The 56568-nt window shown below is 63.6% G+C and carries 51 protein-coding genes and 1 pseudogene (2 of these 52 running past the window's edge); 28 read left to right on the top strand and 24 right to left on the bottom strand.

All coding sequences use genetic code 11. The annotated features are described in order from the left end of the window. The 7 genes from LMTR21_RS10175 to LMTR21_RS10145 all read right to left on the bottom strand — a co-directional run. On the bottom strand, window positions 1-996 hold the 5' portion of the coding sequence (locus LMTR21_RS10175; RefSeq protein ID WP_065756618.1) for an alcohol dehydrogenase. Its footprint begins 75 nt before the window's first position; only the first 996 of its 1071 coding nucleotides appear in the window; its start codon is at window positions 994-996; its stop codon lies off the left edge, out of view. A gap of 109 nt (window positions 997-1105) precedes the next feature. Next, window positions 1106-2095: an ABC transporter ATP-binding protein gene (locus LMTR21_RS10170; RefSeq protein ID WP_065756619.1), complete on the bottom strand. Its 990-nt coding sequence runs from the start codon at window positions 2093-2095 to the stop codon at window positions 1106-1108. Further along, on the bottom strand, window positions 2092-3072 hold the full coding sequence (locus LMTR21_RS10165) for an ABC transporter ATP-binding protein (protein ID WP_065756620.1): 981 nt from the start codon (window positions 3070-3072) through the stop codon (window positions 2092-2094). The genes LMTR21_RS10170 and LMTR21_RS10165 overlap by 4 nt, the downstream gene beginning before the upstream one ends. Before the next feature lie 11 nt (window positions 3073-3083). After that, complete coding sequence (locus LMTR21_RS10160) at window positions 3084-3956, bottom strand: ABC transporter permease (RefSeq protein ID WP_065756621.1); 873 nt, start codon at window positions 3954-3956, stop codon at window positions 3084-3086. Further along, window positions 3943-4893 carry an ABC transporter permease gene (locus tag LMTR21_RS10155; protein WP_065756622.1) on the bottom strand — a complete coding sequence of 317 codons (951 nt, stop codon included), beginning with the start codon at window positions 4891-4893 and terminating at the stop codon, window positions 3943-3945. The genes LMTR21_RS10160 and LMTR21_RS10155 overlap by 14 nt, the downstream gene beginning before the upstream one ends. A 6-nt stretch (window positions 4894-4899) precedes the next feature. Further along, window positions 4900-6441, bottom strand: a complete 1542-nt coding sequence (locus tag LMTR21_RS10150) for an ABC transporter substrate-binding protein (protein ID WP_065756623.1) — start codon at window positions 6439-6441, stop codon at window positions 4900-4902. 150 nt (window positions 6442-6591) lie between these two features. Then, complete coding sequence (locus tag LMTR21_RS10145) at window positions 6592-7797, bottom strand: CaiB/BaiF CoA transferase family protein (RefSeq protein ID WP_065756624.1); 1206 nt, start codon at window positions 7795-7797, stop codon at window positions 6592-6594. A gap of 213 nt (window positions 7798-8010) precedes the next feature. Between LMTR21_RS10145 and glgA the strand changes: the two genes are divergently transcribed. Continuing rightward, on the top strand, window positions 8011-9411 hold the full coding sequence (gene glgA / locus LMTR21_RS10140) for a glycogen synthase GlgA (protein WP_430642581.1): 1401 nt from the start codon (window positions 8011-8013) through the stop codon (window positions 9409-9411). Between the two features lie 6 nt (window positions 9412-9417). On the opposite strand, the gene LMTR21_RS10135 is transcribed toward glgA, so the two are convergent. After that, on the bottom strand, window positions 9418-10578 hold the full coding sequence (locus LMTR21_RS10135; RefSeq protein ID WP_065756626.1) for a patatin-like phospholipase family protein: 1161 nt from the start codon (window positions 10576-10578) through the stop codon (window positions 9418-9420). Window positions 10579-10605: 27 nt separating this feature from the next. Then, a complete protein-coding gene (locus tag LMTR21_RS10130) occupies window positions 10606-11430 on the bottom strand; it encodes a 3-hydroxybutyrate dehydrogenase (RefSeq protein ID WP_065756627.1) in 825 nt (274 codons plus the stop codon). Window positions 11431-11615: 185 nt separating this feature from the next. Between LMTR21_RS10130 and LMTR21_RS10125 the strand changes: the two genes are divergently transcribed. After that, on the top strand, window positions 11616-12518 hold the full coding sequence (locus LMTR21_RS10125; RefSeq protein ID WP_065756699.1) for a LysR family transcriptional regulator: 903 nt from the start codon (window positions 11616-11618) through the stop codon (window positions 12516-12518). Window positions 12519-12550: 32 nt separating this feature from the next. Here the strand turns inward: LMTR21_RS10125 and LMTR21_RS10120 are convergent, their stop codons facing one another. Together LMTR21_RS10120 and LMTR21_RS10115 are read right to left on the bottom strand one after the other, a co-directional pair. Beyond that, window positions 12551-13270: a peroxiredoxin-like family protein gene (locus tag LMTR21_RS10120; RefSeq protein WP_065756700.1), complete on the bottom strand. Its 720-nt coding sequence runs from the start codon at window positions 13268-13270 to the stop codon at window positions 12551-12553. A gap of 77 nt (window positions 13271-13347) precedes the next feature. Further along, window positions 13348-13632 carry a hypothetical protein gene (locus LMTR21_RS10115; protein WP_065756628.1) on the bottom strand — a complete coding sequence of 95 codons (285 nt, stop codon included), beginning with the start codon at window positions 13630-13632 and terminating at the stop codon, window positions 13348-13350. A 238-nt stretch (window positions 13633-13870) separates the two neighbouring features. On the opposite strand from LMTR21_RS10115, the gene LMTR21_RS10110 reads away from it, so the two are divergent. From LMTR21_RS10110 to LMTR21_RS10095, 4 genes are all read left to right on the top strand, one after another. Beyond that, window positions 13871-14362 carry a DUF302 domain-containing protein gene (locus LMTR21_RS10110; protein WP_065756701.1) on the top strand — a complete coding sequence of 164 codons (492 nt, stop codon included), beginning with the start codon at window positions 13871-13873 and terminating at the stop codon, window positions 14360-14362. 91 nt (window positions 14363-14453) lie between these two features. Further along, a complete protein-coding gene (locus LMTR21_RS10105; protein ID WP_065756629.1) occupies window positions 14454-15815 on the top strand; it encodes a dihydrolipoyl dehydrogenase family protein in 1362 nt (453 codons plus the stop codon). A 191-nt stretch (window positions 15816-16006) separates the two neighbouring features. Then, entirely contained in the window at window positions 16007-16441 is a 435-nt protein-coding gene (locus LMTR21_RS10100) for a cupin domain-containing protein (protein ID WP_430642580.1), read from the top strand. Window positions 16442-16562: 121 nt separating this feature from the next. Then, window positions 16563-17783, top strand: coding sequence for an MFS transporter (locus LMTR21_RS10095; protein ID WP_065756631.1), 1221 nt, complete (start codon window positions 16563-16565; stop codon window positions 17781-17783). Here the strand turns inward: LMTR21_RS10095 and LMTR21_RS10090 are convergent. From LMTR21_RS10090 to LMTR21_RS10075, 4 genes are all read right to left on the bottom strand, one after another. Further along, the gene (locus tag LMTR21_RS10090; protein ID WP_065756632.1) at window positions 17755-19029 is read right to left on the bottom strand and encodes an MFS transporter; all 1275 of its coding nucleotides are present in this window, start codon (window positions 19027-19029) and stop codon (window positions 17755-17757) included. The two genes, LMTR21_RS10095 and LMTR21_RS10090, sit on opposite strands and share 29 nt — an antisense overlap. Window positions 19030-19074: 45 nt before the next feature. Next, window positions 19075-19584 (bottom strand): PRC-barrel domain-containing protein, encoded by a 510-nt coding sequence (locus tag LMTR21_RS10085; RefSeq protein WP_065756633.1) that lies wholly within the window; start codon window positions 19582-19584, stop codon window positions 19075-19077. A 49-nt stretch (window positions 19585-19633) separates the two neighbouring features. Further along, window positions 19634-21832, bottom strand: a complete 2199-nt coding sequence (locus LMTR21_RS10080) for an amylo-alpha-1,6-glucosidase (protein ID WP_065756634.1) — start codon at window positions 21830-21832, stop codon at window positions 19634-19636. A 66-nt stretch (window positions 21833-21898) separates the two neighbouring features. After that, complete coding sequence (locus tag LMTR21_RS10075; protein WP_065756635.1) at window positions 21899-23662, bottom strand: ABC transporter ATP-binding protein; 1764 nt, start codon at window positions 23660-23662, stop codon at window positions 21899-21901. Window positions 23663-23967: 305 nt separating this feature from the next. On the opposite strand from LMTR21_RS10075, the gene LMTR21_RS10070 reads away from it, so the two are divergent. Then, window positions 23968-25038 (top strand): glycosyltransferase family 4 protein, encoded by a 1071-nt coding sequence (locus tag LMTR21_RS10070; RefSeq protein WP_065756636.1) that lies wholly within the window; start codon window positions 23968-23970, stop codon window positions 25036-25038. Between the two features lie 245 nt (window positions 25039-25283). On the opposite strand, the gene LMTR21_RS10065 is transcribed toward LMTR21_RS10070, so the two are convergent. From LMTR21_RS10065 to LMTR21_RS10055, 3 genes are read right to left on the bottom strand one after another with little or no spacing between them, the layout of a single operon-like run. Further along, window positions 25284-27230 carry an alkyl/aryl-sulfatase gene (locus LMTR21_RS10065; RefSeq protein WP_065756637.1) on the bottom strand — a complete coding sequence of 649 codons (1947 nt, stop codon included), beginning with the start codon at window positions 27228-27230 and terminating at the stop codon, window positions 25284-25286. 52 nt (window positions 27231-27282) lie between these two features. Next, window positions 27283-29103 carry a flavin-containing monooxygenase gene (locus LMTR21_RS10060; protein WP_084031015.1) on the bottom strand — a complete coding sequence of 607 codons (1821 nt, stop codon included), beginning with the start codon at window positions 29101-29103 and terminating at the stop codon, window positions 27283-27285. A 49-nt stretch (window positions 29104-29152) separates the two neighbouring features. Continuing rightward, window positions 29153-30427, bottom strand: a complete 1275-nt coding sequence (locus LMTR21_RS10055) for an acyl-CoA dehydrogenase family protein (protein WP_141688657.1) — start codon at window positions 30425-30427, stop codon at window positions 29153-29155. A gap of 69 nt (window positions 30428-30496) precedes the next feature. Here LMTR21_RS10055 and LMTR21_RS10050 point away from each other — a divergent pair, with 69 nt between their 5' ends. Further along, window positions 30497-31318, top strand: a complete 822-nt coding sequence (locus tag LMTR21_RS10050) for an IclR family transcriptional regulator (RefSeq protein WP_065756638.1) — start codon at window positions 30497-30499, stop codon at window positions 31316-31318. Between the two features lie 63 nt (window positions 31319-31381). Continuing rightward, window positions 31382-32356, top strand: a complete 975-nt coding sequence (locus LMTR21_RS10045) for a Bug family tripartite tricarboxylate transporter substrate binding protein (RefSeq protein WP_065756639.1) — start codon at window positions 31382-31384, stop codon at window positions 32354-32356. Window positions 32357-32523: 167 nt separating this feature from the next. On the opposite strand, the gene LMTR21_RS10040 is transcribed toward LMTR21_RS10045, so the two are convergent. Further along, entirely contained in the window at window positions 32524-33528 is a 1005-nt protein-coding gene (locus LMTR21_RS10040) for an ABC transporter substrate-binding protein (RefSeq protein ID WP_065756640.1), read from the bottom strand. A 99-nt stretch (window positions 33529-33627) separates the two neighbouring features. Here LMTR21_RS10040 and LMTR21_RS10035 point away from each other — a divergent pair, with 99 nt between their 5' ends. From LMTR21_RS10035 to LMTR21_RS10010, 6 genes and pseudogenes are all read left to right on the top strand, one after another. Beyond that, window positions 33628-34275, top strand: a complete 648-nt coding sequence (locus LMTR21_RS10035; protein ID WP_065756641.1) for a TetR/AcrR family transcriptional regulator — start codon at window positions 33628-33630, stop codon at window positions 34273-34275. Window positions 34276-34361: 86 nt separating this feature from the next. Then, window positions 34362-35131, top strand: a pseudogene (locus LMTR21_RS10030) (ABC transporter permease). Window positions 35132-35148: 17 nt separating this feature from the next. Continuing rightward, window positions 35149-36186 (top strand): NAD-dependent epimerase/dehydratase family protein, encoded by a 1038-nt coding sequence (locus LMTR21_RS10025; RefSeq protein WP_065756642.1) that lies wholly within the window; start codon window positions 35149-35151, stop codon window positions 36184-36186. Continuing rightward, complete coding sequence (locus LMTR21_RS10020) at window positions 36173-36997, top strand: GNAT family N-acetyltransferase (protein WP_065756643.1); 825 nt, start codon at window positions 36173-36175, stop codon at window positions 36995-36997. Before LMTR21_RS10025 ends, LMTR21_RS10020 begins: the two co-directional genes overlap by 14 nt. 9 nt (window positions 36998-37006) lie before the next feature. Next, window positions 37007-38062: a dihydrodipicolinate synthase family protein gene (locus LMTR21_RS10015; RefSeq protein ID WP_065756644.1), complete on the top strand. Its 1056-nt coding sequence runs from the start codon at window positions 37007-37009 to the stop codon at window positions 38060-38062. After that, window positions 38050-38838 carry an ABC transporter ATP-binding protein gene (locus tag LMTR21_RS10010; RefSeq protein ID WP_065756645.1) on the top strand — a complete coding sequence of 263 codons (789 nt, stop codon included), beginning with the start codon at window positions 38050-38052 and terminating at the stop codon, window positions 38836-38838. Before LMTR21_RS10015 ends, LMTR21_RS10010 begins: the two co-directional genes overlap by 13 nt. A 5-nt stretch (window positions 38839-38843) precedes the next feature. Here LMTR21_RS10010 and LMTR21_RS10005 read toward each other — a convergent pair whose 3' ends face one another. Genes LMTR21_RS10005 through LMTR21_RS09995 form a run of 3 tightly spaced genes read right to left on the bottom strand, consistent with a single transcriptional unit; the run spans window position 38844 to window position 42778 of the window. Next, a complete protein-coding gene (locus LMTR21_RS10005; protein ID WP_065756646.1) occupies window positions 38844-39947 on the bottom strand; it encodes an ABC transporter ATP-binding protein in 1104 nt (367 codons plus the stop codon). A 28-nt stretch (window positions 39948-39975) separates the two neighbouring features. Beyond that, window positions 39976-41016, bottom strand: a complete 1041-nt coding sequence (locus tag LMTR21_RS10000) for an ABC transporter substrate-binding protein (protein ID WP_246175427.1) — start codon at window positions 41014-41016, stop codon at window positions 39976-39978. A gap of 25 nt (window positions 41017-41041) precedes the next feature. Then, on the bottom strand, window positions 41042-42778 hold the full coding sequence (locus tag LMTR21_RS09995) for an ABC transporter permease (protein WP_065756704.1): 1737 nt from the start codon (window positions 42776-42778) through the stop codon (window positions 41042-41044). A gap of 274 nt (window positions 42779-43052) precedes the next feature. Here LMTR21_RS09995 and LMTR21_RS09990 point away from each other — a divergent pair, with 274 nt between their 5' ends. Next, window positions 43053-44444 carry an MFS transporter gene (locus tag LMTR21_RS09990; protein WP_065756648.1) on the top strand — a complete coding sequence of 464 codons (1392 nt, stop codon included), beginning with the start codon at window positions 43053-43055 and terminating at the stop codon, window positions 44442-44444. A 13-nt stretch (window positions 44445-44457) separates the two neighbouring features. Here LMTR21_RS09990 and LMTR21_RS09985 read toward each other — a convergent pair whose 3' ends face one another. Continuing rightward, window positions 44458-44886 carry an anthrone oxygenase family protein gene (locus LMTR21_RS09985; protein ID WP_065756649.1) on the bottom strand — a complete coding sequence of 143 codons (429 nt, stop codon included), beginning with the start codon at window positions 44884-44886 and terminating at the stop codon, window positions 44458-44460. Between the two features lie 63 nt (window positions 44887-44949). On the opposite strand from LMTR21_RS09985, the gene LMTR21_RS09980 reads away from it, so the two are divergent. The 9 genes from LMTR21_RS09980 (at window position 44950) to soxA (ending at window position 51939) form a co-directional block, all read left to right on the top strand. Next, window positions 44950-45408, top strand: a complete 459-nt coding sequence (locus tag LMTR21_RS09980; RefSeq protein ID WP_065756650.1) for a MarR family winged helix-turn-helix transcriptional regulator — start codon at window positions 44950-44952, stop codon at window positions 45406-45408. A 184-nt stretch (window positions 45409-45592) separates the two neighbouring features. After that, window positions 45593-46042 (top strand): (2Fe-2S)-binding protein, encoded by a 450-nt coding sequence (locus LMTR21_RS09975; protein WP_065756651.1) that lies wholly within the window; start codon window positions 45593-45595, stop codon window positions 46040-46042. A 9-nt stretch (window positions 46043-46051) separates the two neighbouring features. Next, window positions 46052-48268 (top strand): xanthine dehydrogenase family protein molybdopterin-binding subunit, encoded by a 2217-nt coding sequence (locus tag LMTR21_RS09970; protein ID WP_065756652.1) that lies wholly within the window; start codon window positions 46052-46054, stop codon window positions 48266-48268. A 53-nt stretch (window positions 48269-48321) separates the two neighbouring features. Further along, window positions 48322-48618, top strand: coding sequence for a c-type cytochrome (locus LMTR21_RS09965; protein ID WP_065756653.1), 297 nt, complete (start codon window positions 48322-48324; stop codon window positions 48616-48618). 10 nt (window positions 48619-48628) lie between these two features. Continuing rightward, window positions 48629-49909, top strand: coding sequence for an NAD(P)/FAD-dependent oxidoreductase (locus LMTR21_RS09960; protein WP_084031017.1), 1281 nt, complete (start codon window positions 48629-48631; stop codon window positions 49907-49909). Window positions 49910-49949: 40 nt separating this feature from the next. Next, window positions 49950-50360 (top strand): sulfur oxidation c-type cytochrome SoxX, encoded by a 411-nt coding sequence (gene soxX, locus LMTR21_RS09955; RefSeq protein ID WP_065756706.1) that lies wholly within the window; start codon window positions 49950-49952, stop codon window positions 50358-50360. 9 nt (window positions 50361-50369) lie between these two features. Beyond that, complete coding sequence (locus tag LMTR21_RS09950) at window positions 50370-50849, top strand: SoxY-related AACIE arm protein (protein WP_065756654.1); 480 nt, start codon at window positions 50370-50372, stop codon at window positions 50847-50849. Then, a complete protein-coding gene (gene soxZ / locus LMTR21_RS09945) occupies window positions 50849-51169 on the top strand; it encodes a thiosulfate oxidation carrier complex protein SoxZ (protein ID WP_065756655.1) in 321 nt (106 codons plus the stop codon). The genes LMTR21_RS09950 and soxZ overlap by 1 nt, the downstream gene beginning before the upstream one ends. Next, window positions 51166-51939, top strand: a complete 774-nt coding sequence (gene soxA, locus LMTR21_RS09940; protein WP_065756656.1) for a sulfur oxidation c-type cytochrome SoxA — start codon at window positions 51166-51168, stop codon at window positions 51937-51939. Before soxZ ends, soxA begins: the two co-directional genes overlap by 4 nt. A 13-nt stretch (window positions 51940-51952) precedes the next feature. Here the strand turns inward: soxA and LMTR21_RS09935 are convergent, their stop codons facing one another. Next, entirely contained in the window at window positions 51953-52726 is a 774-nt protein-coding gene (locus LMTR21_RS09935) for a ferredoxin--NADP reductase (protein WP_065756657.1), read from the bottom strand. A 145-nt stretch (window positions 52727-52871) separates the two neighbouring features. Between LMTR21_RS09935 and LMTR21_RS09930 the strand changes: the two genes are divergently transcribed. The 3 genes from LMTR21_RS09930 to LMTR21_RS09920 form a co-directional block, all read left to right on the top strand. Beyond that, window positions 52872-54071, top strand: a complete 1200-nt coding sequence (locus LMTR21_RS09930) for an amidohydrolase family protein (protein WP_065756707.1) — start codon at window positions 52872-52874, stop codon at window positions 54069-54071. Between the two features lie 139 nt (window positions 54072-54210). Further along, window positions 54211-54900, top strand: a complete 690-nt coding sequence (locus tag LMTR21_RS09925; protein ID WP_065756658.1) for a hypothetical protein — start codon at window positions 54211-54213, stop codon at window positions 54898-54900. 304 nt (window positions 54901-55204) lie between these two features. Continuing rightward, a protein-coding gene (locus LMTR21_RS09920; RefSeq protein ID WP_065756659.1) for an SUMF1/EgtB/PvdO family nonheme iron enzyme crosses the window boundary here: on the top strand, window positions 55205-56568 show its 5' portion. The gene runs 256 nt beyond the window's last position; only the first 1364 of its 1620 coding nucleotides appear in the window; its start codon is at window positions 55205-55207; its stop codon lies beyond the right edge, outside the window.

Here is a 56568-nt window from a genome sequence, read left to right as displayed (position 1 = left end):
CGGCATCGTCGTCACCGGGATCGGCGCGATCATCTTGTTGCGGACGAGCTCGAGCAATTCCGCAGTCTCGCGCAGATTGCCGACATAGCTGCCCTGGATCGTGATCGCCTTGATCGGGATCAGCGGTAGCGCAAAGGTCGCACCGCCGCCGAACAGGCCGACGATGACGAGCTTGCCGCCTTTGGTCAGGCAGTCGAAGCCGAGCTGCGTGGTCTGCGCATTGCCGACGAGATCGATCACGGCGCGAATGGGACCGCCGGCCGCCTTCGCCAATTGCTCCAGCGCGTCCGGCGCCTTGCCGTCGACGGTTGCGAGCGCGCCGGCGGCCTCCGCCGCCTCGCGTTTGCGCGAATCGATGTCGACTACGATCGCGCCCTTGCCGCCCATCGCCTTCAACAGCGACAGCGCCATCAGGCCGAGACCGCCGGCGCCGAAGATGACGATCGGCGAGTTGAAGGCGAATTCGACCTTCTTCAGCGCGCTATAGGTGGTGACGCCGGAACAGGCATAGGGCGCCGCTGTAACCGGATCGAGCCCCTTCAGGTTCAAGAGATATTTCGGGTTCGGCACCGTCATGTGATCGGCATAACCACCGTCGCAGTAGACACCGAGCGAATTCGGCTTCACCACGCACATGTTCTCGTCGCCGCCGACGCAGGTCGGGCATTTCCCGCAGCCGAGCCAGGGATAGACCAGGGCTGTGTCGCCGACCTTGAGATCGCCCTTGTCGGCGGCAGTCACATCCGGTCCGAACGCGACGACTTCGCCGACGGTCTCGTGTCCCATCGTGCGCGGCAGCGACACGCCGCGATCCTTCAGCGAGAGCGGCTTGCGGCCGTGGCCGAGATCATAGCCGCCTTCCCAGATGTGGAGATCGCTGTGGCAGACGCCGGCCGCCTTCACCTTGATCAACACCTGCGTACCCGTGGGCTGCGGCGTCTCCTGATCCACCTCTTTCAGCGGCGCGTTGAACTCGGCGACCTGAAAACTCTTCATCGCTTTTCTCCCCTCATTTCTTTTTCTTAAGTCCTGAGAACGTCTTGAGGGCGGACATTGCCACGTCCGATCCGTCGAGACAAACGGGAGCCAGCGGTGCTTGCGGTATTCAGATCAGCGGGTGGTGGCAGGCCACTAACTGGCCCGGCGCCACAGTGCGCAATTCCGGCATCTCGTCGCTGCATCGCTGGTCTGCGCGGGGGCAGCGGGTACGAAACCGGCAGCCGGAGGGCGGCGCGATCGGCGATGGCGGCTCGCCGACCGGCACGGTCTCGGTGGGGCGGACATCCGGATCGGGCACCGGGATCGCCTCGATCAGCAGCGCGGTATAGGGATGCGCCGGGTGAGCGAACAACTGCTCGGAGGGGCCGACCTCGCAGAGCCGCCCCAAATACATCACCGCGACGCGGTCGCTCACCGCCTTCACCACGGCGAGATCGTGCGCGATGAACAGCAGCGTCAGGCCGAACCGGCCTTTCATCTCCTCCAGCAAATTGAGGATCTGGGCGCGGATGGAGACGTCGAGCGCGGAGACCGGCTCGTCGCAGACGATGAATTCCGGATTGAGAACGAGCGCACGCGCGATGCAGATGCGCTGGCACTGACCGCCGGAAAATTCATGCGGCAGCCGCCCGACAACCAGGCTGGGATCGAGCCCGACTGCGGTCAGCACCTCGTACACGAGTTGCTTACGCTTCTCCGGATCCTTGACGCCGGCAATCACCAGCGGCTCGGCGACGATGTCGCCGATCCTGCGGCGCGGATTGAGCGAGGCGATCGGGTCCTGGAAGATCAACTGAACGCGCTGGCGCATCCGCCGCAAGGCCTCGCCGTGCATCGCCGTGAGATCCTGCCCGTCGAACGACACGCGCCCTGCGGTCGGCCGGCGCAACTGCAGCACAGCCCGCCCCAGCGTCGATTTCCCGCAACCGGATTCGCCGACCAGACCCAGCGTTTCGCCGCGGGCGATCTGCAGGGAGACGCCGGACACGGCGTGAACGATCTTGGGGCCGACGGGATATTCGACGACGAGATTGTCGACTTCGAGCAGGGCGTCGGATGAAGCGGATCGGACGGATGGAACGGATTGCTGATTCATGCGTCGGCACCCGCATGGGTCGCTATCGGGTGGAAGCAGGCGAACTGGTGCGCGCTCGTCTCGGTCGCCTCAAGCAGTGGTTTCTCCGCCTGGCAGCGGGCCACCGCATAGCGGCAGCGCGGCGAGAACGAGCATCCCCGCAGCGGCCGGGTTGGATCGGGCGGACGTCCCGATATCGCCGGCAGCGGCGTGTGGGGAGCCGCGTCGAGCCTTGGGAGCGCAGCAAGCAGCGCTTCGGTGTAGGGCATCCGCATCTTCTTGAACAAATCAGGCGTCGGCGCGCGCTCGACCACCCGGCCGGCATACATGACAGCGACTTCGTCGGTGCGCCCGGCAACGACGCCGAGGTCGTGGGTGATGATGATCATCGCCATGTGCCGGCGGCGCTGCTCGCGCGCCAGCAGATCGAGGATCTGCGCCTGGATCGTCACGTCGAGCGCGGTGGTCGGCTCGTCCGCGATCAGGAGTTTCGGCTCGCACGACAGCGCAATCGCGATCGCCACGCGCTGCCGCATGCCGCCGGAAAGCTGGTGCGGGTACTGCGCCAGCCGCTGCTCGGGCGCGGGGATGCCGACCGCCGCAAGCAATTCGACGCTTCGTCGCGTAGCGGCAGCATCGTCGAGTTCAAGATGCTCCTGCAGCGTCTCGATCAACTGGGTGCCGATCGTCAGCACCGGGTTGAGCGAGGTCATCGGATCCTGGAACACGACCGCCAGCGACCGGCCGCGCAACTGGCGCAGCTTCTCCGGCGAAAGCCGCAGCAAATCCTGCCCGTCGAACATTACGCGGCCGGAGAGTTTTGCTTTCTTCGGCAGCAATTGCAGGATCGCGCGCGACAGCATGGTCTTGCCGCAGCCGGATTCGCCGACCACGCCGAGCGTGCGCCCGGCGCCGACGGTGAGATCGACATGATCGACGGCGCGCAGATTGCCGCGCGGCGTCGGCAGATCGACGGTAACATCCTCAACGGACAGCAAGCTATTTCCGGTCACAGTGCGCCCTGACGTGGATCGGTGAGCGCACGCAGCGTGTCACCGACGAGATTGAAGGCCAGTACGGTCAGGAACATGGCCGCCGCAGGCATGAAAGCGAGCCGCGGCGCCACATCGAGGCTCTCGCGTCCCTCCCCGATCATGCTCCCCCAGCTCGATATCGGCGGCGGCACGCCGAGGCCGAGGAACGACAGCGAGCCCTCGACCACGATGATGACGGCAACGCCGAGCAGGAAGAACGCCAGCAGCGGCAGCATGACATTGGGCAACAATTCGCGCAGCAATATCCGCGCATGCGTCGCCCCCAGTGCTTGCGCGGCGATCACGAATTCGCGCCGCGCCAGCGTCAGCGTCGCCGCCCGCGCCACCCGCATGAAGGCGGGAACGCTGAGCAGGCCTAGAATCAAGGTCAGGTTGAAAATCGACTGCCCGAGATAGGCGGTCACCGCCAGCGCCAGGATCAAAGGCGGAAACGCCAGCAGCACATCCATGCTGCCGACCACCATCGATTCGAACCGGCCGCGGAAATAGCCCGCAAGCATACCGAGCGCGCCGCCGATGACGAGCCCGATCACCGGCGCGCAAATGCCGACGACCAGCGATATCCGCGCGCCGTAAATCAGCCGCGAGAGTTCGTCGCGGCCGAGCCCGTCGGTGCCGAGCCAGTGCTCGGTGGAGAACGGCGCGCGCCGCTCCAGCATATCCATGTCGGTCGGGCTCTGCAGCGGCAGGACGTTCGCAAAAACCGCCACCGCGATCACGAAAATCAGCCAGCCGATCGCCGCCCAGAACAGCACGCCAAGCCGCCGGCCCTTGCGCGCGGGCTGGCTTACGGCCTCCTCGGCGACGTCGAGTTCAAGCGTGGCCATGGCGAATCCTGGGATCGAGAACGGCGTAGAGCATATCGACGACGAAGTTCATGATGACGAAGCCCGCACCGACCAGCAGCACCACCCCCTGCAGGATGATCAGGTCACGTGTCAGGATCGCTCCAATCAAAAGCCGGCCGATGCCCGGAAGGGCGAAGATCGTCTCCACGATGACCGCGCCGCCGATCAACCGGCCGATATTGATGCCCGTGATCGTGACCAGCGTGAGCGACGACGGCTTCAGCGCGTGCACGAACAGAATGCGCGAGGCCTTCAGCCCCTTGGCCTTGGCCAGCGAGATATAGTCTTCCTGCAGGGTCGCAATCATGTCGGATCGCAGCACGCGCATGATGCTGGGCCATTCGGCGAGCGCCAGCGTCAGCGCCGGCAGCACCATGAAGCGCAGATTTGCGGCAGGGTCTTCGCCGAACGGCACATAGCCGGTCGCCGGCAGCCAGCGCAGTTCGACCGCGAAGAAGTAGATCAAGAGGATCGCCGACAGGAAGGTCGGCACCGACAGCATGCCGAACGCCGTGCCGGTCATGAAGCGGTCGAACGGTCCGCCACTGCGCGCCGCGCAGACGATCGCCAGGGGTACGCCGATCGCGAGAGCGCCGAGCTGCGCCAGCAGCATCAGTTCGATCGAGACCGGCAGCCGCTCGGAAACCGCCTGCAACACCGTCTGGCCGGTGCGGAACGAACGGCCCAAATCGCCCTGCAACACGCCGCCGAGCCAGCTCAGATAGCGCCACCAGATTGGCTGGTCCAACCCCATGTCACGCCGCAACGCCGCCACGTTCTCCGGCGTCGCCTGGTCACCGAGGATGGTATACGCAAGATCGCCCGGCAGCAGCGACGCGATTAAGAAGGTCAGCAGCGAAACCGCAATCAGCACCGGCACCAGATAGAGGAGCCGGCGCGCAACGAAGAACGCCATAGGCGGCTATTCCTTCCAGGCGCGCGATACGTCGATCATCCCGCTATACATCTTGGGCAAGCCCTTCAGCTTGGCAGTCGAGATCGCGTAGTAGGTGTTCTGGAACGTCCAGAACCAGATCGCCTCCTTGTTGATCAGCCGGCTGATCGCGCAATAGTCGTCGATGCGCTTATTGGTATCCGCCGTGACGCGGGCGTGATCGAGCAGTTTGTCGAGTTCCGGATTGGAGTAGTTGGCAAGCGCCACCGGGCTTCCGGTCTTGAAGTTGGAGTACATCTGTATGTCAGGATCAGCCAGATCGACGATGCGCCACGGCGTCAACTGGAACTGGCGCATGAAGGCGCGCGGCGGGATGGTGGCCTGATCGACCTGCTCGATCTCCATGTTGGCGCCGGCCCGCTTCCAGAACTGCTGCAGCACCTGGCCAACCATGCGTCCGCGTGGCGTCGCCGTGACGAGCATCTTGAACTCGACGGGCTTGCCGTAGTCCTTGATCAGCGCCTTGGCCTTCTCAAGATCTTCCGGAAGCGCACCGTCGTCCTTGCATTTGACCCACGAGCCGTCGCCATAGGGATTACTGGCCGGACGGGACAAACCGTTGGTGATCGCCTGCGACATCTTTTTGCGGTCAAGCGCCATTACCAGGGCCTGGCGCACGCGAATATCGTCGAATGGCGCGACCTTAGTGTTGAAGGCGTACACCTGCGCACCGGACCCCAAGTATGTGTGCACCGTCAGCTTGGAATCTTTTTGCGCCTTTTGGATATTGTCGGCACTGTACTCATCATCCCAGATCAGGTCGACCTCGCCGGATTGCAGGCTCGCAAAGCGCGATTGCGCGTCGGGTAGCGGCTTCAGCGTGATGCGGTCGAAATAGACCTTGTCCTTGTCCCAGTAGTCCGGATTTTTCTCCAGGATCATGCGATCGCCGGCCGTCCAGGACTTCAGAATGTAGGGACCGGTACCGACGGGATTGCGGTTGTATTCATCTCCCTTGGTCTTCCACGCGGTCGGGGAATGAACCGCATTGGTCTGGCTCGCGTAGGACACCAGCGACGGGAAGTTCACCGAGGGGTCATTGAGGTTATAGACCAGCGTCAGTTCGTCCGGCGCCTGAACATTGTTGACATTGGAGATATAGAAGGCGCAGCGGCACTTGTTGGCGGGATCCTTCTGCCGGTCGAAATTCGCTTTGAACGCTGCGGCGTTGAACGGCGTGCCATCGTGGAACTTGACGCCGGGACGCAGCTTGAAGGTCCACATCTTGAAGTCCTCGGAAGGCTCCCAGGACAGTGCCAGCTTAGGCTGCGGCTTGCCGTTCGCATCGAGCGTGGTGAGCGTATCGAACAGCGCGGATGATGCGGTAAGTGCCGCTGCGTCGTAAACGCCGACCTTCAGCACATCGAAACCGGGGATATCGATCTCGAGTCCAACGGAGATGCTACCGCCCGGCTTCTGCGCATTGGCGGGCATAGCCGACAACGCCACGCCAAATCCCGCCACAAGAAATATTCGCGCAAGCGCGCCCGAACGAATCCCCGCCTTCATTGTGTTTCCTCCGATGTGTCGTTCGTCCGGCATTCCGGATCGTCGATGGTTGCCCGCGAGATTGTCCGGAAACGCAGTCGCGGGCAAGGCCGATCACAGCCTGCGGATGAAAACGCCGCAGGTCCATGTTTCGCTATGCGGACCGCGCCGTCAGCCGCGCGCGGCTACCTGCGCCTTGCCGGCGAAGGATGCGATTTCCTCCTCGGACAGGCCGGTCTCCTTCAGGTAGGTGCGTGTGTGCTCGCCGAGCGTAGACATGCGCGGCGCCGCCGACACCTTGGCGCCGGACATGCGGAACGGCAGGTTGAGAACCTTGAAGGTGCCGCCGCCGTCCTCGACCTCGGCCAATGCGCCGCGATGCGCTATCTGCGGATCGCGCAACGCTTCGGCAACGGTGCGATAGGCCGATGAGGGAACGCCGTGCGTATTGAGAGCGGCGAGGCACTGCTCGGTCGTCACGGTGCGCGACCACGCTTCCACGCCGTCCATCAGGCTGACCCAGTTATCCCGCCGATCGGAATATCTGGCGAAGCGCGGATCGCTGACCCATTCGGGATGACCGATCACCTGCATCAGGCTCTGGAACGTTTTCTCGCTGGCGACCGCCATCATCACATAGCCGTCCGTCGTCTCGATCGGGCCGAACATCGGCCGCTGCGTCGGCCTCACTTCGAATTGCGACCACTGCAGTTCGTTCAGCGTCAGGCTCAGCATCGACTCCAGCATCGAGACGTCGATGTGCTGGCCCTGCCCGGTTGCCGCGCGCTGGTAGAGCGCCGCCGAGATCGCGCCGAACGCATAGACGCCGGTGAGCACGTCGGCGTGGTAAATGCCGCAATAGTCCGGCCGGCTGCGTCCCGGCTGATAGGCCAGATGCGCCATTTCATAGCCGGAGGCTGCGTGAATCACCGGCGCATAGGCTGGCAGTTCGGCCGATGGTCCGGTCTGGCCGTATCCCGAGATCGAGCAATAGACCAGTTTTGGATTGAGCCCGTGCAGGGAGGCGTAATCGAGCTTCAATCGCCGCATCACGCCCGGACGGAAATTCTCCATCAGCACGTCAGCGGTCGCGACCAGGCGGCGAACCGCCTCCACGCCCTTCGGCGATTTCAGATCCAGAACAATACTGTTCTTGCCGACATTGAGCTGGCCGAAGGCGGTCGAGCAGTTATTGCGTACCGGTGGGCGGGTCCGCATCGTCTCGCCTTCCTCGGTCTCGATCTTGATAACCTCGGCTCCCATATCGGCGAGCATTCGTGTACAATGCGGTCCGGCAATCGTGGTTGAGAAATCGAGGACGCGCAGGCCTGCGAAGCTGCCTGTCAAATTCCTCTGATCGTTGCCGGTTATGGTCATTTCGTAAAGCTCCTTCGGCCGTTTGCGGCCATTTCGTTTTGTTGGCGGGCGTGACCCTAAATTGTGCAGCGCCGACAGGGAAGTAGTCGCAGAGGAACGACCGTCCGGAGCACGCGTTGTATTTGCATCGGAAGTTGGACCCATTCTTGCATCAGTACCATTGCGGTTGGTACGGAGACGTTTGCCTTGAAGGTCTTGTTCGTCACCACTGAAATGGATGACTTCGTCCGGGTCGGCGGTCTCGCTGCCGTTTCCGCAGCACTACCCCGGGCGCTGCGCCGCTGGAGCGATGTCCGGGTCATGCTGCCCGGGTATCGGGACATTCTCGAACAGCTCACCCATATTGAAATCGTTGGGGAATGCGGATCACTCGCGGAAATGCCGGCCTGCTCGCTCGGGCGCGCGGCGACCAAGGATGGCCTGCCCGTCTACGTGCTGTTGTGTTCGCAATTATACGACCGGCCCGGCAACCCCTATGGGGATGAATCCGGGCGCGACTGGCCGGACAACGACATCAGGTTCGGCCGGTTTGCCTCCGCCGCGGCCGAGCTTGCCGCGGGCACCGTGGACAAGAATTGGGCAGCAGACCTGATCCATGCCAACGACTGGCAGGCCGCGCTGGCGCCGGCCTATCTGGCATGGAGGGGAACGAAGCTTCCGTCGATCCTGACCATCCACAACCTCGCGTATCAGGGCCTGTTCCCGCCGGACGCGCTGCGCCGCATCGGAGCACCCGAAAGTTCCTTCCACATCGACGGGCTCGAATTCTACGACCACGTGTCGTTCCTCAAGGGCGGCCTCGTCTACGCCTCGCATCTGACTACCGTCAGCGCGACCTATGCCAGGGAGATCACCACGCGCGAGCTCGGCTGCGGGCTGGAAGGCCTGCTGCAACGGCGCTCGAACGCCGCGCAACTGACCGGTATACTGAACGGCATCGACGAAAGCTGGGATCCGAGCGCCTGTGCGCATCTGGCGCAGACCTTTGCCCCCGGCGATTGGACAGGCAAACAGGCCAATGCCGACTACGTCCGCAAGCAGTTCGGGCTAGCGCTGTCGCGCGGTCCGCTGTTCGGCCTGGTCGCACGTCTGGTTCACCAGAAGGGCGTAGACCTCGTGTTGTCAGCCGCCGACGAAATCATCGAGGCTGGCGGGCAGATCGTGGTGACCGGCAGCGGCGAGCAGCAGATCGAACAGGCGCTGGTCGCTGCGCATCGCCGCAGGCCGGATGCGATCGGCGTTACCATCGGCTTCAACGATGCCCAGGCGCGGCGAATCTTTGCCGGCAGCGATTTCACGCTGATGCCGTCGCGGTTCGAGCCGTGCGGGCTGAGCCAGATGTATGCGCAGCGGTTCGGATCGCTGCCGATCGGCCACCAGACCGGCGGGCTCGCGGAGACCATCCAGGACGGCGAAACCGGTTTCCTGTTTTCGCAACCGTCAGCGGAATCCTTTCTCGGCGGCGTCAGGCGCGCGTTCGAGGCCTTCGGCGCCAAGGACAAGCTCGACGCGATGCGGCGAAGCGCCATGGCGCGCTCCTTCAGCTGGGACCTTTCGGCCGCCTGCTACAGCGCGCTCTATCGCAAGACGATCGCGCCCTCCATCATCGCGTGACGTTCATTACTCCGCCGCTTCCGGCATGGCTTCTATCTGTTCATGGAGGACGACGCCGGAGAGCGGATCGAACTCGCCGACCCATGGTTTCTTTTCGAGCACCGCTCTGGTGTGGCGGTAACCGGCGTCCCAGCGCTGCATGATCCCGGACGGGCTGAAATCGATGTCCTTGGTGTGGTCCTCGCGGCTGAGCTGCGGGGCGAGCAGCCGGACGACGTGCATCCGGGTCGGGCAGCCGTAACTGGCGAGTTCCCTCACCGCCTCGCTATTGCGCTCAGCCTCCGGCAGCCGTGCAGCGAGCTGGTTGATGACATGGCGCAGGCGATGCGCCTGCTGCTGGCGGGCGATTTGGCTGGCAATCCGGCTCGAATACTGCACGTCCTTGTGGCGGTTCAGTACCTCGGCCATCGTGGTCGGCTCAGGCCCGGACGGATTCCACAGATGCACAGCGAAGATCAGCGAGTTCTTGCGTGGATTATCGTCGAACACGGCTTCCGTCGGTGTGTTCGATAGTATGCCGCCGTCCCAATAGAGTTCGCCATCGATGCGAACGGCCGGGAATGCCGGCGGCAGCGCGCCGGAGGCCATGATGTGCTTGACCCCAAGCTCGCCGTCGCGGCTGTCGAAGTAGCGCATCTGGCTGCTGCGGACATGGGCGGCGCCGACCGTCAGGCGCGGCGTGCATTGGTTGACCAGATTGAAATCGACCAGCTCCATCAGCGTGCGTTCCAGCGGCGCGGTCGAGTAATAGCCGGCATTGTCGGCCCCCAGCGGATAGCTGTCGCCGGCATGGGCGAGCGGATTCGGCCGGAAGAAACCGGGAATGCCATTGGTCACCGTCGACCAGTAAGCGAGCTTTTCGTTGAAGCCCGGAATGATGTCGCGAAAACGCCAGACCGGATTCTGCTCCATTCGCTTCCAGAACTCGCGCAGGCGCGATAGCCGGTCCTGCGGCGCATTGCCGGCAATCAGGCTGGCGTTGATGGCGCCAATCGAAGTGCCGATGATCCAGTCCGGCTCGATGCCCGCCTCGTGCAGCGCCTGATAGACGCCGGCCTGGTAGGAGCCGAGCGCGCCACCGCCCTGCAGCACCAGCACGACCTGCCCGGGCTCCGATTTGGCGGGGGGCCGTACGTGCGAAGAATGACTGCGCTGAAGCTCGTTCATGTCACGCTCTCCTGGATTGTCGCAGCGCTAGTGCGCCGTCCACCCGCCATCGACCGGCAACGCGATACCGGTGATCGATGCGGCGGCATCGCTGGCGAGAAACACCGTCAGCGCGCCAAGCTCTTCGACCGTGGCAAAGCGCTTGTTCGGTTGCTGCGCCAGCAGCACGTCGTGAATGACCTGCTCGCGCGAAATGCCGTGCGCCTTGGCCTGTCCTTCGATCTGCGCCTCGACCAGCGGCGTATAGACATAACCCGGACAGATCGCGTTGCAGGTAATGCCGTCCTCCGCCGTCTCCAGCGCCGCCACCTTGGTCAGGCCGACGATGCCATGCTTGGCCGCGACATAGGCCGCCTTGAAGGGCGAAGCGACCAGCCCGTGCGCGGAGGCGATGTTGATGATCCGCCCGAATTTGTTCTGACGCATCGCGGGCAGTGCGAGCCGCGTGGTGTGAAACGCCGACGACAGGTTGATCGACAGGATCGCGTCCCATTTCTCGACCGGAAACTGGTCGAGCGGCGCGACATGCTGGATGCCGGCATTGTTGACGAGAATATCGAGCCGTCCGTGACTGGCGACGGTAGCCGCAATCATCTCGGCGATTGCATCGTGGCTCGTCATGTCGGCGGCGGAATAGCTGACGTTGACGCCGAACTCGGCTTCGATCTGATTCCGAGTTCTGGCGATCTCGGTCGCGATACCAAACCCGTTCAGCACCACTGCTGCGCCTGCCTCCGCCAGCGCGCGGGCAATCCCGAGCCCGATGCCGCTGGTCGAACCCGTCACCAGCGAGACCTTGCCAGTCAGCGGCCGCTCGGCCGCCACGCCTCGAGCATTGAGCTGGATATTCATGGCTATCCTTTCGTGTGGGGGATTCAGCGCTTATGCTGACCATCCCGGCCCCACCCTGCCCTTCCGGCTTGAAGTGAGGAAATGCCGTTTGGCTTCCAAAACCATAGGCCGGCGCTATGGCGGTTATGGTGTCATCGCCAGCCGCGATCGGGTACGGTGCGATCAAGACAGACCGGGGCACGGCCATGGAGATGCATCAGGTTCGCTACTTCCTCGCGGTCGCGCGCGTGCTCAACTTCACGCGCGCCGCCGACGAGTGCAACGTCACGCAGCCGTCGCTGACGCGCGCCATCAAGCAGCTGGAAGCCGAACTCGGCGGCGACCTGTTTCGCCGCGAGCGCCCTGCCGCACAATTGACCGAACTCGGCCAGCGCATGCACCCGCTGCTCAAGCAATGCTATGAGGCAGCGACCGGTGCCCGCGAGCTCGCCTCCTCCTTCAAGAGCGGGGAAGTCGGCGCACTCAGGATCGCGCTGACCCACTCCGTCGACCTCGCGCTGCTGATCCCGCATCTCGACCAGATCAAGCGGATGTTCAACCGCCTGGAGTTTCGCTTCCTGCGCGGCAATGCCCGCGAAGTTGCGGAATTTCTGAAGAAGGGCGAAGCCGAGCTCGGCATAGCCGCCGAGATCAGCGAAGAGTGGGACCGGCTCGATACGTGGCCACTGTTCACGGAAAGCTTTCAACTCGTCGTCAACAAGAAACACCCGCTGGCGACGCGCGAGAAAATCGATTTTGGCGATCTTCGCGCCGAGCAATTGCTGTCACGGATTTACTGCGAGCATGCGGCGCGGGTGAACTCTTCGCTTCGCGAACATGGGCTCGACGTCGATCGCAGCCACGAGATCGCATCCGAACGCGATTTGATCGAACTGTTGGAGGCCGATATCGGCGTCGCCGTGGTGCCCGATACCGCAGCAATTCCGCCGACGCTGAAGCGCGCCGCAGTCGATGGGCTGGACGCTCGGCGAACCGTCAACCTCTACGGTGTCGCGGGGCGCGAACGCACCGCCGTGGCATCCGCCGTGATGCGTATGCTGCGCGGCGCCGACTGGCAGCAGGTCGTGGGCAAGACCGCCGGCGCTTGAGGGACGTTGAAGCGCCAGAAGTTTCCTGAGCGCTACGCTTCCTCGCTCGCGCTCTTCAGCGCGGTGATCAGGTCGTCGATCTCCATGCGCTTGCGGAAATCGGGATCGACGAAGCGCGCCTTCACCAATCCGTCACGGCCAACCACGAAGGTGGCAGGGATCGGCAGCACCCAGCCGTCATTGCCGTGGAAACTCGCCATGTCCTGGTATGACAGCAGCCGCTGGATTTCCGCGCCGAACCAGATCGCAAGATTGAGCGACAGCGCATAGCCATTGTCGAGATCGGTCAGCACGGGGAACAGCGCATTGGCCTCGGATTTGAATTTTGCGGCATAGGCCTGCGTCTCCGGCATGATCGCGACGGTCTGTGCGCCCAGCGCGTTTATCCGGGCATGGGCCTGGATCACCGCCCACACATTCAGCCGGCAATACGGGCACCAATGGCCGCGATAGAACATCACCGCGACCGGGCCGCGATCGAGGAGCGATTTCAGGCTGACCAGGCGCCCGGTCTCGTCCGGCAGCAGGAATGGCGGCATCACCTCGCCCGGCCGCGGCGCGTTTTCGCCGCCACCATTCTCGTTGAGCCGCGCCACCAGCCGGTCGACCGCTTCGCCATAGGCCGGAAAGATCTCCCGCCCCTCCGCAGCATAGGCCTCGAGCTGCTCGCGCAAGCTGCCTTCCATGTCGCGGCACCGCAGGAACGCCTCCTTGAGACGTTCGGCGTTGGCTGGCGATAGCGTTGTCGTCATGGCTTGCTCCGGCATATCCGCATTATTTTCTGGTCTGGGCCGCCCGGCAAGGGCGGCCCGACGCTGCAGTGCTCGATTCAGGGCAGATAGAAGTTACCGGTAGGGTCGAGCATGCCCGAGGCCGAGTAGAGCTGGCCCTTGTCCATGAAAAACACGGTGTTAGCAGGCACCTTCTTGGCGTTCTTCATCATCGCGTCGTGGTTCTTGGGCGTCGCGGCCATCGCCATCGCCGACATCTTGCCGGAACCGGCATACATATAGGCCATGCCCGGATTGAATTCCCAGGGAACTTGCGAGAACGCCGTGGTGGCGACGACGGTAAAGGCCGCGGCGGCAATCAGGGTCTTGGAAAGGATTTTCATGGCTATTCCTCTGGATGGTGACGCCCGCCGATCGGGCGCTGTCTCATCAGAAGGCCGCAGGATCTGAATGAGAAATACCGTTGCACAATCGGTTCGATAGCCGCGGCGTATTGAGCGACGGCCAATAGCCCCGCGCTATCGACTTCAGAGCGAATCCGCATTTCATATGGGCCGGCTGGATCTTCATCCTGTCCTCGAAAGCATGCGGAGGCATGCGCCAACCGACAGGAGATTTCCGATGACAGCCCATTTGACGAACCGCATTGCAAATTTCTGCGCCTCGCTGCTGCTGGTCCTGCTGATCGTTTCCGTCGTCTCCGCCGCACGCGCCGACAGTGACGACGGTATCGTTCGCGTCAAGAGCGCGGTGCCGATGGCGGAGGCGATCAGCCGCATCAAGGCCGATATCGCCGGCAAGGGCATCAAGTTCTTCATGGAGATCGACCAGTCCAGGCTCGCCGCCGACGCCGACATCAAGCTGCGTCCTTCGACGCTGCTGGTGTTCGGCAATCCGCCGCTCGGAACCCAGTTCATCACCTCGAACCCGAATGCCGGCCTCGACTGGCCGGTCCGGCTGCTGCTGACGCAGGACGACAATGGCGATGTTTGGGCGGTCTGGACCGATTTCGGATGGATCGCGAAGCGCCACAACATCAGGGATCGTGTCGCGCAGTTCGAGATGGCGACCAAGGTGGTGGGCTCGATCACCTCGACGATTACGACCCGGTAACGCCGCCGACCCGTCACGCGTGACGTCTCCAGGCTGCGCCGACGGCGCGGCCTGATCGGCATCAGGAGCTGCCAACAGAGGGATCAATTCGATGACACCGGAGAAATTCGACGTGGCCATTCTGGGTGGCGGCAATGCCGGCATCGGCGTCACCGGTCCGGTCCGGCACGCGGGAATGTCGGTCGCGATAATCGAGGCCGATCTTCTCGGCGGCACATGCCCGAACCGCGGCTGCACGCCGAAGAAGGTGCTGGTTGCCGCCGGCCACGCACTGCACGAAATCGAGCGCGCGTCCATTCATCATATCGCCGTCGGCAGACCGAAGCTCAACTGGGCGGCACTGATCGATCGCGAGAAGGACATGATCAAGGACATCCCGGCCAACCTCGCCCGCTCCATGGCCAAGCGCAATGTCGAGGTCATCAAGGGCCATGCCGCTTTTGCCGGTCCGACCAGCATCCGCGTCGGCGACCGCAGGCTTGAGGCCAGGCACATCGTGATCGCGACGGGATCGAAGCCGCGGCCGCTGCCGATCCCGGGTGCCGAACTGATGATCACTTCTGACGAGATGCTGAGCGAGCGGGAGCTACCTGCCTCGGTGATTTTCGTCGGCGGCGGCGTCATCGCACTTGAGTTTGGCCATGTCTATGCCCGCGCCGGCGCTGCAGTCACGATTCTCGAGGCACTGCCGCAGCTATTGCCGGCCATGGACGCAGACGCAGTCGCACGCCTGCAGACCGAGAGCGAGCGTATCGGCATCCGGGTCAGGACTGGCGTCAGCGTCAAGCGAATTGAAAGAGCGAATGGCCACCTGCGCGTCCACTTCACCCACGAGGGAGCCGAGCACACGTTAGAGGCCGACCGTATCGTCAATGGCGCGGGACGCATTGCCAATGTCGATACGCTTGATCTCGCCGCGGGCCAGGTCGAGCACGCCAATGGCCGCATCGCGATCGACCGGCATCTGCGCTCGACCTCCAACCCGAACGTATATGTTTGCGGCGACGCAGTACCGACCTCACCGCAACTGTCGCCGATCGCGACCTATGAGGGCGACATCGTCGGCCGCAACATCGTAGAAGGCCCGATACACAGCCCGGACTACGCCAGCATGGCGACATCCGTCTACACCGTGCCGCCGCTCGCCTCCGTCGGCCTGACCGAAGCCGCCGCCAGGCAGAAGGGCCTCATCATCGACGTTCACACCAATGACATGCTCGACTGGTTCTCCGCGAAAACCTATGCCGAGACCGTGGCATGGTCGAAGGTGATCGTGGACCGATCGGCCGACCTCATTCTGGGCGCGCATTTCGTCGGGCATGCCGGCCAGGAGCTCGTGAACATTTTTGGACTGGCGATGCGCTTCAACATCACCGCGAGCCAGATCCGGGAAAATGTCTACGCCTACCCGACCTTCTCCTCCGACATCAAACACATGCTCGGCCACGGCTAGCCGCATAGCGCGGCGCTATGGAGTCAAGAGCCAACCGGCATTTCCTCCCGCGGCCGATTTCCTTGATGGTGATGACGTAGCCGGCCAGATCATTCGAGGCCGCGGCAAAAGACAGAAACAGAGGAGACCATGACATGTCCAAATCCAACGTCGCGTCACACACCATCTGGCAGAGTCTTGCATTCGTCGGAATGATTGCAGGCTCGATTGCAACTACGTCCAGCGCCATCGCCGGCGAATGCCCAGCCGGAAAGATGCAAGCGAACGTCCGCCCGATGGTCGACCACAAGCCGGTCGGCGTCACGGACATTACGCTCGGCTCGATCAATCTCGAAAAGCAGCCGGCCAACATCAGGGATCGCGAGCTGCGCTTCCGCAAATTGACGATCGAGCCCGGCGGCATCGTGCCCTGGCACAGCCATGACGACCGTCCCGCGCTGATCTTTGTCCAACAAGGCGAGATCGTCGAATACGCCAGCAATTGTTCGGAGCCGATCGTGCACAAGGCCGGCGAGATCAGGCCGGAGGTCGCCGGCACCTCGCACTGGTGGAAGAACCTCGGCAAGGAAACCGTCATTCTCTATGTCGGCGACGTCCGCAAGGACCCGCACGATCACAACATGTAAGAGCTGTAACGAGCGCCTCCCGACGTCTCGTTGCCGGATGTGACGGCCTGGGGTCCACGTGTCGCCCCGCACGCCCAGGTGTCACATCCTTCTTTTTTCCGAGCTGATAGTGAGAAGCGCCATGACCGGCATTTCCGCGCCGATGGAATCCGAAGCGATGACAATGCATGGTCGCTCACCTGGCACAGTGCTGCGATCCCTCGTCATCGGGCTCACCGCGTTCCTCACCGTGGTCGATCTGTTCGCGACGCAGGCGATCCTTCCCTCGCTGACCCGGCACTACAACGTATCGCCCGCCGAGATGGGCGTAGCCGTCAACGCCAGCACGCTGGGCATGGCAATCGCCAGCCTCGTTGTCGGCTTCCTGAGCCCACATATCGACCGTCGGCGCGGCATTCTCGTGAGCCTGATCCTGCTGGCGGTTCCGACCGCTTTGCTGGCGATCGCGCCCGATCTCACGACATTCACCGTACTTCGGATCGCGCAAGGCCTCTGCATGGCCTCGGCGTTTGCGCTGACGCTGGCCCACCTCGGTGAACAATGCAGCGCGATGGAAGCGGGCAGCGCATTCGCGGCCTACATCACCGGCAACGTCGCGAGCAACCTGATCGGACGACTGGTCTCGGCCGCGTTGGTCGACACGCTTGGGCTGGCCTCGAACTTCTATTTCTTTGCGCTGCTCAATCTTGCCGGCGCGGGGCTGGTTTACTTCACCATCGAGCGCGTCAAGCCGATGCGGGCGACATCTGCCGCGCCATCGCCGTTCGCGGCAACGATCGCACATTGGCGCAAGCCGGCGCTGCGATCGGCCTTTGCGACCGGCTTCTGCATCCTGTTCGCCTTCATCGGCACCTTCACCTATGTCAATTTCGCTCTCGTCCGCGCGCCGTTGTCACTCGGGCGGATGGATCTCGGCTTCGTCTATTTCGTATTCGCGCCTTCCGTGCTGACGACGCTGTTCGCGGGAAAAGCGGTAGCGCGCTTCGGCACCCGGCCGGCGATCTGTGCCGCGCTTGCGGTCGCCGCGTTGGGCCTCCCCTTGATGCTGTCCTCGCATCTGTCAGAGGTGTTGGCGGGGATGGTGCTGGTCGGCATCGGCACGTTCTTCGCACAGGCCTGTGCCACGGGCTTCGTCGGACAGGCCGCCAGCGACAACCGCGGCATCGCCAGCGGAACCTACCTCGCCTGCTATTTCCTCGGCGGCCTCGTCGGCAGCGCCGCCCTGGGCCAATTGTTCGATCGTTTCGGATGGATCGCCTGCGTCGCCGGTGTCGGCGCGTCGCTGGCCATCGCCGCGCTGCTGACCGTACGCCTTACTCCGTCCGCCGGGTCTCCGGCATGAACAGCCAGATTACCGTCAGGCCGAGGGCTGCAATTCCGGCCAGTCCCGTAAAGGCGATGCTGCTTCCAAAGGTGTCGCTGATATAGCCGGCCAGCACCGTGCTGAGCGATGCACCGATGCCGGTCGCGGTTCCGACGACGCCCTGCGCCAGATTGAAGTGGCCGCTGCCATAGGCGACATCGGCCACGATCAGCGGCACCATCACGGCGAGTACGGCCGCGGTGATGCCGTCGAACACCTGCACGAGAACCAGAAGATAGGGATCGCGCACGACCGCAAACAGTAATCCGCGGATCGCCAGCGCGCCGAACGCCAATAGCAGAAGCGGTCGCCTTCCCCAGGCCTGCGCCTTGCGGCCGACCGAGGGTGAAGTCAGCGCAACGATCGCTTGAGGTACGATGATGCAGCCCGCAATCAGCACCGGCGCCCATTGAGCCGATCGCGTCGTGACCACGCCGGCCATCAGCGGCAGCATGGCGGCGTTGGCGAGTTGAAACAGCAGCACGCCGCCGGCAAAGATCAACAGCGGCCGCTGCCGCAGCAGATGGAAAACGCTGGTGGCTTCCTTGTCGGGGACCTCACGCACCACGGCGCCATGGGCCTGCGCCACATCGATCTCCTGCCCGCGAATCCGCGACAGCGCCAACAATGTGGGGATGGCCAGAAGAAAGGTAACGATAAAGACCGCCTGGTTCGACACCAGGTAACCAACGGCACCCATCAGCGCCGCCGCCGAGCCGTTGCCGAGCGACGCGAAGCGGGCGTTTCGCCCGAGCCGTTCTCCGATCGCAAGCGGGCCGACGAGACCGAGGCTGATTGCGGCAATGGCCGGGCCCAGCACGCAACTTGCCAGCGCATGCAGCGTCGCGGCTGCGGTGACGACCGGAAAAATCGGCCATAACGCATAGGCCAATGCGCAGCAGCCGATGGTAGCGACCGCCAGCCCCGCCACCAGCCGCTCGGAGCGCGCGGCATCGACGATCGCCCCGCCCGGCATCTGCCCGAGCAGGCCGATGATGCCGCCGATCGAAAGCACGAAACCGATCTCGACCTGCGTCCATTTCTGCGTGGTCAGATAGACCGCGACGAAAGGGCCGAAACCGGTCTGCACATCGGCGAGAAAGAAGATGAACCAGTCGAGGCCGCGGTGGCTTTCGCGCGACGGCTTGGGCCGCTCGCTGGGAGCGGGCGGCTGCGGCACGATATTGCCCTCGCCGACGGATCGCTTCTGGCGATCGTCGTTCATCAGATCGAGCGACTGAGACGGGCGCGCGACCAGATCGTCTCTCCCTTACTTGTCGAAATCCCACGGTTGTAAGCGGCCAGCCGCACCTAGCACGATTACCGGCGCGTCCTGCTTGTATTCCGGTGCCGCGGTCACCTGTTCCTTCGTCAGCTCGAGCGTGATGCTGTCGCTCTTGTTGGCAACACGACCAAAATGCAGCGCACTCCAGTCGACGACGATCTTTCGACTGCCGACGCCGAGAAATCCGCCGAAATCGATGACTGCGGCGCGTACAGCACCCCCGCGGTCCACGATCACGTCGACGATGCGTCCCATATTTTCGTTGGCTGCACTGCGGACTTCGCGACCGAGAATGCCGAGCGCATCACGGGCCCCGATCACAGTGACCGAAGGTGGAGGCGCCGGTTCCTTTTTCGTGGCATCTTTCGTGGCATCTTTCGCGGCTTCGGCCGGCGCGGGACGGCTTCCCTGCGTTCCGCTGTCTTCCGCTGCCGATACCGGAAGGCTCATCGCTAACCCGGCGATCAAAGATAGAACGAGAATACCGGCGCGCATGTGGTCTCCTGATCTTGGCGGACGCTTCGGTTAAGCAAATCCGCCATCGCTAATGCGTCAATACGATCGACACCTGTATCTGGCCGCGCGTGCGCAATACTTCGAGCGAGACCTCATCGTTGTGGCGACGCACCCTCAGATCGACACTGGAGGGCCCTAGCTGCAGGTCGCGCAGCACCACCTCGTTGAGGAATTCCGGCAGCTTTGGATCGCGAAGGCGAATCTCGCCGCGTGCGGCGTCGAATTCGAGGCCGAGCGCCGCCTCCAACAGCGTGAAGGGCGTTGCGCTGGCCCAGGCCTGCGGCGCGCAGGCGACGGGATAGAGCACTGGCCCGCGGCGCCTTTCCCGGCGGAATCCGCAAAACAGTTCCGGCAGCCGCCGCAGATCCATGTAGCTGGCGGCATCGAACAGACCCTTGAACAGATGCGCCACCGAATGCTTCAGGCCGTAACGCGCGAAGCCGAGCGCGATCAGCGCATTGTCATGCGGCCAGATCGAGCCGTCGTGATAGGACATCGGGTTGTAGCGAACCTCGCCATAGGCCACGGTGCGGATGCCCCATCCCGAAAAGAATTTCTTGCTCATCAGATCGGCCGCCACGCGCCGGGCGCGATCGGTTCGGACGATGCCGGTAAAGAGAAGCTGGCCGGCGTTGGACGTTCGCACCTTGCACGGCCGCTTGGCACCGTCGAGCGCCAGCGCGTAGGTACCGAGCTCCTCGCACCAGAACGCCGCTTCGAACCGGTCGGCCAGCAACAGCGCGGCGGATTCGAGTTCCGCCGCACGATCGATCTTTCCGAGCCGGCGGGCGCAACGTGCCGCCAGCCGCTTGGCGGCGAAGACGTATCCCTGAACTTCCGCCAGCGCGAGATAGCCTTCGGCGAGTTGTCCATCGGCGTGGAAGATCGCATCGAACGAATCCTTCCAGCCCTGATTGGCAAGCCCCTGCTCGGTGGCGCGCTGGTACTCGACGAAACCGTCGCGATCGGGATCGCCGGGACCGTCGATCCACCGCAAGCCCGCCTCGATCGCAGGCCACAACTCAGCCAGCGTTTCGTCGTCGCTGGTGCGCTCGACATAGAGGCCGGCCAGCAGCACGAACAGCGGTGTCGAATCGACGCTGCCGTAATACTGCGCGAACGGCACCTCGCGCAGCGCTGCCATCTCGCCGCCGCGCATCTCGTGCAGAATCTTGCCGGGTTCGGCATCCGAAAGCGGATCGGTCGCCTTGGCCTGAAAATGGGCGAGCCGCCGCAGCACGCCCTTGGCGATGCGCGGATCGACCCACAGCATCTGCAGCGCGGTGATTAGCCCGTCGCGGCCGAACGTGGTCGAATACCAGGGAATGCCGGCATAGGGATACCTGCCCTGCGGCGTATCCGTCATCAGCATGTTGAGATCGGCCATCGCCTGGCACAGCACCTCGTTGAAGATGTTGTTCGAGGTCTCGATGCTGGCTGCGCCGGCCGTCGACCGTCGCATCTCGCGGCGATGCGCCAGCAGGCCGCGAAAGAACGGTATCGGCTTCTGCATGATCGGCTTGTTGCAGGACACCGCGACGAACAGGGCGATCACTTGCCCGGGTTCGAGTTCTAAATGATAGGTCGCTGAATTGACCGCGAGCCGGGTCGGCCGCGGCTCGAAATGCAAGGCGGTGATGCGGGCCTGGCCGTCGAGCCCGCCATACTCCAGCACCACGTCGGCAGGGCCGAGCAACCGGCTGGAACCTATGCCCCGGCGCGATCGGCGCTCGCCGCGCACTTCGAACAGATCGGCGAAGTCATTATCGAACAGCAGCGTCAGGTCAAAAATCGCCGGCCGCTCGCCGTGATTTTGCAGCGCGATGCGCTGGTAGGCGGTGCCGCGCCACAGGAAGATCGAGCGCACGATGTGCAGCGTGTCCTTTTGCAGCGCCAGCCTGCCGTTGCGGTACACGTCGGAATTGGTGAGGTCGACGGTCAGCGCCGAATTGTCGTCACGCAGATTGGAGCCGAGCAGCAGCGGCTGGACTTCGTCGAGCACCATCTCCAGCCGCGCGAGATAACGCGTATCGGCATTGAACAGGCCGTCGGGCCCGCCGGCCGAGGCGCCGATATCGCCGTGGCTGTCGAGTACGATAAAGGTGTCGTCGTGCTTGAGCGAACGGCGCTGCCGCGTCGCCGGGCCCGTCATCGGAATGTAGAACGGCGATTCCGCGACGTGTTCAGCAGCCTCAATGGTGATGAATTGAGTGACTTCGGCTGTCATATCGACCTCAAGCGATTTCCTTGCGTGGCGAGGGACGCATCGGGACGCAAACGCTACTGCCGCAGATCAGGCCGCATGGCTGGCGAGACGCCCCATTTCGCGCGCCACCAGTTCGCGGTAAGGGCCCCTGCCCTGCACCAGAATATCCGGCGGGCCGTCTTCAATGATCCGCCCGTTCTGCAGCACCACCACGCGGTCGAAATTGCGCAAGGTGGCGAGACGATGGGCGATGGCAATCACGGTGCGTCCGCGCATCAGTCGTGACAGTGCGTCGCGGATCGCCTCCTCCGATACGCTGTCGAGAGCAGCCGTCGCTTCGTCCAGCAGCAGGATCGGCGAGTCCTTCAGGAAGGCGCGCGCGATGGCGATGCGTTGCCGCTGTCCGCCGGAGACCTTGATACCACGATCGCCGACGATGGTCGCCATCCCTTCCGGGAGGTTTTCGATGAAATCGCAACGCGCCGCGATCGCCGCGCGCAGCACCTCGTCATCGGTCGCGTTCGGCCGTCCGTAGCGGATGTTCTCCATGATCGAACGGTGGAACAGCGATATGTCCTGCGGCACCACCGAGATCGCCTCGCGCAGACTTTGCTGCGTCACTCGCGCAATATCCTGGCCATCGATCGTGATGCTGCCATGCTGGACGTCGTAGAAGCGCTGCAGCAGCGTGAACAGGCTGGATTTTCCGCCGCCGGAATGACCAACCAGACCGACCCGCTGTCCTGGCTGAATGCGCAGGTTGAACTTTTCGAACACCTGAACACCGCCCGGATAATGGAATGCGACATTATTGAATCCGACGGCAGCGCCGCTGCGGATCAGCGGCTCGGCCTCAGGATGATCCTTCAACTCGTGCGGCAGCAACAGCGTGGCGATCGCTTCCGTCAGGCGGGCAACATGCTGGGTCACGTCGACCAGCGCCACCGCAAGGTCGCGCGTCGCGCTCAGGATCGAAAGGCCGAGCGTACAGACCAGAACGACGTCGCCGGTGGTCGCCGCGCCCTGCTGCCAGAGCGCAATGGCCCATGCCAGCAGTGCGATCGTCAGCACGATTGTCACGACGGCGTGAAGCAGCCGCAGCTTCTCGAGATAGCGCAGGCTGCGCCCACGGGCGTCGAGTTCCCGCTCGACGGTGGCATCGAAGCGGTCGTGTTCGTAGCTGAGGCCGCAGAACGCGCGGACCAGCGGCAGATTGCTGATGACATCGACCATCTCGCCGTCGACCGCAGCGGCCTTGTCGGCAAAATCGTCATGCAGCGGCTTGCCCGCCGCGGCGAGGCGGAACATCGCCAGCAGCATGATGGTGGCGATGACGATCAGGCCTGCGGACATCGCAAGGCTGACGGTTCCGATCAGGAGAATCGCCGAGACCGTCGCGATGCACGGCGGTAATACGTTCCAGACGAACATGTTCTCGACCGTGAAAACCGCGTTTGAGGTCGCGGTGATGCGGCTGGTCAGCATGCCCGGCAGCCGATCGGAGAAGTAGCTGGGGGCGTGGCCGGTCAGATGGCGGAACATGTCGCGGCGAAGATCGCCGGTAACGCCAACGAAGGTGAAGCTCGCCGTCCAGCTTGCGACGCGCCACAACAGATTGTCCGCAGCGATCAGCGACATGAGAAAAGCGAATGCCAGCCATACGCTTGCTGCACGTTCCGACCCGGCCGTCAGGCTGTCGACGAGATGCTTCACGCCGTACTGCGTGCCCACGGAGCAGGCAACCGCCCCCACGACAGCAGTCAAGATGACGGCATGGGCCGCGCGGCGCTGGCGGAGATAGCGCAACACAAACGGAAACGGCCGGCGCGCATATCCTGAAAGATTGTCCATGTCGTCTGCAAACCTGTTGAGAGTGAACGGGAATCCCTAACGCGTGTCGCGCACGAGGTCGTGAACTATGCTGCTTCGGTTTTGCCGGCGCACGGCCATCACCGCGCAACAATTCTGCAGCATCCAAGTCGCCTCAAATCTGTTGGTGTCAGATGGCATCAGCAAGACAGTCGTGTGGAAGAACCAAGATGCGCCGAATGAGTGGAACTTCGCAGATGCAAGAACGTTCCCGCTATCGGCACGCTCGGTGCCGACTTGCGGGCTGAGGGCTTCATTCAACTATCACTCGAAACAGGAGACGAAAGATGCGCATCGCGCAGGTCGCCCCGCTGACGGAGGCTGTTCCCCCCAAACTGTACGGTGGCACCGAGCGGGTTGTGCACTGGCTGACTGAAGAACTGGTCGCGTTAGGGCATGAAGTCACGTTGTTCGCCAGCGGTGATTCCCACACATCGGCGAAACTCGATGCCGCCTGGCCGAAGGCCTTGCGTCTCGACGGCTCGGTACGCGACCCCAACGCCCTGCATATGGTGATGCTGGAGCGCGTGCGGCAGAAATGCGACGATGAAGAGTTCGATTTTCTGCACTTTCATCTCGATTACTATCCATTCTCGCTGTTCTACCGGCAGCCGACGCCGTTTCTGACGACGCTGCATGGCCGGCTCGACCTGCCGGAGCATCAGCCGGTATTCACGACCTTCTCCAAGATTCCGGTGATATCGATCTCCAACGCACAGCGGCGACCGGTGCCGCAAGCCAACTGGGTGCGCACCATTCACCATGGGCTGCCGGAGGATTTGCTGACGCCGCAGCAGGTGAAGCCATCTTATCTTGCGGTGCTCGGACGGATTGCGCCGGAAAAGGGCGTCGATCGCGCTATCCGGATCGCGACGCGGTGCGGTATTCCGCTCAAGATCGCGGCAAAGGTCGACCGCGCCGACCAGGAATATTACGACGAGTTGATCTCCCCGCTGATCAAGGCCAATCCGCTGGTGGAATTCATCGGCGAGATCAGCGACCGCGAGAAACCCGATTTCCTCAGCGGCGCGATAGGCCTCCTGGTCCCGATCGACTGGCCGGAGCCGTTCGGCCTCGTGATGATCGAAGCCATGGCCTGCGGCACGCCGGTCCTTGCCTATAACCGCGGCTCGGTGCCGGAGATTATCGACCCCGGCCTCACCGGCTTTGTCGTGGAAGACGAAACCAGCGCCGTGGCGGTGGTCGACCGTCTCGCTGCGCTGGACCGGGCTGCGATCCGCAAACAGTTCGAAAGCCGCTTCACCGCGCGTCGCATGGCGCTGGATTATCTCGCCGCCTATCGCGGCCTGATGGAAGAAGCGGAGCCGCGGATCAAGCTCGTCAGCAGCGCGGAGTAAAAGCGTAACGCTCCCTGGTCGTCGCAAGACCGCCGTAGGGTGGGCAAAGCGCAGCGTGCCCACCATCAAGCAATGATCCGGACAGATGGTGGGCACGGCGCGTATGCGCCTTTGCCCACCCTACATATCTCGCGGCGTCCCAAGTGTTTGCGTCATGGCCGGGCTTGTCCCGGCCATCCACGATTTTCTTGCCGCTGCACCATTAGACGTGGATGCCCGGGACAAGCCCGGGCATGACGACCTCTTTAGCTCACTATGGTCCGCTTCGGTTCGACGATCTCGAACATGCGCGGGAATTCGTCCATCAGCAGCATCAATTCGCCGAGACGCGCCGGATTGCCGGCGACTTTGACCTTACCGGCGCTGACCGCTTCGGGGAACGTCGTCAGCTTGGCGATCACCTCGTCGAGCACGCCGCGCGCCAGCGTGAAGCTGGCATCGGCATCGGCCGCTTGCGCGCCGGCCGCATAGGTCAACGCGCAATTTTCCAGATTGAGAATGAACGTCTCGCCGGTATCGGTAAAATTCCAGTTCAGCACGATGCGCTGGCCTTCGGCCTTGGGACCGTTGAGGCGAACGCCGAGCACGTCCCAAAGCTGTTCGGTGCGCAGCGCAGCCAGAGTTTCCCGCGGCATCGATGAACGCGGTGGGGTCTTCGGCATACCCTGCCGCAGTTCCTGCGCGCCGAACAGGTAGGCGTTGCGCCAGGTCGAACTTTCCGATGCGTAGCCGAGTTGCTCGAAGGTATCAGCCAGCATTGCGCGCGCCGCCTGGTTGTTCGGCTCAGAGAACACCAGATGACTCACGGCCTGTGCGACGAAGCGGAATTCGCCCTTGGCAAAATCGGCTCGCGCCCGGGCCAGGATCGCGTCCGCGCCGCCCATATACTCGACATATTTCTTGCCTGACTCGACCGGCGGCAATGGATCGAGGTTGACCGGATTGGCGTCGTACCAGCCGAGATACTTTTGGTAGATCGCCTTCACGTTATGCCTGATGTGGCCGTAATAGCCGCGGCCGTGCCAGGCTCCCTCGAGACTCGCCGGCAGGCGGATGTTCTCCGCGATCTCGGCGGCGGTGAGCCCGTGGTTCATCAGGCGGATGGTCTGGTCATGCGCGAATTTATAGAGATCGCGCTGCTGCCGGATCATGGTGTCGATCCGCTCCTGGCCCCAGACCGGCCAATGGTGCTGGCCGCACATCGCATCCGCCTTGCCGCCCCACATCTGCAAGGCTTCGCCGAGATATTTCGACCAGGCCAGCGCGTCGCGCACATCGGCGCCGCGGAACGGCAGCAGATTGTGGAAATTATGGGTGCAGTTTTCCGCCAGGTTGAGCAGCTTGTAGCGCGGGATGAAGAAATGCATCTCCGCCGGCGCTTCGCTGTTCGGCGCCATCTGGAATTCGAACTCGACGCCGTCGATGACGCGCCTGTCGCCAGTCGCGATAATCAGATCGGTCGGACGCACCAGCGCGACTGCGCCCGCCGCCATGGTCTTGCCGAGCCCGCAATCGACCTGCCCGCGCACACCCTTGGCGAGGAACGGCCCGAACTGATATTGCGCCCGACGCAGCATTGCGGGGCCGGCGATGATGTTTTCGGAGACCGCATGCTCCATGAACAGATTGGGTGCGATGATCGGCACCTTGCCCGCAGCAAGCGTTGCATCGTCGAGCACGCCCCGTGCGCCGCCCCAATGGTCGGTGTGGGTATGGGTGAAGATGACGGCAGCGACCGGCCGTTTGCCACGATGCTGGAAGTAGAGCTCCATCGCCGCCCGCGCGCCCTCGATCGAGGTCAGCGTGTCCACCACGATCACGCCGCTGTCTCCCTCGATCAGCGTCATGTTGGCGATATCGAGCCCGCGCACCTGATAGACGCCGGGCACCACCTCGAATAGGCCGTGATGCATGTTGAGGCGGGATTGCCGCCACAGGCTGGGATCGACGGTCGGTGGCGCTTGTTCCGCGGACAGGAAGCCATAGGGCTCCAGACTCCAGACCACCCTGCCCTGCGGCGAGGTGATTTTTGCGTTCTCCACGGAGCCGAGGAAGCCGCGCGCCGCATCGTCGAAATCGCGTTTATCGGAAAACGGCAGCGCCTTCAGCGTCACCGCGTGCTGCGCGATGACGGAGGCGGAAGCTTCCTTCGGAGATTCCTTTGATGCTTCGATCGTGGCTGGTTGGCTCATTGTTGGTGCTCCCTTACGCAGAAGAAACAGCAGGTCGAAATTCAAAACAGCGTCAGCGAAACTGCAGCCCCTCGAACTGGCCACTGTTGCGCCATCCCTCGATATATTTGAAGTAAGCCATCGGGCCTGAGGGATGGCCGACATTGAGCTTGGCCGCAGGGCCGGGCTCGCGTCCTTCGTTGTTGTAGTAGCCCGGCGTGCAGTCCGGCGAGCCGATCATGCGGCCGGCGCCGGTGAGCAGCAGCTCGACCCAGCGCTCTTCGGCCTCTTTTGTCACTTCGATCTCCTTGAAGCCGTTCGTCCGGGCGTGACCGACCATCAGCGCGATGGTCCTGGCGGCTTCAGTCAGATTGTGCGGAACGTTGGAGATCAGATTGGCGCCTTGCGTCGGCTGCACGAAAAATGCGTTCGGAAAGCCGTGCACGTGGATGCCGTGCTTGGTGCGCATGCCGGACGCCCAATGCTCCGACAGCTTGACGCCGCCGCGGCCGGTCAGATCGAAGCCAGCGCGCCGCTTGTATTCGGTGCCGACCTCAAATCCCGAGGCATAAATGATGCAGTCGAGCTGGTATTCCCTGCCCGCAACCACGATGCCGTTCTCGGTGATGCGCTCGACGCCCTTGCCGTCGGTATCCACGAGATAGGTGCCCGGCGTGTTGAAGGCCTGCAGATAGGAATCGTGGAAGCACGGCCGCTTGCAGAGCTGGCGATACCAGGCCTTGAGTTTCGCGGCAGCCTCGCGGTCGTTGACGATGCTGTCGACCCGGGCGCGGATTTCCTCCATCTTCTCGAAATCGGAATCCTCAAACGCCGCCAGCATGTTTGCCGGTGTTCGCTGCTCGCGCGGCAGATCCATGACCTTGGCGCGGATCCGCCGCGACAGATCGGTCCAGCCATCCTGCACCAGATCTTCTTCCGCGGAGCCGCCGGCCTGGTTCGCCGTAAAATTCTCCAGCCAGCGCTGCTGCCAGCCGGGTGTTGCGATGCCTGCGAACCATTCCGAATCGATCGGCGCATTAGCTCTGACGTCGACGGAGGACGGCGTGCGCTGGAAGACGTAGAGTTCCTTGCAGGCGCGCGCGAGGTGCGGCACGCACTGCACGGACGTCGCGCCGGTGCCGATGATGCCGACGCGCTTGTCCGCCAGCTTGTCCATCAACCCGCCAGATGGGTTGCCGCCGGTATAGTCATAGTCCCAGCGGCTGGTGTGGAACGAATGGCCTTTGAACGAAGAGATGCCTTCGATGCCGGGAAGCTTCGGCACGTGAAGCGGACCCGTGCCCATGCCGACGAACTGCGCGGTGAAGTCGTCGCCGCGGCTGGTGCGGATGCGCCAGCGCGACTTTGCCTCGTCCCAGTCGAGGCTCACGACCTCGGTGTGAAACAGCGCGTTGTCGTAGAGGCCGTATTGCTTGCCGATGCGCTGGCAGTGCGTGAGGATTTCCGGCGCATGCGCATATTTCTCCGACGGCATGTGCCCGGTCTCTTCGAGCAACGGCATGTAGACCATCGAGGCGGTATCGCACTGCGCGCCCGGATAGCGATTCCAGTACCAGGTGCCGCCGAAGTCGCCGCCCTTCTCGATGATGCGGATATCCCCGATGCCGGCCTCCGACAGTCGCGCTGCTGTTGCGAGCCCGGCAAAACCGCCGCCGATGAAGGCGAAGGTGACGTGGTCGGTCTTCGGCTCGCGCGCGGTGACCGGCGTATAGGGATCATCGAGATAATGCGCGAGCTGGCCGGCGACGCGCAGATATTGATCGTTGCCATCGGGGCGCAGCCGCTTGTTGCGCTCGTCCAGATATTTCTGGCGCAGCCGCTCCTTGTCGATCGCAGCCTTTTGCGAGGTCGGAGGTTGCTCGGTGATCGTCATCCGGACGCGCCTTTCAGAAAATGCGAGATGTCTTTGTCATTACCATCGCTCAGGCCGGATGTGCGGACAGATAGGGCGAGTTGGCGACCGACCAGGACGGCATCGGCTCCATCCGGAAGATCTGCCGCAGGTGGACTTCATCGGGGCCGTCGCCGATGCGCAGCAGGCGTCCCCAGGCGAGCGCCTGATGGATCGGCGTGTCGTCGGAGCCGCCCATGGCGCCGAACACCTGCATGGCGCGGTCGGCGATCCGCTGCAGCATCGCGGGCACCGCCACCTTGATCAGCGACACGTCGCGCCAGGCATCCTGATGGCCGGCCTGATCGAGCCGCCACGCGCAGCGATAGGCGAGCAGGCGCGCCTGTTCGAGCTCGACGCGGGATTCGGCGATCCAGCGCTGCACGGTGTCGTACTGGATCACGGGGCGCCCGAACGCCGCGCGCTCCGACGAGCGCACCATCATCAGTTCGATCAAGAGCTCGCACAGCCCGATCGAGCGCATGCAGTGATGGATGCGCGCAGGCCCCAGGCGGATTTGCGCGACCTTGAAACCCTCGCCCTCGGCGCCGAGCAGGTTCGCGCGCGGCACACGCACCTGATCGAACGTCAGTTCGCCGATCGGGGCGACATGGTCTTCGCATCCCATCCAGCGCAGCCGCCGCACCAGCCGAACGCCCGGCGCGTCCATCGGCACGATGACGCAGGAATGGCGGCTCGTGCGGCCGGCATCGGGATCGGTCACGCCCAGCACGATCAGGAAACTGCAGCGCGGATGCGCGGCGCCGGTGATGAACCATTTGCGTCCGTCGATGATGTAGTCGTCACCGTCGCGGACCATCCGGGTCGCGATATTGGTCGCATCCGAGGAGGCCACGTCCGGCTCGGTCATGCCGAAGGCCGAACGCGTCTTCGCTTCCAGCAGCGGCCGCAGCCAGCGCGCCTTCTGCTCAGGTGTGGCGCAATTCTGCAGCGCGATCATGTTGGGCACGTCGGGCGCCTGGCAGTTGAAAACCTCCGGTGCCCAGAACAGCCGGCCCATCACCTCCGCAAGCGGCGCATAGTCGAGGTTGGACAGCCGCGTGCCGGGCTCGTCGTCCGCCAGTTCGGGAAGACCGAGATTCCACAGGCCGGCCGCGCGCGCCTTTCGCTGCAAGTCACCCATGAAGGGCGCGGCCTCCCCTCTGGCGGCATGTTCAAGCCAGGCGCGATGGCGCGGCAGCACCTCGTGATCGAAGAAGGACTGCAGCTTCTCCAGCCACGCTTCCGATCGAGCGGACAGATCGAAATCCAGGTCGGCCTCCCTTTTGGTAGAACCTAAGCGCATATCGACACAATTAGCAAATTCATTTCGATATATTGACAATCTTCCGGATTTGGTCCGATATTCCATCCTATGGCAACGACTTCCAGCATCCAGTCGTCCTCCCCGCCGCGGCCCGGCGCCCCGGAGGACCAGGCCGATCCCTCCTTCGCGACCACGCTGGCGCATGGGCTGGACGTGCTGGCGGCCTTCCGTAACCGCGGCGGCTCGCTGTCAAATGCTGAACTCGCGCTGCACACCGGCCTGTCCCGGCCGACGGTGTCGCGGCTGACCTACACGCTGGCGCAGCTCGGCTATCTCAAGCGTGACGCCAAGGGGCGCTTCCAGCTCGGGCTCGGCATTCTCGCCGCCGCCTATCCGGTGCTGTCGGCATTGAAGGTGCGGCAACTGGCGCGTCCCCTGATGCGCGAGTTCGCCGCCTACACCGGCGGCACGGTTTCGATCGCGATGCCGTTCGGGCTCGACTTCATCTATGTCGAGACGCTGCGCACCACCGACGCGGTGGCGCATCTGCCTGACGTCGGCTTTGCCAGCTCGCTGGCGCCGACCGCGGTCGGTCGCGCGCTGCTGTCGCTCTTCACCAAAGAAGAGCTCGATGCGTATGTGGCTGCCGTGAAGGCCGAGCGCCCGGAAGAAGCCGACTATGTCGAGCGGCGGACGCTGCCGGATGTCGAGCTTTGCAGGGAGCGCGGCTTTGCGATTTCGCTCGGCGAATGGCGGCGCGAGATTTTTGGCGTCGCAGCGCCGCTGTACCGCACGCCGTCGGGCGATTGCCTCTCGGTCAATTGCGGCATCCCCTCGTTTCGTTTCAACGCCGAACAGATCGAACGCGAATGCGGGCCGCGCATGCTGGGGCTGGCGCGCAGCATCCGCTCGCTGGTGACGAGCGACTGAATTCCCCCGTCAGAGGGGCAAGGCGCATCGCTCGCAAGATGCGCCAAAAATGGGGAGGGAAGAATGAGCCGGATCAAAACCGCGCTGGGCTTTGCGCTGGGCGCCATCATGCTGCTCGCCGGTGCCGCGCAGGCACAGGGCAATTATCCGAACCGCCCGATCCGCATCGTCGTGCCCTACCCCGCCGGCGGCATTGTCGACATCGTCGCCCGTGCCGTAACCGAACAGGTCGGCCGCGACTGGAGGCAGACGGTGGTGATCGAGGCAAGACCCGGCGGCAACAGCAATATCGGCACGGCTTCGGTGGCACGCAGCGAGCCTGATGGATACACATGGCTGGTCACCGGCCCGGCGGCGCTGGTCAACCCGACGCTCTACAAGGACGCCGGCTGGGACGCGCTGAAGGACCTCAAATGCGTTGGGCTTGCGGTCTGGAACCAGAGCGTGGCGCTGGTGCATCCCTCGATGCCGGCCGGCACCATCAAGGAATTCGTCGAGATCGCACGCAAGAAGCCGGGCGAACTGAACTTCGGCAATCCCGGCACCGGCTCATCCATCGACCTGAGCGCGCAAAAACTGTTCCAGGCCGCTGGCATCAGGCTCACCAATGTCGGCTACAAGGGCCAGCCGCAGGCCTTGATCGACCTGATGACGAACCTGATGCATTTCGAGATCGTCTCGCTCGAATTGGCACTGCCGCACATCAAGGCCGGCAGCGTGAAGCCGCTGGCCGTCATGACCGACAGGCGCGTCGCCGACCTGCCCGATGTACCGACGATTGCGGAAGCCGGATTTCCGGAGGCCACCTACGTGCCCTGGTATGGCATCTATGTTCAGGCCGGAACGCCCGATGCGATCGTCGCGAAGATCAACGACGGCATCAACAAGGCGCTGCAGAATCCGGACGTGCAGCGCCAGCTCGCGGTCGCCAACATCCCGGGCAAACCGATGCCGCTGAATGAGCTCGCCGCACTGATGAAGGCGGACCACGAGAAGCTGACGAAGGTGATCGCGACGTCGGGCATGGCGCTGCAGTGAGAGATGAGGCGCGGACCTCACCACATCATTGCGAGGAGCGAGATTGAACCCCGTCATTCCGGGATGGTGCGAAGGACCAGACCTCAGATGCGCAATTGCGCATCGGGGAATCTCGAGATTCCGGGTTCGTGCTGACGCACGCCCCGGAATGACGACGCCTCAAGGCCCTACTTCTTCACCTTGCTGGCATCCATCTTGATCGACTGATCCAGCATCTTCGTCGAAAACGCCGTGTTCACGTCGAACGGCTTTTCCATGCCGAGATAGGTCTGCACCAGCTCGTAGTCCTTTTTCATGCGCTCGGCGTCGATCCAGCCCAGCGCCTTGGTGGCGGTGAATTCGTCGGTCATCAAAAACTTGATGCGCTCCCACTGGCGCTGCTGGTTTTCCTTGTCGAGACCGGAGGCATGATCGAGCAGCGCCTTGAGACACGGCGCGACGTCGGCGACGCAGGCCGCATAGGCCTTCTGGCTGATCCTGACGAAATCCTCGACCAACTTCGGGTTCTTCGCAAGGTAAGCGCCGTTGACGATCAGCGAGTTGCCGTAGGGATTGAGCCCGATGTCCTTCCAGTTGACGTAGCCGAGATCGGCGCCGAACTCGATCACCTTCAGATCGTGCTCGTTGTAGAAGTCGCTGATGATATCGACGGTGTGGCTCTTCAGCGCCGCGATCTTGGCGGTCGGGCCGACATTGACGAAATTCACGGAGTCGGGCGCGATGCCGGCGGCCTTGGCGAAGGCCGGCCACATCACCCGCGAGGCATCGCCGGGCGGATTGCCGATCTTGTGGTTCGGAAAGTCCTTCGGCCCGTTCACGCCGTAGCTCTTCAGCCAGTAGAAGGTCTGCCCGGTGTTGGCGTAGATGCTCATCAGCGCCACCACGTCGGCGCCCTTGCTCTTGGCCACCAGCGTCGTCGCGAGATCGGCGATGCCGAACGGCGAGCCGCCGGAGCCGACTTTCAGCGAGGAGACGCCGGAGCCCTTGCCGACCTCGATCGTAAGATCGATGCCCGCCTTCTCGTACCAGCCTTGCGACTTGGCGTAGTAGAACGGCGAGTGGTCCGCGGTCGGTGTCCAGTTCAGGATCAGGTTGACCGCCTCGGCCGCAGCACCGGGAGCGGCCGGCACGGCAAGCGCAAGCGCCAATCCCGCAATTCGCAAAGCCTTCATTGCACCCTCCTCGTTCTGCAACCCGATCTTGTCGTCGCTGTTCGGTGACGCTACCAATGCAACAAGGGACCAGACGACTTGTCAACTATTTGGTTGGAAATGCCCAAAAAACGATCCAACGACCTAAAGCCGCAGCGGCGCGATCCGGCCGCGACCCGCAGGAAACTGCTGACGGCGGCGCGGCGCGAATTCGCCGATAGCGGCCTCGCCGGCGCCCGCGTCGACGAGATCGCCGCGCGCGCGGGCGTCAACAAGCAGCTTGTCTATCACTATTTCGGAGACAAGGATGCGCTGTATCTGGCGGTGCTGGAATGGGTCTATGAGGAAATCCGCGCCCAGGAACGCGAGCTGAACCTCGAGGGATTGCCGCCCGAGCAGGCGATCAAGAAGCTGATCGAAAGTTCCTTCGATTACCTCGCCGCCCATCCCGATTTCATCGTGCTGCTGAACGACGAAAACCGCGGCGGCGCCCGCCATGTCCGCGGCTCGCGCAAGCTGGAAGCGATGCATTCGCCGCTGGTCAGCCTCGTCTCGACCACCCTGTCCCAGGGCGTGAAGGCCGGCATCTTCCGCAGGGGTATCAATCCCGTTCACCTCTATATCTCGATTGCCGGCCTCAGCTATTTCTACTTTTCGAATACGCCGACCCTGTCGGCGATTTTCGGCAAGGATTTGTCGAGCAAGGCCGCCCGGCAGGCCCGCCGCAAACACGTGGTCGATCTGGTGATGCACTCGCTGCGCCCCTAATCAACCATATGGTTGATTACCGGGAGAGGCCGCGATAGATTGCCGCCACGCGACGGGGAACCGGGCGCGGGCCAGGGGAGTATGCGGTGTTCAGCGGTGATGGCGGATCGGCACGGTCTTTCGCGATCATCCTGATCGTGCATCTGGCCGTGATCGTGCTCTGGCAGGTGCTGGTCGATTTCTTCCAGGTACCGAGATTCATCCTGCCCTCGCCGCTTGCAACCATCAAGACGCTGGGCACGCCCGGCTATGCCTGGCTTTCCAATCTCGCGGTGACGGCGGCCGAAATTCTCGGTGGATTCTGCCTGGGCGCGGTGGTCGGCATCATGCTGGCGGTGATGTTCACCTGGTCACCGCTGGTCAGCCTGTTGCTGCTGCCGCTGTCGTGACGCTGAACATGATTCCGAAAGTGGCGCTCGGCCCGCTGTTCATCGTCTGGTTCTCCTATGGCATCTTCCCGAACATCCTGATCGCGTTCTCGATCTGCTTCTTTCCGATCCTGCTCACCACCGCCCGCGGGTTGAGCGAGGTGGAACCGGACCTCCTCGACCTCGTGAAATCGCTGCGCGGCTCGCGCTGGACGCTGTTCCGCAAAATCCAGCTGCCGGGCGCGCTACCTTACGTATTTTCCGGGATGAAAGTCGGCGCGATCCTGGCGGTGGCCGGCGCCATCGTCGGCGAGTTCATCGCCTCCGAGCGCGGGCTCGGCTACCTCATGATCCAGGTGCAGTCGTCGCTCGATACGCCGGCGATGGTGATGGCGGTGGTACTGCTGACATTGCTGGGCGTGGCGCTGTATGGGCTCGTGCTCGGCCTGGAACGGATGTTCGTCGTCCGGGACATCCGGCTGCAATAAAAAGACGGGTATGAAACATGCTGCTGACACGCGACAACCTGCCCCAGACGATTGCCGATATATCAGCGCTCGACGACCTGCTGTGCCGGCCGAGCCAGGCGCTGATCGACGATCTCCGCAAGGTCGACGGCGACATCATGATTCTGGGCGTCGCCGGCAAGATGGGCCCGACATTGGCCGGTCTTGCGAAAGCGGCCGCGCCGGAGCGTCGCGTGATCGGCGTCGCCCGCTTCAGCGATCCGGCCGTGAAAGACTGGCTGGCGGCCCGCGACGTCGAGACCATCAATTGCGACCTGCTCGACGAAACCGCGATCAAGGCGCTGCCGAAAGCTCCGAACATCGTCTTCATGGCCGGCCGCAAGTTCGGCGCCGAGGGCGATCTCTCGCTGACCTGGGCAATGAATTCGCATGTCCCTGCCCTTGTCGCGCAGGCGTTTGCAGGCTCGCGCATCGTCGCGTTCTCGACCGGCTGCGTCTATCCGTTCGTGCCTGTTAACGGCAAGGGCTCCACCGAGGATATGGCGCCCAATCCGCCCGGCGAATACGCACAATCCTGCGTCGGGCGCGAGCGCATGTTCGAATATTTCTCGCGGAAGTATTCGACGCCCGGACGGCTGTTCCGGCTCAATTACGCGATCGACATGCGCTACGGCGTGCTGCACGACATCGCCAGCAAGGTGCTGCAGGGCAAGCCGATCGACGTCAGCCTCGGCCATGTCAATTTCATCTGGCAGGGCGATGCATCTTCGCAGGCGCTGCGATGTCTGGCGCATTGCGACACGCCGACCTCACCGATCAATGTCAGTGGCCACGAGATTTTGGCCGTGCGCGATCTCGCCGCAAAATTCGGACAGCGTTTTGGTCGCGCGCCCGCCATCAGGGGCAAGGAAGAGCCGACCGCGTGGCTCACCGACACGTCGCAGGCGGTAAAGCAGTTCGGCCTGCCGATCGTCGATACCGAGCAGCTCATCAGTTGGACCGCCGACTGGGTATCGCGATCGATGCCGAGCCTCGGCAAACCCACCAAATACGAGGTGCGCGATGGCCGCTATTGAGCCGATCGACATTGTGGAGCTCGACGTCGACGATGCGCCGGCCGGGCTGGTGCTGTCGACCGAAGCGGGCTGGAACCAGAACGAGGCTGACTGGCGCTTTTTCCTGAGCAAGGGTGTCGTGTTCGGCGTGCGCGACGGCGCAAGGCTGGTGGCGTCAGCGGCGCTGCTGCCCTACTCGGCGGGCAATGCCTGGATCAGCATGGTGCTGGTGACCGCAGACTTTCGCCGCCGGGGCATTGCGACGAAGCTGGTCGACGCCTGCCTCGGTGCCGCGGCCCGGCGCGGCCTAACCGCCTGGCTGGACGCGACGCCGGCCGGCGCCACTGTCTACGGTCCTCTCGGCTTCACGCCGACGCTGCAATTGCGGCGGCTGCGGCTGGAACGGCCGCAAGGCGCCACGACGACACGCCCGCTATCGACCGGTAGCCTCGACGCCCTGGCGACGCGCGACAGTAGCGCCATGGGCTTCGACCGCAGCACATTGCTGTCGGAATTTTCTACGCGACCGGGCTCGCGCATCGTGTCGGATGGCCGGGCCATGACCCTCGTCCGTGACGGGCGCGCTGCGCGGCAGATCGGGCCGCTGCTGGCCGATCGAACCGATCAGGCGCTGGCGCTGGTGGACGCCATCGTCGACTTAGAGACCGGCCCCTGGCTGATCGATGCCGTCCATTCCCAGGAAGCGTTTCTGCACGGGCTCGTTCAGTCGAGCTGGAATCTCGAGCGGCCGTTTCAACGCATGCGCTTTGGCCGTCCCACCGCGCCGCCTGCGCAACTGCCGTTCGCCGTTGCCGGACCGGAATTTGGATAGGAAGCGCCGATGCACCACAGCGAGATCAAGACCGAGATTCGAAAATCGATCGCCGACGGCACCGTACTCCCGGCGCATCCGCTCGCGCTCGATGCCAATCGCGCACTCGACGTCAGGCATCAGCGGGCGCTCACGCGCTATTACCTCGATGCCGGCGCCGGAGGATTGGCGGTCGGCGTCCACACCACCCAATTCGCGATCCGCGACGTCGGCCTGTACCGGCCGGTGCTGGAACTGGCGGCCGAGACCGCCGCTTCATGGACCAAACGACCGGTCGCGATGGTCGCAGGGCTCGCCGGTCCGACAAAGCAGGCGATTGCAGAGGCGCAAACCGCGCGCAGCATCGGCTATCACGCGGGTCTGCTCAGTCTGGCCGCGATGAAATCGGCATCCGAGGACGACATCATCGCGCATTGCGCGGCGGTGGCGCGCGAGATCCCGCTGGTCGGCTTCTATCTGCAGCCGGCGGTCGGCGGCGTCATCCTCAGCGCCGATTTCTGGCGGCGCTTTGCATCCATCGATAACGTCATCGCCATCAAGATCGCACCATTCAACCGCTACCGGACGCTCGACGTTCTCCGCGGCGTGGCGGCCGCCGGCGCGCTCGATCGCATCGCGCTCTATACCGGCAATGACGATCACATCCTGCTGGACCTCACCTTGCCGTTCGACCTGCGCGACAAGGGCGTCACCACCCGCGCCTACTTTAGGGGCGGCCTGCTCGGGCACTGGTCGGTGTGGACCGCGAGCGCGATCAAGCAGTTCGAGATGTGCAAGGCGGCGCGCGGCAAGGATGCCGTGCCTGCCGATTTGCTGGCGCTGGACGCCCGCGTCACCGACTGCAACAGCGCGTTCTTCGATGTCGCCAACAATTTCCACGGCTGCATCGCAGGCTGCCATGAAGTGCTGCGTCGGCAAGGATTGATGCAGGGCCTCTGGTGCCTCGATCCCGCCGAGGGGCTCAGTCCAGGCCAGATGCAGGAGATTGACCGCGTCTGCCGTGAGCATGCAGATCTCTCCGACGACGCCTTCGTGAAGGCGAACCTGCAGAAATGGCTGGCATGAGCGCGGACGAGCCCTTCATCAGCCTGCGCAACGTCCGCAAGGTCTATCGCTCCAAGGGCGCGGAATTTCTCGCGGTCTCCGACGTCACTATGGACGTCAGGGAGGGCGAGCTGGTTTCGCTGGTCGGTCCATCCGGCTGCGGCAAGACTACCGTGCTGAAGATCCTGGCTGGATTGCATGATGCCGACGGCGGCACCATCAAGATCGGCAATACGAAAACACCGTTCGACCCCGCGCGCGACATCGGCATGGTGTTCCAGCAAGCGCTCCTGCTGAAATGGCGAACCATTCTGGACAACGTGCTGCTGCCCGCCGAAATCGTCGGCCTGCCGATGAAGGCGGCGCGGGACCGCGCCCGCGATCTGCTCAACCTCGTCGGCCTCGCCGGCTACGAGGACAAATATCCGCAGCAATTGTCCGGCGGTATGCAGCAACGCACGGCAATTGCGCGCGCCTTCATCCACGATCCAAAACTGATTCTGATGGACGAGCCGTTCGGCGCGCTCGATGCGCTGACCCGCGAGCAGATGAACCTCGAAATGCTGAGGATCTGGCGCGAGAGCGGCAAGACCATCCTGTTCGTGACGCACAGCATCCAGGAGGCGGTGTTCCTGGCCTCGCACTGCGCCGTGCTCACCGCAGGCCCGGCGCGGATGGCGGAATATTTCCCGATCGAGCTGCCGTTCCCGCGGACCTTGCCCATCAAGACAACGGATGAATTCGGCGCCTATGCGCGGCGGATCTATGCAAGGCTCGGATTGAGCCCGAGCGCTTGAGCCTCCTACTCATACGCCGTCGGTCCCGTATCGCGATAAGCCCAGCAACTCTCCCGCGGCAGTGAGACCTGGGTCTCGACGCCGACCTGATGGCGGGCCGCGGTGCCGAGCTCGACCACCTCCAGCCGCCGGCCGAACAACTCGATGCCATAGGCGGTCTGCGTGCCCTGATAGCGGCGGTCGAGCACGCGGGCGGAAAAGATGTTGGCGCCGTTGTGCGGGCCGATGGTGATGTTTTCCGGCCGCAGCGCGATGCGGACTTTTTCATCCGGGCCGAGCGGATGCAGCAAGGCCACCTCCCCTCGCCGCCCCTCGCCGAAATCGACCGTGCCGAATTGGCCGTTGCGTGACACCAACGTGCCCGCAAGCTCGTTGGTCGCGCCGGTGAAGTTGGCGACGAACAGATCCGCCGGACGGTTGTAGATCGCGTCAGGCGTATCCATCTGCAGCAGCCTGCCGTCGCGCATCACGCCGATGCGGTCGCCTAGCACGACGGCCTCGGCTTGATCATGGGTGACGTACAGCGCCGTCATGCCGGTTTGCTTGAGGATGACGCGCAGATCGTCGCGCAGCCGCAACCGCAATTTGGCATCGAGGTTCGACAAGGGCTCGTCGAGCAGCAGCAATTGCGGCCGGTAGACGATGCTGCGCGCCAGCGCCACGCGCTGCATCTGGCCGCCTGACAATGCGACCACCGGCCGTTCCGCATATTCCGACAGGCCGACCAGTTCGAGCGCCTCGTCGACCTTGCGTCGGGCATCGGCACGCGAGAGTTTGCGATGCTTGAGCGGATAGACCACGTTCTGCCGCACCGTCATATGCGGCCACACCGCGTAGGACTGGAACACCATGCCGAGGTCGCGCAGCCGCGGCGGCACCAGAATGCCGCGTTCGGGCGAGGACACGACCTTGCTGGCAATGCTGATCTCGCCCGATGTCGGATGCTCCAGCCCGGCGACGCAGCGCAGCGTCGTGGTCTTGCCGCAGCCGGAGGGGCCGAGCAGAACCACGATCTCGCCGGCCGGCACGCCGAAACTGACGCCGTCGATCGCCGGCCGGCCGATCGCAAACTGCTTGCGCAGGTCGGTAACTTCGAGAGTCGCCGTCATCGATCCGATAATTCCACTGCGGTGACGATCATTGCTTGTAGCCGTAGGTCTTGTTCCAATCGGCGACCCAGGCCGTGTGTAACTTCACATACTCGTCGAACTTGGGGAACCAGACCTTGACCACCTTGGGATCGAAGCCTTCCGGATAGGCCGGCGGCACCTTCAGCGACGTGAGATTGCCGAGTTCCTTGATCATGAAGGTCTGGCCTTCCTTCGACAGGCACCAGTTCAGGAACAACTTTGCAGCGTTAGGATGCGCGGCGGTCTTCGGAATGCCGGTCGCGTAAGGATTGACCGGCGCGCCCTCGGGCGGGAAGAAGATCTGGATCGGTGCGCCGTCCTTCTGCTTCGGATAGATCGCGTTGTAGAGTAACGGCCCCATGGCGATTTCACCTCGCACCAGCGAATCCGACATCGGCGCGCCCGATGGATAAAGCACCGGCCGGGTCGCCGCCTGCTTGGCCCAGTAGTCCTCACCCAGCACCTGACGCTCGAACATCACCCGCGTCCATGTGGTGCCGCCTGACGGAGCGATCACCTGTCCTGTCATCTTGTTGTATTCCGGCTTGGTGAGGTCCATCCAGGTCTTGGGCGGATTCTTGACCAGTTCGGTGTTGTAGGCGATCGACCACACCAGCGTGGCGCGCGGCCAGAGCTGGGGCGCAATCTGCGCGTCGGGATTGTAGTCGGCCGCGTTCGGCGGCGCGTAGTCCTGGAACATGTCGGCCATCGGTTGCATCAGCGCGCGGTCAGAATGATCGAGCACGTCGGCGATCAACTTTCCGGCCGCGGCCTCGGTCTTCACGCGCGTGATGAGTTGGCCGCCGGGCGCGCGCACCATCTCGACCTTGATTTCGGGGAAGCGCTTGTTGAAGGCCTTGATGACCTGCTGCTCGACCTCGGCAAAATTCGCGGTGTAGTACACCAGCTTGCCCTCGACCTTCGCCGCGGCAATCAATTCGGGCGAACCGAACTCCTGCGCCTGTGCCCGCGCGCTGCACACGAGTGCGAGACCGGCGACGCCGGCGGCTGCAACGATATTAGTGAGGATCCTTCCAGTCATAGTCATAACCAAATTCCTCCCTTTGCTTTTGTTATCCGGTCCGGGCAACGCTGCCCTGCGCCGCGCCGCGCGAAAAATAGTTGGCGCCGCCGATCAGCGCGCCGAGCAGAACGGTCTGCACCAGGCTGAATGCCGCGGTCTTTCCGAGGTTCCCACCCTCATAATAGTCAAGCAGCAGCACCGACATCACCATGGTGTTGCTGGTGTAGAGGAACAGCGACGAGCCGAGCTCGCGGATCGCAAGCACGAACAGCAGCGTCATCGAGGCCATCACGCCCGGCCGCGCCAGCGGCAGCACGATCGTCCTGATGGTGCCGAGCACGCCCTTGCCGCAAACCCAGGCCGCCTCCTCGAGTTCGCGGTGGATCTGCAGGAACGAGGTCGACAATGATTTGACCGTATCCGGCATGAAGCGCGCGATGAACGCCAGCGCCAGTATCCAGATGGTGCCGTAGAGGCCACCGGGAATGCCGATCCATGCCCAGAGATAGGCGACGCCGACCACGAGACCGGGAATCGCCACCGGCAAGGTCGAGATCACGTCGATCCAGCGCCGGCCCATCACCTGGGTGCGATGGATGGTGTAGCCGATCGCAAAGGCGAGCGCGCCGCCGACCACGGCGGTGATGATGCCGACCTCGACCGCATTGTAGATCGAGCGCATGGTCAAGGGATTGTCGAAGACGCTCTGAAAATGCATCAGTGAATACTGCCTGGCGTCGAACAGGCTGGAAACGTCGCGGATGAACATGAACTTGCGAAACGCTGCGACGATTAGCGCGAGCAACGGCAGCACCACCACGATCAGGAGATAGATGATGCCGAGACCGAAGGTGAACCAGCGCCAGCGCCCGAGATCGAGGCTGCGCGGCCGGAATGCCTTGCCGGCGACAGTGGTGTAGCTGCGGCCGCTCAGCACCTTGTGTTGCAGGAATACCAGCAGCCCGGTGACGACCATGAGGATGATCGCCACCGCCGCGGCGGTGTTGTAAAGCGGCGGCGACCAGTTGGTGAGCTTGAAGATATAGGTGGTCAGTACCGCCAGGTTGGTTGGCGCGCCCAGCACCGCTGGGATGCCGTAGATCCCGAGCATGACGATGAATGACAGCAGCATGCCCGAGACGATCGCCGGCATGATCAACGGGAACGTCACCGTGAACAGCGTCGCGAACGCGCTGGCGCCGGAAATCTCGGCGGCCTCCTCCAGGCTCGGGTCCATGTTGCGCAGCGCGGACGAGGTGAACATGTAGACGTACGGCGCGTAGTAGATACCGAACACGAACACCAAGCCCCACATCGAATAGAAATCGACGCGCCAGTCCAGCCCGACCCATTTGAACATGGTGTTGATCAGGCCGGTCTTCGGCGAGCCCAGAATCGCCCATGCCACGCCCGCGACCAGCGGCGGCGCGAACAGCGGCAGGATGCTCGCTGCCGCGATGAAGCCTTTGAACGGGGTGTTGGTGCGAACGACGATCCAGGAAAACAGCAATCCGACCGCGACCGCGATCAGCGTGCCGCCGCCGCAGGCGATCAGCGTGTTGAAGAGCGCCTCGGCGACATTCGGGTTCGCCAGCACGGTGAGGAAGTTCGTGACCGAGAGGTGACTGAGCTGGATGCCGTCGACCACCGGGTTGGTGTCGGTGAGCGCGCCGAGCAGCAGCATCAGAATGGGGTAGATGACGAGGAAGCCGAGGATCGCGAGCAGGACCGAAACCCAAAGGCTGGCCCCTACGCGCCCACGCCCGCCCCCACTCGCGCTACGCATGTCTTCGCCGCGCCGGCTCGCCAGTCCGTCCAAAGCGTTTTCCCTCGCCGGTGACCGTCTTTTTATAAAACTGCGGTCCGGTTGCGCAAAAGCCTAGTCGATTGCGCGGCACGCGGGAAGGTACCCGAAAGTCGGCGCGCGGATATGGCGCGGCGGACGTCGCCCATCCCTTCGCATACGCATCATGCAGCGGCGTGTCTGTGGCTTGCGCCGCGTCCGTAGTACACGCCGCTCTGGGCGCGACCGCCCCCCAAGGCGTGGAGAGCCCGAACGAATGTCCGCAGATGCAACCGCAAAGCCATCAACCGCGCCCATCGACGGCCTGCCCCCGGAACTTCGGCGCTGGGCGGTCGCAGCGATCTTTACCGCACTGGCGATGGCCTCGCTGGATACGGCGATTGCGAACGTCGCGCTTCCTGCGATCGCCGCCGACCTCCATGTCAGCCCGGCCGACGTGGTCTGGGTGGTCAACATCTACCAGATCGCGCTGGTGGCGACGCTGCTGCCGCTCGGCGCGCTCGGCGAAATCGTCGGCCATGAGCGGATCTATATCGGCGGTCTCATCCTGTTCACGCTGGCCTCGCTCGGCTGCGCCCTGGCATGGTCGCTGCCCAGCCTGACGGCGGCCCGGGCGTTGCAGGGGCTGGGCGCCAGCGGCATCATGAGTGTGAACGCGGCGCTGGTCCGCTTCGTTTACCCGACCCATATGCTGGGCCGCGGCTTCGGCCATAACGCGCTGGTGGTCGGAACGGCATTCACGTTCGGCCCGACCATTGCCTCCGCGATCCTCGCGGTTGGAACATGGCCGTGGCTGTTCGCAATCAACATCCCCTTCGGCGTGATTGCGATCTGGATCGGCCTGAAGACCCTGCCGAAAACGCCGCGTGCGAAGCACGCATTCGATTTTGCGAGTGCGGCGCTGACCGCAAGCTGCCTCGGGCTCTTCATCATCGGCATTGGCGGCGCGGCGCATCAGGTGCCGCCTGTCCTGGTCGGGCTGACTCTTGGCGTGGCATTGGCCCTCGGCTGGACCATCACCCGCAGATATCAAGACCATCCGGCGCCGATGTTGCCGATCGACCTGTTCCGGCGGCCGATGTTCGCGCTGTCGGCCGCAACTTCGGTCTGCGCATTTGCGGTACAGGGATTGGCCTTCGTCTCGCTGCCCTTCTACTTCGAGGACGTGCTGCACCGCTCGCAGGTGGAGACCGGATTCTTCATGACGCCATGGCCGTTGGTGGTGGCGATCATGGCGCCGATCGGCGGCCGGCTCTCCGACCGCTATCCGGTCGGCATCCTCGGCGGCATCGGGCTGGTGCTGCTTGGCATCGGCATGGCGCTGCTGGCGACGCTGCCGCCCGATCCCGGCATTGCCAACATCGTCTGGCGCACGGTGATCTGCGGCATCGGCTTCGGCTTTTTTCAAACGCCGAATTTGCGGGCGCTGATGTCGAGCGCGCCGCCACATCGCAGCGGCAGCGCGAGCGGCATCGTCGCAACCGCGCGCCTGACCGGACAAACGCTTGGCGCAGCCCTCGCCGCCCTGTGCTTTGCGCTGGCCGGCCACAACGGCGCGACCGTGGCGCTGGCGCTCGGGGCCGGATTTGCCGCGCTTGGAAGCCTGATGAGTTTTTTGCGTTTGACCGTAGGCTCAGACAAGCCGTGAAGGCCGTTGCTGCTTAGTTGAGCGCCCACAGATAGGCCAGCGTCGCCGCGATCCCGAGACCGGTTCTGACCGCGTGCAGGCCTCCCCACTTCACGATCAGCGCGCGTGACTGCGGGCCGGCGTCCTTCTCGTCAAGCGCGCCGAGCGCGCGGTTGGTCGGCATGATGCCGATCAGCGTATACGGCCAGTTGGCGAGAATGAGCACCGCGCCGACGATCCAGCGCCAGTCCCGCGTCAGCCACGCCGCGATCAGGCCGAGCACGCCTGAAATCACCGCACAACTCGCCTGCATCATGAAGCCGCGCGCGTAGCTTGGCTTCCACTGCTTCAGCAGATTCCGGTCATCGAGGCCAAAGCGCGCCGGCTGTTCGGCGAAATTGATGAAAAACGCGGCGCCGGCGAATGCCGCGGCGACGATCATCGCTAGCTGTCCTGCAAACATGAGTTACTCCACATATCGTTTGCTAATTGACAATATATTGTCATTTTGGGTACTAGTAGTCAAATGGCAACAAAGCGACATACCCCCGGCGGCGAGGCCCTGACCGACCTGGTACTGGCGGTGTTCCGGCTCAACGGACGCCTGCTCGCGGCCGGCGACCGCCTGGTGACCGACCTCGGCCTGACCAGCGCGCGCTGGCAGGTGCTGGGCGCGATCGCCCTTTCGCCAACTCTGCAGCCGGTGGCATGGCTGGCGCGGAGCATGGGGCTTAATCGCCAGGGCGTTCAGCGCATCATCAACGAGATGCGGGACGATGGCCTGGTCGAACTACGCCCCAACCCAAATCACCGCCGCGCCCATCTCGTCGCGCTGACCCGGCGTGGGCAGGATGCCTTTTCGGCAGCCACGAATTTGCAGGCGCCGTGGGCAAATGCCCTGGCCAAGGGGATCGCGCCCAACGAGTTTGCTGCTGTCAGCCGAATCTTGAAGGCGCTGAACGAGCGCCTGGATAGCGCGGATTAACCTGGCTGCGCCGATGGGTCGCGGCCGCCCCACCGCAACACCGGCCGGTCAAGTTTCATCCGGCGTGAAAACGCGTTTTTTATCCTGCGAGCAAACGCATTTTCTTGATTTGAACTATTCCAAGTTGCGGGCCATCTTCCCGGCCGCAGCTCCCTCGGTGGATGGAGCGAACAGGGGATACGCGATGGCAAACCTCACAATTAATGGCAAATCAATCTATGTGGACATCGAAGACGACACGCCACTGCTTTGGGCGATCAGGGAGAATGTCGGGCTGACGGGCACCAAATATGGGTGCGGCATTGCACAATGCGGCGCCTGCACCGTGCACATCGATGGCGTCGCGATGCGCTCCTGCGGCGTTACCGTCAGCGAGGCGGTCGGCAAGCAGATCACCACGATCGAGGGTCTTGCCAGTGGCGGCACGCTGCACAAGGTGCAGCAGGCCTGGGTCGCCAATGACGTGCCGCAATGCGGCTATTGCCAGGCCGGCATGATCATGGCGGTCGCAGCACTGCTCAAGGAAAAGCCGAGGCCGACCGACAAGGACATTGACGAGGCCATCACCAACATCTGCCGTTGCGGGACCTTCCAGCAGGTCCGCGAGGCGATCCACGCCGCCGCAAGCGCTTGAGGGGATGCCATGAACAAGCACGTCATGCCCAAGCCCAATCTCAAGTCCAATCTCAAGCTCAACCGCCGCGCCTTCGTGATCGGCACCGCCGCTGCCGGCGCCGGCCTTGCGATCGGTCTCGATATTCCCTTCGGCGGGCCGCAGGTCGTCCGGGCCGCCGACGGCTCGCCGGAAGTCAATGTCTGGGTGGTGATCCGCCCCGACAACACGACTGTAATTCGTGTTGCCCGCTCGGAAATGGGCCAGGGCACCCTCACCGGCCTCGCCCAGCTCGTCGCCGAAGAGCTCGAATGCGACTGGTCGAAGGTCGTCACCGAATATCCGACGCCGGGTCAAAGTGTCGCACGCAAGCGCGCCTGGGGCGATTTCTCGACCGGCGGCAGCCGCGGCATCCGCACCAGCCAGGAGTATGTCCGCAAGGGCGGCGCCACCGCGCGCATGATGCTGGTGCAGGCGGCTGCGAACGAGTGGAAGGTGCCGGTCTCCGAATGCACTGCCGCCAACAGTGTCATCACCCATACGCCCTCGGGCAAGACCACGACCTACGGCAAGGTGGTCGAAGCGGCCGCGAAGCTCTCGCCGCCAGCGGACGCGGATGTGAAGCTGAAGGATCCGAAGGACTGGAAGATCGCCGGCAAGGGCGTCAAACGGCTCGACACCGTCGATAAGACGACGGGCGCAATGATCTACGGCGCCGATGTCAAGCTGCCCGGCATGCTCAACGCTGCGATCAAGGATGCGCCGGTCTTCGGCAGCAAGCTGAAGAGCTATGACGAGGCCAAGATCGCCGGCATGAAGGGCGTCAAGAAGGTGGTGAAGGTCGGCGACAGCGCGGTCGCCGTCGTCGCCGATACCTGGTGGCACGCCAAGACCGCGCTCGACGCGCTGCCGATCGTCTGGGACGAAGGCGAGAACGCCAAAGTCTCCAGCGAGTCGATCGCCAAATGGCTGGCCGAAGGTCTCGATAATTCGCAGCCGGCCTTCATCGGCAACCAGAACGGCGACGCCAAGGCGGCGATTGCTTCCGCCGTCAAGAAGGTCGAGGCGGTCTACAACTATCCCTACCAGAACCACGCCACGATGGAGCCGCTGAACGCCACAGCGGTCTACACAGCTGATAAATGCGAGGTCTGGTGCGGCACGCAGAACGGCGAAGCGGCGTTCGCCGCCACGATGGAAGCCTCAGGCCTGCCCGCCGAGAAATGCGAGGTGCACAAGCTCATCCTCGGTGGCGGCTTCGGGCGACGCGGCATGACCGACTACGTCCGGCAGGCGGTTCTGATCGCCAAGGAGATGCCGGGGACGCCGGTCAAGCTGTTGTGGTCGCGTGAAGAGGACATGGCACAAGGCAAATTCCATCCGGTCACACAGTGCAAGCTGACCGGTGCCTTCGATGCCAATAACAATCTCACGGCGCTGCATGTGCGATTGTCGGGACAGTCGATCCTCTACACCGTGCGTCCGGCAGCGCTGGTGAACGGCATGGATACGGCTGCATTCCAGGGCCTCAGCCCTTCCGGTGATGCCGCGATCGGCTACTCCGTGCCGAACCTCTTGGTCGAGCATTCGATGCGCAATCCGCACGTTCCGCCCGGCTTCTGGCGTGGCGTCAACGTCAACCAGAATGCGATCTACATGGAATGCTTCATGGATGAGCTGGCGCATTCGGTCGGCCAGGATCCGGTGGAATTCCGCCGCAAGCTGATGAGCAAGCATCCCAAGCATCTCGCCGTGCTCAATGCGGTGGCCGAGAAGATCGGCTGGGGCAAGCCCGCGCCGCAAGGCGTCTATCGCGGCATTGCGCAGGTGATGGGCTACGGCAGCTATGTCGCGGGTGCTGCGGAAATCTCCGTCACCGACGGCAGCAAGATCAAGGTGCATCGCATCGTCGCTTCCACCGATCCCGGCTACATCGTCAATCCGGCGCAGGTCGAGCGGCAGATCGCGGGCTCCTTCGTCTATGGCCTGTCGGCGCTGTTCTACGGCGGCTGCACGGTGAAGGACGGCAAGATGGAGCAGACCAACTTCGACACCTACAATTCCATGCGCATCGCCGAGATGCCAAAGGTGGAATGCGTGATGGTGCCGAGCGGCGGCTTCTGGGGCGGCGTCGGCGAACCGACCATCGGCGTTGCCGCGCCTGCGGTGCTCAACGCCTACTTCGCGGCGACCGGCAAGCGAATCCGTTCAGTGCCGCTGAGAGACCAGAACATCACATTCGCCTGACAAAAGCAGCGGCGGCCTTCGGGCCGCCGCTTCACCTTCCGGAGGGGCCGCTGATGAAAACCTTGTCTGTCATCCTCGGGATGGCAACGATTGTGGCGTCGAGCCTGCCCGTGCTGGCGGCCTCCGTCCCCCCGCCCGGGGCGGCGTCCTGTTCCGGCTGTCACTCGTCAACGGCAGCGGCGGCTTCGCCCGTTACACGGCTGTACGGCCGCGACGCCAATGAGATCGTGACCGCGATGACCGGATTTCGCGACGGCTCGGTTCCCTCCACGGTGATGAACCGCATCGCCAAGGGTTTTACGGACGACGAGCTGCGCGCGATTGCGGCGTGGCTCGCGGCACAGAAGTAAGGGGGCCGGCATGGGTATCAGCCATCGCATCAGCCGCCGGGAATTCCTGGGTACCAGCGCAGCCGCTGCGGCAGCGCTGACGTTTCCATTGCCCGCATTCGCGCAAGCCGCGGCCCGCGTCGTCGTGATCGGCGGCGGTTTTGGCGGCGCGAGTTGCGCGCGCGCCCTCAAACAGATCGATCCGAAATTGCAGGTCACGCTGGTCGAGCCGAACAAGACCTTCACTGCCTGCCCGTTCAGCAACAACGTCATCGCCGGACTGCGTTCGATCGAGGAGCAGCAATTCGGCTATGACAAGATCGCAGCTGGCGGCGTGACCGTGGTGGCGCAGGCGGCGACCGGCGTCGATAACGCGGCGCGGACGGTCACCCTCGCCGACGGCACCTCGCTCGGCTATGACCGGCTGGTGCTCTCTCCCGGCGTCGATCTCCGCTTCGACGTTCTGCAGGGCTATGATGAAGCCGCAGCCTCCAAGATGCCGCATGCCTGGAAGGCCGGTGAGCAGACGCTGTTGCTGCGCAAGCAGCTCGAGGCAATGGACGATGGCGGCCTGGTGGTGATATCAGCTCCCGCCAATCCCTTCCGCTGCCCGCCCGGACCTTACGAACGCGCCTGCCTGATCGCGCATTATCTGAAAACCAAGAAGCCGCGTTCGAAGCTGCTCATCCTCGACGCCAAGGACACCTTCTCCAAGCAGCGCCTGTTCCAGAACGCCTGGAAGGAGCTTTATCCCGGCATGGTCGAATGGGTCTCGCTGTCGCAGGGCGGCAAGGTCAATGCCGTCGATCCCGCGACCAACACGCTGATCACCGATTTCGGCAACCACACCGCGAAAGTGGCCAACGTCATTCCGCCGCAGCGGGCCGGCCGCATCGCAGCGTCAGCCGGCGCCACCGACAACACTGGCTGGTGCGCGATCGACCCGGTCACCTTCGAATCGAAATCGGCGCCGAACATCCATGTCATCGGCGATGCCTGTCTTGCGGGCGCCATGCCGAAATCCGCCTTCTCGGCGAATGCACAGGCCAAAGTCTGCGCGGCCGCGATTGCCACGTTGCTGTCAGGCGGCACGCCTACCGCGCCGAAGCTGATCAATACCTGCTACAGCCTCGCGGCTCCCGGCTATGGCATCTCGGTGGCCGGCGTCTACCAGCCGAAGAACGGCGTGCTGGCCGATGTCGAAGGCGCCGGCGGCGTCAGCCCGGCGGACGTGCCCCGCGAATTCCGCGCGCGCGAAGCCGACTACGCGCAATCCTGGTTTGCGACCATTACGGCGGAAGTCTTTGGCTAGACCCACCTATCGCATGTCAGGTCGCTTCATTGCCGGGGTCATGCTCGTCCTGCCCGGCCTGACTGCCGCAACGGAACTTCGCGACTATGCCGTCATCGGTGACGCCATTCCGCAGTCGCTGACGGGTGCGGCCGGCGATGCCGCACGCGGGCGCGCACTTGTGGTGGAACGTTCCAGCACTTGCATCCTCTGCCACAGCGGCCCATTTCCCGAACAGAAATTCCAGGGCGACCTGGCGCCCGACCTTTCCGGTTCCGGCAACCGCTGGTCGGAAGGCCAGTTCCGGCTGCGGCTTGTGGATGCGTCACGCCTCAATGCCGAGACGATCATGCCGTCCTACTACCGCGTGGACGGACTGCAGCGCATCGGGACGGTGTGGCGCGACAAGCCGATCCTGTCGGCGGAACAGATCGAGGATATCGTGGCGTATCTCGTGACGCTGCGCGAATAGGAAGACGCGATGCAACTACGACCCGATACCACACGCCGTCAGTTCCTCGGCCTCGCCGGCGCCGCCGCCATGGCCAGCGCCGTCCCCATCGTCACCGTTCGGCCTGCCGAGGCGACACCCGCCACGCTAGCTTCCGCCATCCGCGGCGTAACCGGGGGCGCCGAGGTGAAAACGGGCAAGGTCAAACTCGACATCCCGCCGCTGGTCGAGAATGGCAATACCGTGCCGATGACGGTCAGCGTCGCCAGCCCGATGGCGCCGGAGGATCACGTCGCAAGTATCCACGTCTTCAACGAAAAGAACCCGCAGCCGAACATCGGCAATTTCCGTCTCGGTCCGCATGCCGGGCGCGCGCAGGTTTCGACCCGTATCCGTCTCGCCGACAGCCAGAAGATCGTCGCGATCGCAAAACTCTCGGACGGATCGTACTGGTCGGCCAGCGTCGATGTCGTCGTCACGCTGGCCGCCTGCACGGAGGACGTAATCTGATGGCTTCTGCACTGATCAACGTCCCGGCGAAGGCGAAACGCGGCGACATCATCGAGATCAAGACGCTGATGTCGCACATCATGGAAACCGGCTATCGCCATACGGCAACTGGCGAAGTCGTGCCGCGCGACATCATCACGAGCTTTACGTGCCGCTTCAACGGTACCGAGATTTTCCGCGCCGACCTGTTTCCGGCGATATCGGCCAACCCCTTCATCACCTTCTTCACGACCGCGACCCAAAGCGGCAAGTTCGAGTTCGAATGGATCGGCGACAAGGGTTTTTCCGAAACTGCGTCCGCGTCGATCACGGTCGAATGAGACTTGCCAGCGCCATAACCGCCGCGCTGCTGGTGGCGGGTGCCGTTGGCGCCACCGAAATTCCGCAGGCCGAACGCCGCTCCGGCTACAGCTTCATGAAGCCGGACACTAAGGCAATGCAGGACGAAGATACCGCCAATCCCGGCATGCTCTGGGTGCTCGACGGCGAAGCCCTGTGGAAACGCAAGTCTGGCGCGGCGGAGAAAGCCTGCGCGGACTGCCACGGTGACGCCCGCACCAGCATGAAGGGCGTCGCCGCCCGCTACCCTGCTTTCGACAAGTTTGCAAGCCGTCCCGTCGATCTGGAGCAGCGCATCAATTCCTGCCGCAGCAACCACCAGCAGGCGACTCCGCTGCCCTTCGAGAGCCGCGAGTTGCTGGCGCTCACCGCCTTCGTCGCGCGGCAGTCGCAAGGCGTGCCGATCGAAGCCGGCGCTGACCCGCAGCTTGCGCCATTCATCGCCAGGGGACGCGAGCTCTACGTGCAGCGGCAGGGACAGCTCAATCTCGGCTGCACGAATTGCCATGACGACAACTGGGACAAGCGCCTCGCCGGCTCCGCGATCACGCAAGGACATCCGACCGGCTACCCGCTCTACCGGCTGGAATGGCAGTCGCTGGGATCGCTGCAGCGGCGGCTCCGCGCCTGCATCACGGGCATCCGGGCGCAAGCCTATGATTACGGCGCGCCGGAACTGGTCGAACTGGAGCTGTATCTGATGTCGCGGGCGCGCGGGATGCCGATGGAGGCACCCGCCGTCAGGCCCTAGCTTCGTAAGAAGCTTACCGCTCCGCGAACGCCTTCTCGACGACGAACTGCGCCGGCTCGCCGTGATTGCCTTCGACAAAGCCCTTGCCGTTGAGCAGCGTGCGGGTGTCGGCCACCAGCGCCGGGCTGCCGCAGATCATGACGCGGTCATGCGCGGGATCGAGCGAGGCCAGCCCGATGTCGCCGAACAGTTTTCCTGACGTGATCAGGTCGGTGATGCGGCCGCGGTTGCGGAAGGGATCGCGCGTTACGGTCGGATAATAGATGAGCTGGTTGCGGATGCACTCGCCGATCAGTTCGTCGTTCGGCAGCTTTTCGGTGATCATTTCGCCATAGGCGAGCTCGGCGACGCGGCGGCAGCCGTGAAGCAGCACCACCTTCTCGAACCGCTCATAGGTCTCGGGATCCTTGATCACGGAAAGGAACGGCGCCAGCCCGGTGCCGGTGCCGATCAGATAGAGGTTGCGACCGTCTTCGAGATTGTCGATGACCAGCGTGCCGGTGGCCTTGCGGCTGACGATGATCTCGTCGCCCTGCTTCAAGTGCTGGAGCCGCGAGGTCAGCGGGCCGTCCGGCACCTTGATCGAGAAGAATTCGAGCCGGTCCTCGTAATTGGCGCTGGCGACCGAGTAGGCACGGAGTAGCGGCTTCTCGCCGACCTTGAGCCCGATCATGGTGAACTCGCCGTTGCGGAAACGGAACGAAGGATCGCGCGTGGTGGTGAAGCTGAACAGCGTGTCGGTCCAGTGATGGACGCTCAAGACGCTTTCTTGGTTGAAATTGCTCATCGCACCGTTTCCTGACCTGCTGGCCGGATTGACCGGCCGTATCATTCGTATACGATCATTCGTATACAAATGAATAATCCAGCTTGATCGGATCGTCAAGCCGGGCAGAATGTCCGGCGAAGGCATTGAACCAAAAGGAAAAACCATGGCCCACGATGCACCCCAGGCTACCGGCCCGAGCAAGCTGGTGATCCGCAATATCGGGCTGCTGCTGTCGGGTGCCCTGGAAAAACCGATCCTGGACGGCGACACGATCGTTGCCGAGAACGGCAAGATCACTGCCATCGGCCGCTTCAAGGACGTCGATATCGAGGGCGCGACCACAATCGTCAACGCCAACGGCACCACCGTCGCGCCGGGCCTGATCGACAGTCACGTCCATCCCGTCGCCGGCGACTGGACGCCGCGGCAGAACCAGATCAACTGGATCGACAGCTATCTGCATGGCGGCGTCACCACCATGATCTCGGCCGGCGAGGTCCACATGCCCGGTCGCCCCCGCGACGTCGTCGGCCTGAAGGCGATGGCGATCTTTGCGCAGCGCGCATTCTGGACGTTGCGGCCCGGCGGCGTAAAGGTGCATGCTGGCGCGCCTGTCATCGAATGCGAGATGGTGGAAGACGATTTCAAGGAAATGGCCGCGGCCGGCGTCAAGCTGCTCGGCGAAGTCGGCCTCGGCGGCGTGAAAGACGGTCCTACCGCGCGCAAGATGGTGGGCTGGGCGCGCAAATACGGCATCCAGAGCACGATCCACACCGGCGGCCCCTCGATCCCCGGCTCGGGCCTGATCGACAAGGACGTGGTGCTGGAAGCCGACACCGATGTCGTCGGCCATATCAATGGCGGCCATACCGCGCTGCCCGACGATCAGATCCGTTGCATCTGCGAGGGTTGCAAGCGCGGGCTCGAGCTGGTTCACAACGGCAACGAGCGTTCGGCGCTGTTCACGCTGCGCACCGCGCGCGAGATGGGCGATTTGCACCGCGTCATCCTCGGCACCGACGCGCCCGCCGGCTCCGGCGTGCAGCCGCTTGGTATCCTTCGCATGGTCTCGATGCTGTCCTCGCTCGGCGACCTGCCGGCCGAACTCGCCTTCTGCCTGGCGACCGGCAACACCGCGCGCATGCGCGAGCTCGACTGCGGCATCATCGAAGTCGGCCGCTCGGCAGACTTCGTCCTGATGGACAAGGCGCAGCACTCGCCCGGCAAGAACATCCTCGAAAGCGTGCAGCTCGGCGACCTCCCCGGCATCGGCATGACCATCATCGACGGCATCGTCCGCACCCAGCGCAGCCGCAACACGCCGCCGGCCGGGAAAGTGCCGGAGATCGACAGCGGGCATTGATAGCGCCGGTCGCGGCACGACGACGCCGGCGCGCGTGAAAAAGTCACATCGAGCCTCGAAGGCCGTGAACGAATTGCCTGATAGCCCCGTCCAATGCGGGCTGGCCTGACGGCCATTTGCTCAGACTTTCGAGGAACATTTGAAGAATTCATTGCAAGTCGCCGGCGGGGTCGTCGGCGCGGTCATTGGCTTTGTCGCGACATTGCTGCTGCTTGAGCTGATCGGCTTCGGAAACCGGGCCGATCCGATCTTATCAGGCGTGCTGGCGCTATTGGTGTTTGCGCCAGGCGGCGCCATCGCGGGCCTCCTGCTCGGCACGGCGTTCGCGAGGCGGCTGCGCGGCGGAGAAAACAGCGACGGATTTCTCCGCAACAGCCTGAAGGCATCGACGGTTCTGATCGCGCTCTGCGCTGCGGCCGGCACCACCTATTATGTCTATGCCATCACGACGGCGACGCCCTGGCTGAATCCGAATGCCCCCAACCCGCTTCTCGTCTTTGAGGTTCGCCTCCCTGCCGGAATGGCATTGCCGAGTTCGGCCCGTGACATGGCGGCCGAACTGCAGACCGATCTGAACACCATGCCGGGCGAGATACGGTCCGACCTGTTCCGCCGCGATGACGACCGGCCGGTCATCACCGGCCAAGTGCAGCTCGCCTTCCGCACGGCGCACCGGCAGTTGGAGATCAAGATCAAGGACCAGCCTGACCGGCTCTATCTCATCGGCCTCTCCGCCAGGGCGCCGCATACGCCGGAGTTCGGAGTGTGGCAGGCCAATCGCGACGGCAGTGAAATCCGCTACCGCGCCAGATGGCCGGGGCAGAATTGATCCCCCTTAGCAAGGGAACTCACCTCGCCGCACCTGTGTCCTGGCATCGCGTGCTTATCGCCACGCTCACACAGTTGCGAGGATCGGGCCGCGTTACAAGTACTTCGGTCTGAGCCCATACCTGGCGGACCGATCAGTATATGGCGAACGAATTAGCTCATTCGTGTGATTACACTCACACTTAGCCGTGGAACCGGGGCTAGGCTGCTTTGCCGAGAGCAGCCAGCATGGTACGCTGAGGATGCTGGAAAGATTGTTTGCCTCACGCTGGAATTGCAACAGCTCAAGGAAATCAATCGCAACCATGGCCCAGATACGTGACATCAAATCCGGCCGCGGTGGTGATCAACCACGCGAGCCACAGGCACGCGAGCCAATGCCGCGGCGCCTTGCGGCCATCGTGGCAGGCGACATCTCCGGCTACAGCCGTCTGATGCAGATCGACGAGGAAGGGACGCACAACCGCGTCAAGCGGATCGAGCGCGACCTCGTCGAGCCCACCATCATAGAACACCACGGCAGGCTCGTCAAAACCACGGGCGACGGCTTCATCGCCATCTTCGACAGTCCCGTCGAGGCGGTGCGCGCCAGCATCGTGATCCAGCAAAATATGGTTGGCCGCAATGCAGCACTGCCCAAGCATCATTGGATCGAGTATCGGATTGGCGTCAATCTCGGCGACGTCATCATCGAAACCGACGATGTCTATGGCGACGGCGTCAATATTGCGACGCGGCTCGAGGGCATAGCCAAAGCCGGCGAAGTCTATATTTCCGGCGGCATCTACGAACAGATCAAGCATAAGCTGGTTTGCGGGTACGAGTCGCTCGGTGATCGAAGGGTCAAGAACATCACCGATCCGGTGCGCGTCTACCGCGTGCTTCCCGACCCGTCCGCACTGCACGAGAACCGGAAGCGGCGCGAAAGGATCCTGACCCTCCTGCTCATCCTTACACTACTGATCATTGCGGGAGGCACTCTCTGGAGCATATTCGCGCCAGCTCGCAAGGCGACAGAACAGGCGTCAGCCCCCGTTTCAGCTCCGGCGGAAGTGCCGAGGGCGCCTGCGCCTGCTGCGAAACAACCGGCGTCGCCGCCACAACCCTCTCCTTCCGTGGCACCCACTCAACAGCAGGTAACGCCTATGCCGGAGGCCTCTCCGACGGAGAAACAAGCGGCGCCGCTGACGCCACCCGCATCTCCCGCTGTTCCCGAGACTGCACCGACGACGCAAGGAGCCGCATCGGCCCGAGACCCCGAGACGATCTCCCTTCGGGGTGGCAGCTTCACGATGGGCAGCAACGAGGACATTTCGGAAAGACCGGTCCGTCAGGTGACGATCAAGCCTTTTGCAATGGGGAAATTCCCTGTCTCGGTGCGGGAATGGAATGCATGTGCCGCCGCAAAGGCATGTGGGTTTACTGCGACCGGAAAGGATGACGCGCCCGTTACAAACGTGAGCTGGAGCGACGCCAAGCAATATGTCGCCTGGCTCGCGCAAGTCACCCGAAAGCCATATCGCCTGCCGAGCGAAGCCGAATGGGAATATGCGGCGCGCGGCGGTACGCAGACCCGATACTGGTGGGGCGATCAATTTCAGCCCGGCATGGTCAATTGCAGGAACTGCAGCGACATTCCAGCCGTCGATCAACCCGTCAAGGTCGGCAG

Source organism: Bradyrhizobium paxllaeri (assembly GCF_001693515.2).
Taxonomy (GTDB): Bacteria; Pseudomonadota; Alphaproteobacteria; order Rhizobiales; family Xanthobacteraceae; genus Bradyrhizobium; species Bradyrhizobium paxllaeri.
The sequence above is the reverse complement of the archived record's forward strand: the minus strand, read 5'-3'. Positions and strand labels throughout refer to the sequence as shown.

What these genes read in the sequence shown, in the direction of transcription:
- LMTR21_RS10170 (WP_065756619.1), bottom strand. Translation starts at nt 2,095, where the DNA reads ATGAATCAGCAATCCGTTCCATCCGTCCGATCCGCTTCATCCGACGCC.
- LMTR21_RS10160 (WP_065756621.1), bottom strand. Translation starts at nt 3,956, where the DNA reads ATGGCCACGCTTGAACTCGACGTCGCCGAGGAGGCCGTAAGCCAGCCC.
- LMTR21_RS10155 (WP_065756622.1), bottom strand. Translation starts at nt 4,893, where the DNA reads ATGGCGTTCTTCGTTGCGCGCCGGCTCCTCTATCTGGTGCCGGTGCTG.
- LMTR21_RS10150 (WP_065756623.1), bottom strand. Translation starts at nt 6,441, where the DNA reads ATGAAGGCGGGGATTCGTTCGGGCGCGCTTGCGCGAATATTTCTTGTG.
- LMTR21_RS10145 (WP_065756624.1), bottom strand. Translation starts at nt 7,797, where the DNA reads ATGACCATAACCGGCAACGATCAGAGGAATTTGACAGGCAGCTTCGCA.
- glgA (WP_430642581.1), top strand. Translation starts at nt 8,011, where the DNA reads ATGGATGACTTCGTCCGGGTCGGCGGTCTCGCTGCCGTTTCCGCAGCA.
- LMTR21_RS10135 (WP_065756626.1), bottom strand. Translation starts at nt 10,578, where the DNA reads ATGAACGAGCTTCAGCGCAGTCATTCTTCGCACGTACGGCCCCCCGCC.
- LMTR21_RS10130 (WP_065756627.1), bottom strand. Translation starts at nt 11,430, where the DNA reads ATGAATATCCAGCTCAATGCTCGAGGCGTGGCGGCCGAGCGGCCGCTG.
- LMTR21_RS10125 (WP_065756699.1), top strand. Translation starts at nt 11,616, where the DNA reads ATGGAGATGCATCAGGTTCGCTACTTCCTCGCGGTCGCGCGCGTGCTC.
- LMTR21_RS10120 (WP_065756700.1), bottom strand. Translation starts at nt 13,270, where the DNA reads ATGACGACAACGCTATCGCCAGCCAACGCCGAACGTCTCAAGGAGGCG.
- LMTR21_RS10115 (WP_065756628.1), bottom strand. Translation starts at nt 13,632, where the DNA reads ATGAAAATCCTTTCCAAGACCCTGATTGCCGCCGCGGCCTTTACCGTC.
- LMTR21_RS10110 (WP_065756701.1), top strand. Translation starts at nt 13,871, where the DNA reads ATGACAGCCCATTTGACGAACCGCATTGCAAATTTCTGCGCCTCGCTG.
- LMTR21_RS10105 (WP_065756629.1), top strand. Translation starts at nt 14,454, where the DNA reads ATGACACCGGAGAAATTCGACGTGGCCATTCTGGGTGGCGGCAATGCC.
- LMTR21_RS10100 (WP_430642580.1), top strand. Translation starts at nt 16,007, where the DNA reads ATGATTGCAGGCTCGATTGCAACTACGTCCAGCGCCATCGCCGGCGAA.
- LMTR21_RS10095 (WP_065756631.1), top strand. Translation starts at nt 16,563, where the DNA reads ATGACCGGCATTTCCGCGCCGATGGAATCCGAAGCGATGACAATGCAT.
- LMTR21_RS10090 (WP_065756632.1), bottom strand. Translation starts at nt 19,029, where the DNA reads ATGAACGACGATCGCCAGAAGCGATCCGTCGGCGAGGGCAATATCGTG.
- LMTR21_RS10085 (WP_065756633.1), bottom strand. Translation starts at nt 19,584, where the DNA reads ATGCGCGCCGGTATTCTCGTTCTATCTTTGATCGCCGGGTTAGCGATG.
- LMTR21_RS10080 (WP_065756634.1), bottom strand. Translation starts at nt 21,832, where the DNA reads ATGACAGCCGAAGTCACTCAATTCATCACCATTGAGGCTGCTGAACAC.
- LMTR21_RS10075 (WP_065756635.1), bottom strand. Translation starts at nt 23,662, where the DNA reads ATGGACAATCTTTCAGGATATGCGCGCCGGCCGTTTCCGTTTGTGTTG.
- LMTR21_RS10070 (WP_065756636.1), top strand. Translation starts at nt 23,968, where the DNA reads ATGCGCATCGCGCAGGTCGCCCCGCTGACGGAGGCTGTTCCCCCCAAA.
- LMTR21_RS10065 (WP_065756637.1), bottom strand. Translation starts at nt 27,230, where the DNA reads ATGAGCCAACCAGCCACGATCGAAGCATCAAAGGAATCTCCGAAGGAA.
- LMTR21_RS10060 (WP_084031015.1), bottom strand. Translation starts at nt 29,103, where the DNA reads ATGACGATCACCGAGCAACCTCCGACCTCGCAAAAGGCTGCGATCGAC.
- LMTR21_RS10055 (WP_141688657.1), bottom strand. Translation starts at nt 30,427, where the DNA reads ATGCGCTTAGGTTCTACCAAAAGGGAGGCCGACCTGGATTTCGATCTG.
- LMTR21_RS10050 (WP_065756638.1), top strand. Translation starts at nt 30,497, where the DNA reads ATGGCAACGACTTCCAGCATCCAGTCGTCCTCCCCGCCGCGGCCCGGC.
- LMTR21_RS10045 (WP_065756639.1), top strand. Translation starts at nt 31,382, where the DNA reads ATGAGCCGGATCAAAACCGCGCTGGGCTTTGCGCTGGGCGCCATCATG.
- LMTR21_RS10040 (WP_065756640.1), bottom strand. Translation starts at nt 33,528, where the DNA reads ATGAAGGCTTTGCGAATTGCGGGATTGGCGCTTGCGCTTGCCGTGCCG.
- LMTR21_RS10035 (WP_065756641.1), top strand. Translation starts at nt 33,628, where the DNA reads ATGCCCAAAAAACGATCCAACGACCTAAAGCCGCAGCGGCGCGATCCG.
- LMTR21_RS10025 (WP_065756642.1), top strand. Translation starts at nt 35,149, where the DNA reads ATGCTGCTGACACGCGACAACCTGCCCCAGACGATTGCCGATATATCA.
- LMTR21_RS10020 (WP_065756643.1), top strand. Translation starts at nt 36,173, where the DNA reads ATGGCCGCTATTGAGCCGATCGACATTGTGGAGCTCGACGTCGACGAT.
- LMTR21_RS10015 (WP_065756644.1), top strand. Translation starts at nt 37,007, where the DNA reads ATGCACCACAGCGAGATCAAGACCGAGATTCGAAAATCGATCGCCGAC.
- LMTR21_RS10010 (WP_065756645.1), top strand. Translation starts at nt 38,050, where the DNA reads ATGGCTGGCATGAGCGCGGACGAGCCCTTCATCAGCCTGCGCAACGTC.
- LMTR21_RS10005 (WP_065756646.1), bottom strand. Translation starts at nt 39,947, where the DNA reads ATGACGGCGACTCTCGAAGTTACCGACCTGCGCAAGCAGTTTGCGATC.
- LMTR21_RS10000 (WP_246175427.1), bottom strand. Translation starts at nt 41,016, where the DNA reads ATGACTATGACTGGAAGGATCCTCACTAATATCGTTGCAGCCGCCGGC.
- LMTR21_RS09995 (WP_065756704.1), bottom strand. Translation starts at nt 42,778, where the DNA reads ATGCGTAGCGCGAGTGGGGGCGGGCGTGGGCGCGTAGGGGCCAGCCTT.
- LMTR21_RS09990 (WP_065756648.1), top strand. Translation starts at nt 43,053, where the DNA reads ATGTCCGCAGATGCAACCGCAAAGCCATCAACCGCGCCCATCGACGGC.
- LMTR21_RS09985 (WP_065756649.1), bottom strand. Translation starts at nt 44,886, where the DNA reads ATGTTTGCAGGACAGCTAGCGATGATCGTCGCCGCGGCATTCGCCGGC.
- LMTR21_RS09980 (WP_065756650.1), top strand. Translation starts at nt 44,950, where the DNA reads ATGGCAACAAAGCGACATACCCCCGGCGGCGAGGCCCTGACCGACCTG.
- LMTR21_RS09975 (WP_065756651.1), top strand. Translation starts at nt 45,593, where the DNA reads ATGGCAAACCTCACAATTAATGGCAAATCAATCTATGTGGACATCGAA.
- LMTR21_RS09970 (WP_065756652.1), top strand. Translation starts at nt 46,052, where the DNA reads ATGAACAAGCACGTCATGCCCAAGCCCAATCTCAAGTCCAATCTCAAG.
- LMTR21_RS09965 (WP_065756653.1), top strand. Translation starts at nt 48,322, where the DNA reads ATGAAAACCTTGTCTGTCATCCTCGGGATGGCAACGATTGTGGCGTCG.
- LMTR21_RS09960 (WP_084031017.1), top strand. Translation starts at nt 48,629, where the DNA reads ATGGGTATCAGCCATCGCATCAGCCGCCGGGAATTCCTGGGTACCAGC.
- soxX (WP_065756706.1), top strand. Translation starts at nt 49,950, where the DNA reads ATGCTCGTCCTGCCCGGCCTGACTGCCGCAACGGAACTTCGCGACTAT.
- LMTR21_RS09950 (WP_065756654.1), top strand. Translation starts at nt 50,370, where the DNA reads ATGCAACTACGACCCGATACCACACGCCGTCAGTTCCTCGGCCTCGCC.
- soxZ (WP_065756655.1), top strand. Translation starts at nt 50,849, where the DNA reads ATGGCTTCTGCACTGATCAACGTCCCGGCGAAGGCGAAACGCGGCGAC.
- soxA (WP_065756656.1), top strand. Translation starts at nt 51,166, where the DNA reads ATGAGACTTGCCAGCGCCATAACCGCCGCGCTGCTGGTGGCGGGTGCC.
- LMTR21_RS09935 (WP_065756657.1), bottom strand. Translation starts at nt 52,726, where the DNA reads ATGAGCAATTTCAACCAAGAAAGCGTCTTGAGCGTCCATCACTGGACC.
- LMTR21_RS09930 (WP_065756707.1), top strand. Translation starts at nt 52,872, where the DNA reads ATGGCCCACGATGCACCCCAGGCTACCGGCCCGAGCAAGCTGGTGATC.